At 55.4% G+C, this 56,359-nt stretch carries 58 protein-coding genes, 1 pseudogene and 1 riboswitch (2 of these 60 only partly in view); of the genes and pseudogenes, 44 read left to right on the top strand and 15 right to left on the bottom strand.

Annotation, left to right across the window (positions count from 1 at the left end):
• Positions 1-419 carry the 5' portion of a hypothetical protein gene (locus PSTEL_RS25300; protein WP_038699663.1) on the bottom strand. The gene continues 208 nt to the left of window position 1, outside the view, so 419 of the gene's 627 nt are visible here — the first part of the coding sequence; it begins with the start codon at positions 417-419; the stop codon falls past the left edge of the window.
• Positions 420-534: 115 nt separating this feature from the next.
• Between PSTEL_RS25300 and PSTEL_RS25295 the strand changes: the two genes are divergently transcribed.
• Positions 535-1,713, top strand: coding sequence for an outer membrane protein assembly factor BamB family protein (locus PSTEL_RS25295; RefSeq protein WP_038699661.1), 1,179 nt, complete (start codon positions 535-537; stop codon positions 1,711-1,713).
• 106 nt (positions 1,714-1,819) lie between these two features.
• On the opposite strand, the gene PSTEL_RS25290 is transcribed toward PSTEL_RS25295, so the two are convergent.
• Entirely contained in the window at positions 1,820-3,082 is a 1,263-nt protein-coding gene (locus PSTEL_RS25290) for a GGDEF domain-containing protein (RefSeq protein ID WP_245625028.1), read from the bottom strand.
• A 271-nt stretch (positions 3,083-3,353) separates the two neighbouring features.
• Here PSTEL_RS25290 and PSTEL_RS25285 point away from each other — a divergent pair, with 271 nt between their 5' ends.
• The 8 genes from PSTEL_RS25285 to PSTEL_RS28780 all read left to right on the top strand — a co-directional run bounded on the left by PSTEL_RS25285 (position 3,354) and on the right by PSTEL_RS28780 (position 11,482).
• Positions 3,354-4,415 carry an LLM class flavin-dependent oxidoreductase gene (locus PSTEL_RS25285; protein WP_038699659.1) on the top strand — a complete coding sequence of 354 codons (1,062 nt, stop codon included), beginning with the start codon at positions 3,354-3,356 and terminating at the stop codon, positions 4,413-4,415.
• Positions 4,416-4,542: 127 nt separating this feature from the next.
• Positions 4,543-5,349 (top strand): glycosyltransferase family 8 protein, encoded by an 807-nt coding sequence (locus PSTEL_RS25280; RefSeq protein WP_038699657.1) that lies wholly within the window; start codon positions 4,543-4,545, stop codon positions 5,347-5,349.
• Positions 5,350-5,432: 83 nt separating this feature from the next.
• Positions 5,433-5,945, top strand: coding sequence for an SRPBCC domain-containing protein (locus PSTEL_RS25275; RefSeq protein WP_038699655.1), 513 nt, complete (start codon positions 5,433-5,435; stop codon positions 5,943-5,945).
• A gap of 329 nt (positions 5,946-6,274) precedes the next feature.
• Positions 6,275-7,249: an AAA family ATPase gene (locus tag PSTEL_RS25265; RefSeq protein WP_038701691.1), complete on the top strand. Its 975-nt coding sequence runs from the start codon at positions 6,275-6,277 to the stop codon at positions 7,247-7,249.
• A gap of 7 nt (positions 7,250-7,256) precedes the next feature.
• Positions 7,257-8,357: a DUF58 domain-containing protein gene (locus tag PSTEL_RS25260; RefSeq protein WP_052099035.1), complete on the top strand. Its 1,101-nt coding sequence runs from the start codon at positions 7,257-7,259 to the stop codon at positions 8,355-8,357.
• Positions 8,354-9,640, top strand: a complete 1,287-nt coding sequence (locus PSTEL_RS25255) for a hypothetical protein (RefSeq protein ID WP_038699651.1) — start codon at positions 8,354-8,356, stop codon at positions 9,638-9,640. The genes PSTEL_RS25260 and PSTEL_RS25255 overlap by 4 nt, the downstream gene beginning before the upstream one ends.
• Before the next feature lie 136 nt (positions 9,641-9,776).
• Positions 9,777-10,586: a methyl-accepting chemotaxis protein gene (locus PSTEL_RS25250; RefSeq protein WP_038699649.1), complete on the top strand. Its 810-nt coding sequence runs from the start codon at positions 9,777-9,779 to the stop codon at positions 10,584-10,586.
• A gap of 74 nt (positions 10,587-10,660) precedes the next feature.
• Positions 10,661-11,482 (top strand): methyl-accepting chemotaxis protein, encoded by an 822-nt coding sequence (locus PSTEL_RS28780; protein ID WP_038699647.1) that lies wholly within the window; start codon positions 10,661-10,663, stop codon positions 11,480-11,482.
• A gap of 167 nt (positions 11,483-11,649) precedes the next feature.
• Here the strand turns inward: PSTEL_RS28780 and PSTEL_RS25240 are convergent, their stop codons facing one another.
• Positions 11,650-12,297, bottom strand: coding sequence for a cupin domain-containing protein (locus tag PSTEL_RS25240; protein ID WP_084065333.1), 648 nt, complete (start codon positions 12,295-12,297; stop codon positions 11,650-11,652).
• 66 nt (positions 12,298-12,363) lie between these two features.
• Positions 12,364-13,212 (bottom strand): NAD(+) diphosphatase, encoded by an 849-nt coding sequence (nudC, locus tag PSTEL_RS25235; RefSeq protein WP_038701684.1) that lies wholly within the window; start codon positions 13,210-13,212, stop codon positions 12,364-12,366.
• Positions 13,213-13,404: 192 nt separating this feature from the next.
• Here nudC and PSTEL_RS25230 point away from each other — a divergent pair, with 192 nt between their 5' ends.
• Complete coding sequence (locus PSTEL_RS25230) at positions 13,405-14,472, top strand: FIST signal transduction protein (protein WP_038699645.1); 1,068 nt, start codon at positions 13,405-13,407, stop codon at positions 14,470-14,472.
• Positions 14,453-15,520, top strand: a complete 1,068-nt coding sequence (locus tag PSTEL_RS25225; RefSeq protein WP_052099032.1) for a methyl-accepting chemotaxis protein — start codon at positions 14,453-14,455, stop codon at positions 15,518-15,520. Before PSTEL_RS25230 ends, PSTEL_RS25225 begins: the two co-directional genes overlap by 20 nt.
• 111 nt (positions 15,521-15,631) lie before the next feature.
• Here PSTEL_RS25225 and PSTEL_RS25220 read toward each other — a convergent pair whose 3' ends face one another.
• On the bottom strand, positions 15,632-16,102 hold the full coding sequence (locus PSTEL_RS25220) for a MarR family winged helix-turn-helix transcriptional regulator (RefSeq protein WP_052099031.1): 471 nt from the start codon (positions 16,100-16,102) through the stop codon (positions 15,632-15,634).
• 271 nt (positions 16,103-16,373) lie between these two features.
• On the opposite strand from PSTEL_RS25220, the gene PSTEL_RS25215 reads away from it, so the two are divergent.
• The 11 genes from PSTEL_RS25215 to PSTEL_RS25165 all read left to right on the top strand — a co-directional run bounded on the left by PSTEL_RS25215 (position 16,374) and on the right by PSTEL_RS25165 (position 25,190).
• A complete protein-coding gene (locus PSTEL_RS25215) occupies positions 16,374-16,958 on the top strand; it encodes an NAD(P)H-dependent oxidoreductase (protein ID WP_038699643.1) in 585 nt (194 codons plus the stop codon).
• 112 nt (positions 16,959-17,070) lie between these two features.
• Positions 17,071-17,925 (top strand): SDR family oxidoreductase, encoded by an 855-nt coding sequence (locus tag PSTEL_RS25210; protein WP_038699641.1) that lies wholly within the window; start codon positions 17,071-17,073, stop codon positions 17,923-17,925.
• A 280-nt stretch (positions 17,926-18,205) separates the two neighbouring features.
• The gene (locus tag PSTEL_RS25205) at positions 18,206-18,649 is read left to right on the top strand and encodes a winged helix-turn-helix transcriptional regulator (protein WP_052099026.1); all 444 of its coding nucleotides are present in this window, start codon (positions 18,206-18,208) and stop codon (positions 18,647-18,649) included.
• Positions 18,650-18,782: 133 nt separating this feature from the next.
• On the top strand, positions 18,783-19,316 hold the full coding sequence (locus PSTEL_RS25200) for a DJ-1/PfpI family protein (RefSeq protein ID WP_038699639.1): 534 nt from the start codon (positions 18,783-18,785) through the stop codon (positions 19,314-19,316).
• Between the two features lie 175 nt (positions 19,317-19,491).
• On the top strand, positions 19,492-19,761 hold the full coding sequence (locus PSTEL_RS25195) for a hypothetical protein (protein ID WP_038699637.1): 270 nt from the start codon (positions 19,492-19,494) through the stop codon (positions 19,759-19,761).
• Between the two features lie 305 nt (positions 19,762-20,066).
• Entirely contained in the window at positions 20,067-20,918 is an 852-nt protein-coding gene (locus PSTEL_RS25190; RefSeq protein ID WP_038699635.1) for an EcsC family protein, read from the top strand.
• A gap of 284 nt (positions 20,919-21,202) precedes the next feature.
• Positions 21,203-22,621 carry a hypothetical protein gene (locus PSTEL_RS25185; protein WP_038699633.1) on the top strand — a complete coding sequence of 473 codons (1,419 nt, stop codon included), beginning with the start codon at positions 21,203-21,205 and terminating at the stop codon, positions 22,619-22,621.
• Between the two features lie 224 nt (positions 22,622-22,845).
• Complete coding sequence (locus PSTEL_RS25180) at positions 22,846-23,136, top strand: DUF6509 family protein (protein WP_038699631.1); 291 nt, start codon at positions 22,846-22,848, stop codon at positions 23,134-23,136.
• A gap of 263 nt (positions 23,137-23,399) precedes the next feature.
• Complete coding sequence (locus tag PSTEL_RS25175; protein WP_038701677.1) at positions 23,400-24,326, top strand: AEC family transporter; 927 nt, start codon at positions 23,400-23,402, stop codon at positions 24,324-24,326.
• Positions 24,327-24,433: 107 nt separating this feature from the next.
• On the top strand, positions 24,434-24,868 hold the full coding sequence (locus PSTEL_RS25170; RefSeq protein ID WP_038699629.1) for an SRPBCC family protein: 435 nt from the start codon (positions 24,434-24,436) through the stop codon (positions 24,866-24,868).
• A gap of 1 nt (position 24,869) precedes the next feature.
• Positions 24,870-25,190: an ArsR/SmtB family transcription factor gene (locus PSTEL_RS25165; RefSeq protein WP_038699627.1), complete on the top strand. Its 321-nt coding sequence runs from the start codon at positions 24,870-24,872 to the stop codon at positions 25,188-25,190.
• A gap of 73 nt (positions 25,191-25,263) precedes the next feature.
• Here PSTEL_RS25165 and PSTEL_RS28640 read toward each other — a convergent pair.
• Positions 25,264-25,474, bottom strand: a pseudogene (locus PSTEL_RS28640) (transposase); the annotation flags it as partial.
• Positions 25,475-26,548: 1,074 nt separating this feature from the next.
• Here PSTEL_RS28640 and PSTEL_RS27285 point away from each other — a divergent pair.
• Entirely contained in the window at positions 26,549-27,115 is a 567-nt protein-coding gene (locus tag PSTEL_RS27285) for a zinc metalloprotease (protein ID WP_084065327.1), read from the top strand.
• Between the two features lie 31 nt (positions 27,116-27,146).
• Positions 27,147-27,785 (top strand): hypothetical protein, encoded by a 639-nt coding sequence (locus PSTEL_RS25160; protein WP_052099023.1) that lies wholly within the window; start codon positions 27,147-27,149, stop codon positions 27,783-27,785.
• Between the two features lie 554 nt (positions 27,786-28,339).
• Here PSTEL_RS25160 and PSTEL_RS25155 read toward each other — a convergent pair.
• Entirely contained in the window at positions 28,340-29,305 is a 966-nt protein-coding gene (locus PSTEL_RS25155) for a Gfo/Idh/MocA family protein (RefSeq protein ID WP_038699625.1), read from the bottom strand.
• Positions 29,302-30,003: a ribose 5-phosphate isomerase A gene (gene rpiA, locus PSTEL_RS25150; protein ID WP_038699623.1), complete on the bottom strand. Its 702-nt coding sequence runs from the start codon at positions 30,001-30,003 to the stop codon at positions 29,302-29,304. The genes PSTEL_RS25155 and rpiA overlap by 4 nt, the downstream gene beginning before the upstream one ends.
• 146 nt (positions 30,004-30,149) lie before the next feature.
• On the opposite strand from rpiA, the gene PSTEL_RS25145 reads away from it, so the two are divergent.
• On the top strand, positions 30,150-31,109 hold the full coding sequence (locus tag PSTEL_RS25145; RefSeq protein WP_038699621.1) for a sugar-binding transcriptional regulator: 960 nt from the start codon (positions 30,150-30,152) through the stop codon (positions 31,107-31,109).
• A gap of 3 nt (positions 31,110-31,112) precedes the next feature.
• On the opposite strand, the gene PSTEL_RS25140 is transcribed toward PSTEL_RS25145, so the two are convergent.
• A complete protein-coding gene (locus PSTEL_RS25140) occupies positions 31,113-31,472 on the bottom strand; it encodes an MmcQ/YjbR family DNA-binding protein (protein ID WP_038699619.1) in 360 nt (119 codons plus the stop codon).
• Between the two features lie 129 nt (positions 31,473-31,601).
• A riboswitch (purine riboswitch) is annotated at positions 31,602-31,705 on the top strand.
• A gap of 151 nt (positions 31,706-31,856) precedes the next feature.
• Between PSTEL_RS25140 and PSTEL_RS25135 the strand changes: the two genes are divergently transcribed.
• From PSTEL_RS25135 to PSTEL_RS25095, 9 genes are all read left to right on the top strand, one after another.
• Entirely contained in the window at positions 31,857-32,447 is a 591-nt protein-coding gene (locus PSTEL_RS25135) for a xanthine phosphoribosyltransferase (RefSeq protein ID WP_038699617.1), read from the top strand.
• 338 nt (positions 32,448-32,785) lie between these two features.
• On the top strand, positions 32,786-33,910 hold the full coding sequence (locus tag PSTEL_RS25130) for a copper amine oxidase N-terminal domain-containing protein (protein ID WP_038699615.1): 1,125 nt from the start codon (positions 32,786-32,788) through the stop codon (positions 33,908-33,910).
• A 236-nt stretch (positions 33,911-34,146) separates the two neighbouring features.
• Positions 34,147-34,362, top strand: a complete 216-nt coding sequence (locus PSTEL_RS25125; RefSeq protein WP_156995962.1) for a hypothetical protein — start codon at positions 34,147-34,149, stop codon at positions 34,360-34,362.
• Between the two features lie 70 nt (positions 34,363-34,432).
• Positions 34,433-35,149 carry a hypothetical protein gene (locus PSTEL_RS25120; RefSeq protein ID WP_038699613.1) on the top strand — a complete coding sequence of 239 codons (717 nt, stop codon included), beginning with the start codon at positions 34,433-34,435 and terminating at the stop codon, positions 35,147-35,149.
• The gene (locus PSTEL_RS25115) at positions 35,146-36,360 is read left to right on the top strand and encodes a glutathionylspermidine synthase family protein (protein WP_038699611.1); all 1,215 of its coding nucleotides are present in this window, start codon (positions 35,146-35,148) and stop codon (positions 36,358-36,360) included. The genes PSTEL_RS25120 and PSTEL_RS25115 overlap by 4 nt, the downstream gene beginning before the upstream one ends.
• Complete coding sequence (locus PSTEL_RS25110; protein WP_038699609.1) at positions 36,344-37,006, top strand: hypothetical protein; 663 nt, start codon at positions 36,344-36,346, stop codon at positions 37,004-37,006. The genes PSTEL_RS25115 and PSTEL_RS25110 overlap by 17 nt, the downstream gene beginning before the upstream one ends.
• Entirely contained in the window at positions 37,003-37,395 is a 393-nt protein-coding gene (locus PSTEL_RS25105; RefSeq protein ID WP_038699607.1) for a DUF350 domain-containing protein, read from the top strand. Before PSTEL_RS25110 ends, PSTEL_RS25105 begins: the two co-directional genes overlap by 4 nt.
• A gap of 58 nt (positions 37,396-37,453) precedes the next feature.
• Complete coding sequence (locus PSTEL_RS25100) at positions 37,454-38,446, top strand: potassium channel family protein (protein ID WP_052099374.1); 993 nt, start codon at positions 37,454-37,456, stop codon at positions 38,444-38,446.
• 199 nt (positions 38,447-38,645) lie between these two features.
• Positions 38,646-38,897 carry a type B 50S ribosomal protein L31 gene (locus PSTEL_RS25095; RefSeq protein ID WP_038699603.1) on the top strand — a complete coding sequence of 84 codons (252 nt, stop codon included), beginning with the start codon at positions 38,646-38,648 and terminating at the stop codon, positions 38,895-38,897.
• Between the two features lie 150 nt (positions 38,898-39,047).
• On the opposite strand, the gene PSTEL_RS25090 is transcribed toward PSTEL_RS25095, so the two are convergent.
• Together PSTEL_RS25090 and PSTEL_RS25085 are read right to left on the bottom strand one after the other, a co-directional pair.
• A complete protein-coding gene (locus tag PSTEL_RS25090; protein ID WP_052099021.1) occupies positions 39,048-39,932 on the bottom strand; it encodes a tetratricopeptide repeat protein in 885 nt (294 codons plus the stop codon).
• Positions 39,933-39,948: 16 nt separating this feature from the next.
• A complete protein-coding gene (locus PSTEL_RS25085) occupies positions 39,949-40,218 on the bottom strand; it encodes a hypothetical protein (RefSeq protein WP_281176795.1) in 270 nt (89 codons plus the stop codon).
• 259 nt (positions 40,219-40,477) lie between these two features.
• Here PSTEL_RS25085 and PSTEL_RS26570 point away from each other — a divergent pair, with 259 nt between their 5' ends.
• The 6 genes from PSTEL_RS26570 (at position 40,478) to PSTEL_RS25055 (ending at position 45,597) form a co-directional block, all read left to right on the top strand.
• Positions 40,478-42,037 carry a sensor domain-containing diguanylate cyclase gene (locus tag PSTEL_RS26570; protein WP_052099011.1) on the top strand — a complete coding sequence of 520 codons (1,560 nt, stop codon included), beginning with the start codon at positions 40,478-40,480 and terminating at the stop codon, positions 42,035-42,037.
• Between the two features lie 88 nt (positions 42,038-42,125).
• On the top strand, positions 42,126-42,404 hold the full coding sequence (locus PSTEL_RS25075) for a hypothetical protein (RefSeq protein WP_038699601.1): 279 nt from the start codon (positions 42,126-42,128) through the stop codon (positions 42,402-42,404).
• A gap of 298 nt (positions 42,405-42,702) precedes the next feature.
• Positions 42,703-43,335 carry a 3-hexulose-6-phosphate synthase gene (hxlA, locus tag PSTEL_RS25070; RefSeq protein WP_038699599.1) on the top strand — a complete coding sequence of 211 codons (633 nt, stop codon included), beginning with the start codon at positions 42,703-42,705 and terminating at the stop codon, positions 43,333-43,335.
• Positions 43,336-43,341: 6 nt separating this feature from the next.
• Positions 43,342-43,899 carry a 6-phospho-3-hexuloisomerase gene (hxlB, locus tag PSTEL_RS25065; protein ID WP_038699597.1) on the top strand — a complete coding sequence of 186 codons (558 nt, stop codon included), beginning with the start codon at positions 43,342-43,344 and terminating at the stop codon, positions 43,897-43,899.
• Between the two features lie 140 nt (positions 43,900-44,039).
• The gene (locus PSTEL_RS25060; RefSeq protein ID WP_038699595.1) at positions 44,040-44,429 is read left to right on the top strand and encodes a winged helix-turn-helix transcriptional regulator; all 390 of its coding nucleotides are present in this window, start codon (positions 44,040-44,042) and stop codon (positions 44,427-44,429) included.
• A 28-nt stretch (positions 44,430-44,457) separates the two neighbouring features.
• Positions 44,458-45,597, top strand: a complete 1,140-nt coding sequence (locus PSTEL_RS25055) for an NADH-dependent flavin oxidoreductase (RefSeq protein WP_038699593.1) — start codon at positions 44,458-44,460, stop codon at positions 45,595-45,597.
• Between the two features lie 164 nt (positions 45,598-45,761).
• On the opposite strand, the gene pepT is transcribed toward PSTEL_RS25055, so the two are convergent.
• The 3 genes from pepT to PSTEL_RS25035 all read right to left on the bottom strand — a co-directional run bounded on the left by pepT (position 45,762) and on the right by PSTEL_RS25035 (position 49,916).
• Positions 45,762-46,994, bottom strand: coding sequence for a peptidase T (gene pepT / locus PSTEL_RS25050; protein WP_038699591.1), 1,233 nt, complete (start codon positions 46,992-46,994; stop codon positions 45,762-45,764).
• A gap of 638 nt (positions 46,995-47,632) precedes the next feature.
• Positions 47,633-48,643 carry an LLM class flavin-dependent oxidoreductase gene (locus tag PSTEL_RS25040; protein WP_038699587.1) on the bottom strand — a complete coding sequence of 337 codons (1,011 nt, stop codon included), beginning with the start codon at positions 48,641-48,643 and terminating at the stop codon, positions 47,633-47,635.
• 295 nt (positions 48,644-48,938) lie between these two features.
• Positions 48,939-49,916 carry a LacI family DNA-binding transcriptional regulator gene (locus tag PSTEL_RS25035; RefSeq protein ID WP_038699585.1) on the bottom strand — a complete coding sequence of 326 codons (978 nt, stop codon included), beginning with the start codon at positions 49,914-49,916 and terminating at the stop codon, positions 48,939-48,941.
• Between the two features lie 445 nt (positions 49,917-50,361).
• Between PSTEL_RS25035 and PSTEL_RS26565 the strand changes: the two genes are divergently transcribed.
• The 3 genes from PSTEL_RS26565 to PSTEL_RS25015 all read left to right on the top strand — a co-directional run bounded on the left by PSTEL_RS26565 (position 50,362) and on the right by PSTEL_RS25015 (position 55,045).
• Positions 50,362-53,280, top strand: a complete 2,919-nt coding sequence (locus PSTEL_RS26565) for an ABC transporter substrate binding protein (RefSeq protein WP_052099010.1) — start codon at positions 50,362-50,364, stop codon at positions 53,278-53,280.
• A 121-nt stretch (positions 53,281-53,401) separates the two neighbouring features.
• Positions 53,402-54,109, top strand: a complete 708-nt coding sequence (locus PSTEL_RS25020; protein WP_038699583.1) for a hypothetical protein — start codon at positions 53,402-53,404, stop codon at positions 54,107-54,109.
• Positions 54,110-54,124: 15 nt separating this feature from the next.
• A complete protein-coding gene (locus PSTEL_RS25015; RefSeq protein ID WP_038699581.1) occupies positions 54,125-55,045 on the top strand; it encodes an HD-GYP domain-containing protein in 921 nt (306 codons plus the stop codon).
• Between the two features lie 63 nt (positions 55,046-55,108).
• Here the strand turns inward: PSTEL_RS25015 and PSTEL_RS25010 are convergent, their stop codons facing one another.
• Positions 55,109-55,795 (bottom strand): Crp/Fnr family transcriptional regulator, encoded by a 687-nt coding sequence (locus tag PSTEL_RS25010; RefSeq protein ID WP_038699579.1) that lies wholly within the window; start codon positions 55,793-55,795, stop codon positions 55,109-55,111.
• A 178-nt stretch (positions 55,796-55,973) separates the two neighbouring features.
• Here PSTEL_RS25010 and hcp point away from each other — a divergent pair, with 178 nt between their 5' ends.
• On the top strand, positions 55,974-56,359 hold the start of the coding sequence (gene hcp / locus PSTEL_RS25005) for a hydroxylamine reductase (RefSeq protein ID WP_038699577.1). The gene runs 1,270 nt beyond the window's last position; 386 of the gene's 1,656 nt are visible here — the first part of the coding sequence; its start codon is at positions 55,974-55,976; its stop codon lies beyond the right edge, outside the window.

Raw genomic sequence — 56,359 nt, 5'->3', positions numbered from 1 at the left:
ACAAGGAACGCCGCAAGCCCGGTATAGACATTGTGGTCGCCGAACTTGGTAATAAGATAATAGCCGCCGTGAACGGCGATCAGCGCCAGAGCGGTCCAGCCGGTGAACTTGTGCACCTTATAGAGCAGCTTGCCCAACTGCTTGACCGGCAAGGAAGGCGACTTCAGCTTCTTCTTGAATCGGAGCCAGGCGAAGCTGGCTGCTCCGCAGATCACCGCCAGCGTTCCCGCCAGCTTAAAGGGCTCCCACCCCTCTTCACGTTCTCCGCGGGGCGGCAGACCCGCTGCTGCTGCGGGAGGACGCGGATGGTCTCCGCCGGCTCCAATATAGAAGGAATAGGCGATTAGCAGAAGGCTGACGACGGCGATGAAGGCTGCGGGAATCCAGACGGTCTTGCCTGCGGGCTTGTTCTTGTGCATGGTTGATTAATCCCCTTTCACGGAATTTTTTCATAGCTTATCACGAGTTGTTTAAGTTTTAATTAAAGCGGAATGTTTACATAAGTCAGAAGAAGAGAGAACGAGGGGAAATATCATGAGAAGAAGATTCATAACGGCGATACTATTTACTTCGCTGCTTGCTGCGGCGGTGCCGGGCTACGCTTCGGCCGGCAAGACCGTCACCACGCTGCCAAGCCCGACTTGGACCGTATCGGCCACCGGCGAGCTTGGCAGCGTGGAAGGGAAGCCTGTGGAGGCCGCCAAGCTGGGCTTGGTCTATCTCCATACGAAGGAAGAGCATGCGACGCAGACCAAGGTATGGCTGGTAGAGACGCTGAAGGCTTTTGACGCCGCTACCGGCAAGCTGAAATGGTCGGCCAATTTCGCCGATCCAGGCACATTTATGGAACGGGAAGCCCGCCCCTATCTGGTGTCGCCGGATGGGACCGTCTACGTGACTTTCACCGATGATGTGCTTGGGGGAGGCACCCAGATTTATGCGGTCGGTCCCGACGGCAAGCGGAAATGGAAGCTGACTCTGTCTGCCGCCAGCGGCAGCCTGTACCGTTTGTCGAACGGCAATCTCGTATTCGCCTCCGAGGGCAAGCTGGACGATAACGGCAATTACACCGGCGCTTCGCTTACCCTGATTCATAAGGATGGCTACAAGCTGCGGAACGTATCGTATAAGGGGACTGCGATGGCCCAAGGTCCGCGCGTGCTCATCCAGACGAACTACGGCGGAGGCAAGGGTTCGCACATAGAAGCGCTGGATACGTCGCTGAAGCGGGTATTTGTCTACCAGCTTCCTGCCGGTTCTTATGCGGAAGTCGGTTATGACGCCGTGCTGTCGGACGGCACGGCCCTGATCCGCACCAACCTGCCAAAGACCGGCAACCGCCTGCTTGGCTTCAGCCCCGGCGGCAAGCTGCTCTGGGGACGGGATATCGCGGGCAACGCAACCGTATCATCCCTCGGAGATGTCTACGGCGTCTTCGGAAACGGCAAGCTGGCGGTCTATAACACCAAAGGTCTTGTGAAGTCGGCCGCCTTCCAGGACAAGTCGGAGTTCTTCATCTCGCTGTCTCTGCTGCAGGATGACCGGATCGGGCTCAGCTTTGATGGCGCCGCCTTCCATGCGCTGGACGCGAAGACGCTCACGCCGGAGTATACGGTCAGACTCGGTGAAGACGACCAGTTCGATTTCACCTACACCGGCAGCGGCACCGGGTATGTGACGAAAGATGGCAAGCTGTCCAGAATCGACCTCTAAGATGCGGCCGCCTATAGATTAGAATTCGGTTGCATAACGAATACAAAGGCCCCGGCCCGCCAGCTCCGTATCGAGAGCTGCGGGCCGGGGTTTTCTGTGCGGCCGGTCAGGAGGGCTCTTCGATGAACGCATTCTGCGAGGATACCCGGTTGCGGCCGAGCCGTTTGGATTTCAGCAGGAGATGGTCGGCTTGAACATACCCTTTTTCCATCAGATCCGGCTTTCCGACAGGGAAGTAATACAGCCCCGCCGATGCCGTATATCCGACCCGGATGCTCCGATCTCCGTATTCCACATCGACCAGCGTATTCTCCAGGCTGCCCAGCGTAATTTCAGCCCAGTCCATGCATTGGCCGTAGGTGCGGTTCCGCAGAATGACGGTGAACTCCTCGCCGCCGCTGCGGAAGAGGAAATCCTGCGGGCCGAGGCGGGAGAAGAGGGTATTCGCGAAATGCCGGATGATCCCGTCGCCGACTGTATGGTTGTAGCTGTCGTTGATTTTTTTGAAATTGTCGATGTCCATCACCACAAGCCCGATAATTTCGTCCGAGCGGTCGAGCTCATCCATCTTCTGGTCCATGAAGGCCCGGTTATATGCGCCGGTGAGAAAGTCGCGGTAAGCCATCTGCTCGAACTTATCCCGCTCATGCTTGTCCTGAATGCTCTGCGATTTGGAGTAAAAGGACAGACTGACGACATAATTGAGCAGGAACAGGGAGAGCAGCATGCCCCACTGTCTCTCCATCAGGCAGAATAACAGCATCGTGTTGGTGATCGCGACCTTTCCGATATCGAGCAGATTGCCGTATTTCAGCATGTTCTTGGCATTGCGGATCATATCTTCTTCGCCCGAAAGCGAAAAGGTGATGATGAGATTGATATTGGCCAGGAGGGTCGCCAGCACGGTCAGCAACGGCATGAGCAGCCAATAGCCGAAGGCATAGGGCTCGAGAAACGGGTACAGCCAGTGGAACAGGAAATAACAGATGGAGCCGTTCAGGGCGTAGGAGCCGATGTTGTAGAGCATGTCGAGCCCTTCGTGGGGATCTGCTTTTTTGGTTCTTTTTTTATACAGATATATAGTTAAAGCGTACAGGAATTCGAAAATAAACACGCCCAGCGGACCGGTAAACACACCGAAGGACCAGGTGTAGCTGATTCCGTATTCGATGGCTGTCGTGCCGCTCCGGGTAATGATCTTGAACCGGTAGTAGACGGTCGAGAACAGCCAGAACATCAGCAAGGCAATGAGATAAGAAGAGACTGGCACAGTCAAGGGAGCGGAATAGATGGCGATGAACAGACTGGAGAAAAACAGAAAAAAGTCAAAAAACCTTGCTTTCAGCTTCACGTTCGTTATTCCTTTCAAAGGAGAGCCTTCAAACGTTAAGAATCGAATGATGCAAAATGCCGGGAAAAGCGCCCTATCATTCTGTGAATCATTCTGTGAATTATATCATACACCGCTTTATCATGACAGAGAAGGAAAGGGGCTTCCGACCACGGGAAAGAAAAATCTGCGTCTGCAAGGGGTTCCTTGATAAATGTCTCGCGAAAGCACAAAATAAGGATATTACAATTTTACGCATTTATCGGCAGTGACTCACGCAGCCAATGAATGGCGCAAGGGGGACGAGCAGGTGGAGATTGGCCTGAGCACGTTTGTAGAGACTACGCCCGATGTGGTGACCGGCGAGACGGTCAGCCATGCACAGCGGATCAGGGAGGTGGTGGAGGAGATTGTTCTGGCCGACCAAGTAGGCCTGGACGTATTTGGGGTCGGCGAGCATCATCGCCGGGATTATGCAGCATCTTCTCCTGCGGTGGTGCTCGCTGCGGCGGCTTCTCAGACGAAGCACATCCGGCTGACGAGCGCTGTAACGGTGCTGTCGTCGGCTGATCCGGTACGCGTCTTCCAGGATTTCGCGACACTGGACGCCATTTCAGAGGGCCGGGCAGAGATTATGGCTGGCCGGGGCTCCTTCATCGAATCGTTCCCGCTGTTCGGTTATGATCTGGAAGATTACGACGAGCTGTTCGACGAGAAGCTTGAGCTTCTGCTAAAAATCCGGGAATCGGAGAAGGTGACCTGGAAGGGCGGACACCGGTCGGCGATTCAGAACCTCGGCGTCTATCCCCGTCCGGTACAGAACCCGCTGCCGGTGTGGATCGGCAGCGGAGGCAATGCCGAGTCGGCGGTCCGCTCCGGACTGCTGGGCCTGCCGCTTGTGCTGGCGATTATCGGCGGCCGTCCCGAGCAGTTCGCGCCGATCGTGCAGCTCTACCGAAGAGCGGCGGCGCAGGCCGGCCATGACGTGTCCAAGCTATTCGTCGGCTCCCACTCGCACGGCTTCATTGCCCGCACCGACGAGGAGGCGGCGGAGAAGTTCTTCCCGTCTACCCAGGCGGCGATGAACGTACTGGGGCGGGAGCGGGGCTGGAGCCATTACGACCGTTCCAGCTTCGACGCCGCCCGCAGCTTCGAGGGCGCGCTGTATGTAGGCGACCCGGAGACGGTCGCGAAGAAGATCGTCCATCTGCGCAAGAAGGTCGGCGTCACGCGCTTCATGCTGCATGTGCCGGTCGGCTCGATGCCGCATGACGAAGTGCTGGGCGCCATCGAGCTGCTGGGGCGGGAGGTCGCGCCCCGTGTGCGGGAAGAGGTCGCCCGCTGGGAGGACTCGGGATCGCCGGGAGCCTGATGTCCTGTCCGGCGGTGTCGGTTCCCCGAACGAGGTGTTCCCTCTGCTGCCCGGCCCTTGCCTTGCCGCAGGCTTCTTACTATTATAGGAGGTAAGAAGGAAGACGCTTACAGAATCGGGGAGCGCTATGAATGTTCTGGTTACCTTGAACTCGAACTACATCAAGCCGCTGAAGGTTATGCTGAAGTCGCTGTTTCTTACCCATCCGGGGGAGCATTTTACCGTGTACGTCATGCACTCCGGCCTGACGGCGGCGGAGCTGGATGATTTGAAGAGGTACACGGAGCTGGACGGACAGGACCTTGCCGTTATCACGGTGCGAGAGGATATGTTCGGCGACGCGCCTGTCGTGAAGCATTACTCGAAGGAAATGTATTACCGCATTCTCGCTTATCAATTCCTGCCGGCTGATATGGACCGGATTCTGTATCTCGATCCCGATTTGATCGTCATTAACGATCTGCGGGAGATGTATGATCTGGACATCTCGGACCGGCTGTACGCAGCGGCTTACCACGACCGGCTCTCGGTCAAGGAAATCAACAAGCTGCGCCTGAAAGCCTACGATCTGGAGGCGTATTACAACTCCGGGGTTCTGCTGATGAACCTTGACCTCCAGCGCAGAAAGATCAGGGAACAGGAGATCTTCTCGTTCGTGGAGGAGAACCGGAAGCGCCTCATTTTGCCTGACCAGGATATTCTGAACGCGCTGTACTCCAAGTCAATCCGGCCGCTGGATGAAATCCGCTACAACTACGACGCCAGGTATTATTTGTACTACAAGCTGGTCAGCAACGGAGCAGTGGACATGGATTATGTCATCCGCCACACGTCGATCATTCATTTTTGCGGCAAAAGAAAGCCGTGGACCAAGGGATATTCCGGCCCTTTCCACTCCTTGTACAAACATTACGAGGTGATCGCGCTGCCCTAAGCGGAGACGGCCGCTCCGCATGACTCGGCAGGATTTAAGGCAGTCGCAAGGCAGTCGCAAGGAAGAATAGACTCCGGGGAGGAATAACAATGAACGAGATGACGGTTAGAGTGAACGGCGCGGAGCTGATTCTGGAGCGCGTCTTCGATGCCAAGAGGGAACTGGTGTTCAAGGCGTTCACTGAAGCGGAGCATTTGAAGCATTGGTGGGGACCGAGAGGCTGGGAGCTGCCGGTCTGCAAGGTCGACTTCCGCCCGGGAGGGACCTGGCATTACTGCATGAAGTGCGTCGATGAGAAGCAGGGCGATTTCTTCGGCATGGAATCCTGGGGCAAGGCGGTCTACGGCGATATTCAGGAACCCGAGCGCTTTATCTATACGGATTATTTCTCCGATGCCGAGGGAGGCATACAGGAGGGGCTGCCGCCTTCGGAGATTGAAATCCTCTTCGAGGAGCAGGGCGGCCTGACCAAGGTGATCAGCCGGTCGCGGTTCGGCTCGGAGGAGGAGCTCCGGACCGTCATGGAGATGGGGATGGAGCAGGGCATCCGGGAGACCTGGGACCGGCTTGCGGAGCATCTGGCGGCTATCTCATAAGCAGGCAGGCAGGAGCCTGCAACCGGACCGCAGGCGGACAAGCCCGGCGGATAACAGGAAGGCGGGCGCTCAATGTGGGCGGCCGCCTTCCTGCGTTCATACGCGCGGTATTGGAGCATTCAAATGCCCGCATTCCGTCCGCCGCTTCTGGTCCGCCTATTCCGGTCCGCCTATTTCCCGGCCGGATATCGGCGGCAGGAAGGAAATGGGACCATGCAGGGGGAATTAATATCTATAACTTGGTGCTCAGCGGGTCTTCCCGTAACATGGAATAACGCTGAAATGATAGCGCTTTAGAGCCGCATGAAATGAACGTGACAGTAAAACTCATGGGATGGAGGCATGGAATTGTGGAACAGGTTCGCGCGCTTGCGCAGTCGTTAAGGGACAATATTGGGCGGGTCATTGTTGGCAAAGGAGAGGAGGTAGATCTGCTGCTCACGGCGCTCCTCGCCGGGGGGCATGTGCTGCTGGAGGATGTGCCGGGAACAGGAAAGACGCTGCTGGCCAAGAGCCTCGCCGCTTCCCTCGACCTCAGCTTTCAGCGGATTCAGTTCACGCCGGATTTGCTTCCATCGGATTTGACCGGCATTCACTTCTATAATCAGAAGGATGGGGAGTTTCACTTTCGCCCCGGTCCCCTGTTCGCTCAGGTTATTCTCGCGGACGAAATCAACCGGGCGACGCCGCGTACCCAGGCGAGCCTGCTGGAGTGCATGGAGGAGCGCCAGATCAGCGTGGATGGGAAGACGCTTAAGCTGGAGCGGCCTTTCATGGTGATGGCGACCCAGAATCCGGTCGATAATCAGGGCACTTTCCCGCTTCCCGACGCGCAAATGGACCGATTCATGATCCGGATGAAGCTGGGGTATCCTTCCAGCCGGGAAGGGGTGGAGATTTTGAAGCGCACGGCCGGAACCGGCGGAGCGACGGATATCGGCCGCACTGCGGGCGCGGCGGATGTGCTGGCGGCGCAGCGGCTGTGTGAGGATGTCGCGATCGGGGACGATCTGCTGGCCTATATCGTCTCGCTGGCGGAGGCGACCCGCAATCATCCCGAGGTGCTGCTCGGTGTCAGTCCGCGCGGCACGCAGGTGCTGCTGCGCGCCTGCCGGGCTTACGCGGCTCTGCAGGGCAGAAGCTATGTGCTGCCTGATGACATCAAGACGCTGCTGCTTCCCGTCTGCGCTCACCGGCTGGTTACCCGCAAGCGGTACAGCGCGGACGACACCGCAGGGCGGATTCTCCAGGAGCTGCTGGAGCAGATTTCCGTTCCGAGCGAAGAGGGACTGGAAGGAGCGTGACCTGAGAGTGGGACTGATCTGGCTGCTGATCTCCTGCGCTGCCGTCACGTGGCTTCAGGGCGTGCTGCTGGGCAGACGGGCGCTCGCCAACCTTACATACAGCCGGCAGCTCAGCGCCGGGACCTGCCATGCGGGCGACCGCATTGAAATGGTGGAGACGATTGCCAACCGCAAGAGGGTGCCCGTACCCTGGCTCCGGCTAGAAGCCATGCTGCCTTCCTCCCTGATGTTCACCCGCAGCAAGGAAACGTCCATCAGCAGAGGGAGCATTTATCAGAATCATACCAGCCTGTTCACGCTGCCGCCAAGAACCCGCATCACCCGCACCTACCAGGTGGGCTGTAGCGGACGGGGCGTCTTCTCCATGGAGTCGGTTACGATGACGGGAAGCGATCTGTTCGGGATCTATATGCCCAGCCGGACGATTACACTCGGCGAACGACTGGTGGTTTACCCGCAGCTGCTGCAAGAAAGCGAGCTTCCGGCCTCATGGAGAACGTGGCAGGGCGAACTCGCGGTCCAAAGATGGGTCGTGGACGACCCGTTCCTCCTTACCGGCGTCCGGGAATATGCACCGGGTGATCCGATGAACCGGATTCACTGGAAGGCAAGCGCCCGCACCGGGAAGCTCCAGGTGCACCGTACCGGATACTCCGCCGATCCGAGGGCGATGATCTGCCTCAACATTGAGGAGTCGGAATCGATGTGGAGCGTGGTCACAGAGCCGGACCGGATCGAAGCGGCTCTCTCCTGCGCGGCGACCGCCGCCGCTTCGCTCATCCGGCAGGGAATGGCTGCGGGCTTCGGCCATAATGCCTACAGCGTGGCTGCCGGCGAGGAGGACAGCCGCGTGGAACCCGCATACGGCATGCAGCATTTGGCAGCTCTGCTCGAGAACATGGCGGCTGTCGAGCTGAAGGCCCGCATGCCGTTTCACGAGTTTCTGGCGCTGGAAGCAGAGCGGGAGACGAATGAGTCCTGGGACTATCTGCTGGTCACGGCTCATATCTCGGACCGGATCGCGGAGGCGATCGTCCGGCTGGAAGCGATAGGCCACCGTGTGACGGTCGACCGGGAAGTTTTACGGAAGGAGGGTCCGCGTTCATGAACCGCTTCATGCAAGCTCTGGGGTTATCCGGAAACTCCGGCCGAGGCAAGGCGGAGCTGGGGCGGATGGCAGGAGCATCGCTGCAGGAGACGGCGGCGCTCTATCCGTTCGCGCTGCTTGCGGCCGTGTATGTGCTGGGCACATCGCCGCTTGGCCTGCTGCTCCTTGCCGGCGGCTTCCACTATGCCGGCACGCTTGCCGGAGACAGGCAGTCGCGGGCGGGCGGCTCCCGGCTGCTTCTGCCGGCATTAACGGCCGCCGCAATGGCCGCCGGCATTCTGGCTTTCGGCCTGCGCCCTGCCGGAGCGGCCGGTGCAGCCGCGCTGCTGGCCGCCGCAGTGCGGGGGCTGATCACCGGACGAAAGCGGCTGTGGACAGGTGTGCAGATACCGCTGCCGCTGTGGGGCATCGCCCTCTCCGTGATCTTGTACGTCTATATTGCAGGCTCGAATCCGCCTGCGCTGACTCCGCACCGTACCGAGTTGTACGTGCTGTGCATGACGAACCTGTTCGTGCTGCTGCTGCGCTGGAATACCGACCAGGTAAGGTCTGCTTCGCCGTCGTACGAAGTCGACGGGCAGACCGCTTCCCGCATTGCGGCCGTCAACCGCCGCCTGACCTGGCTTACGCTCATCCCGATCGTCCTGATCGGCGCTTGGCAGGGCTTCGGCCCGCTGCTCCTCCGGCTGGCCCGCTGGCTGATTTCGCTGCTGCAATCCAGCAGCATTCCGGCGGAGCCTCCGAAGCAGGAGGAGTCTCTGGCCGCCGCCGAGCTCAGGCATATGGCCAAGGAGGAGATCGGAGGGACTCCGCTGTGGCTGACCATCCTCGGTTATACGCTGCTGGCGCTGCTGAGTGCAGTGATCGCTGCAGGAGTAGCCGTACTGCTCTACAAACTTCTGTCCAAATGGCTGCCGGAGCGCTTGCGTCTGTGGGTCCGGGGTCTGCTTCAGCGGTTTCGCAGACTCCGGGCGATCCGTCGTGCTCCGGGTGAGCAGGCCGAGTATTTGGACGAAGTCGAGCGGATCGAGGGCGTCCCGCCCAAGCGGTGGCGGCGGCGGCGCCCGGACGGCAAACGCCAGTACGCGGGAGACGATCCCCGTCAAGCTTATCGGCAGCTGATCGCCCGGGCGATGAAGCGCGGGTTCGTCTTCCGCACAAGCCGGACACCATCCGAGAATGGGACCGAACTGGAGACGGGAGGCCGTTATACCGATTATTCGCCGGAGGAGGTGCGGCAGCTGATCGCCCGCTATAATGAGGATCGCTACGGCCGGCGATAGTGCAGCATGCTTGGTTTTGCGAATTTTCGCATAAATTTACGATTAACTGGATACGACTCGCCCCGGTAGATTTATAATGATCCTTAAGCATCATTGTGAGGACCATTATTCTACGGACAGGGCAGGTTGATTTCAGATGAATAAGATAGAACAGCTGCGGGGTTTGATTGACATTATTCAAAGCACACATGCCGAGGATGCGGCCGTAGTCCTGGCGGATACGGAGAGAGTGGTGGCTTATTTGCCAGGCAAAACCATCGATCTGAAGGTGCCGATCGGGGCGGGGATCGAGAACTTTAAGGGAACGGTATCCTACGCCGCGCTGGAGACGGAGCAGGTGCAGCGCGAAGAGCGCGGTCCCGAAGCCTTCGGCGTGCCCTACATTTCTTCGGCAGTGCCTGTTATAGAGGATGGCCGGGTTACCGGGGTAATCGCCTCGATGGTTTCCAACCGCCGGAACATCCGGCTTCAGGAGGGGGCGCAGGAGCTGTCCTCGCTGGTGCAGGAAATGACCGCGACCACGGAGGAGGTAACCCGGTCCGGACATGGAGCGGCGGCAAGGCTGGACGAACTGGCTGAGCAGTCGAAATCCATGCTGCAGCAGATTGAGAACAGCTTTCAGATTCTGACCTCGGTCAAACGGATTGCCGATCAGTCCCATCTGCTGGGCCTCAATGCCGCTATCGAATCGGCGAGAGCCGGAGAGTATGGCCGGGGATTTGAAGTGGTGGCGAAGGAGATCCGCAAGCTGGGAGCAAACAGTGTAGATCTGGTTGAGCATATTCAGGAGCAGTTGGAAGACATGAAGCAGTCGATCGTCCAGATGAACGATTCCGTTCAGGAAGTTCGCGAGTATGCGCGGTACCAGGCGCAATCCATGGAGGAGCTTGGCCGGGCCTACGGACATATTGCGGGTACGGCGCAGGAGCTGTCTGAACTTTCCTAAATATCTTCTATTCAGTATTCTCTTTAAAATGTCGATAATGACTACAATCAGACAATCATTTTAAGGAGATGCATATGGATACCCTCACTGCTTTGATTCTGGCAGCACCCTATTTCAAGCAAATTCATGCACAGGATATTATGGTTGGGATTACGGACAAGGATATTTTTCATTACTACGCCCCCAGCGAGAAGTTGAACTTCGGCCTTGTTAAAGGCAGCCCGGTACCGAAGGAGGACCCTACGCTGATGAGTGCGCTGGCCGGACAAGTGACAGTCAACCGCCTGCCCAAGGATATTTACGGCAGTGTAGTCATTTCAACGGCAGTGCCCATTTACGGGGGAGATCAGGACATTATCGGCGCGTTCGCGATAGCCTATACACTGGATAATGAAGAGAAGATGGAGAATCTGACCACCCAGATCAGCGGAATCAGCGGCCAACTGGTCGACATGGTACAGACCGTAGCGGCGCAGGCGGAGGAACTGTCGGCTACCACCTCGCAAATTCTGGACAACTCCCGCCAAGCGGTAGCGGAATCGCAGCAGGTCAACAAGGTCGCCGGCATGATCCGGGAAATTTCCGAGCAGACCAATCTCCTCGGCCTGAACGCGGCGATTGAGGCCGCGCGCGTCGGAGAGCTCGGCGCGGGCTTCGGCGTTGTGGCGTCGGAAGTGCGGAAGCTGTCTGTTCATACGAAGGATGCGACGCGGGAAATTGAGCAGGCGCTCGGCAGCGTGCGCAGTTCCATCAAGCAGATGGAGATGGAGATCGAATCAATCGCCGCTTCCTCCACGGCTCAGGCCGAGCTGGTTACCCAGTTCAGCGAAGTGATCGAACAGTTAAACCACACAAGCAAGGAAATGGCGGATTTTATTCAGACGGTGGCGGGTTAATCCGTCAGGAATCTTGTTGATGATCTGTGAGAGAAGGCCGTGCCTTATGGGGGCAGGCCTTTTTCTGTTTGATCAGTTGCTGAAGGGACGTTCTTGGACGATCAAAATCAAAGGGAAAGGCAGCCTGCTGTGCAGGGCCTTTCCCTTTTTGCGCCTGGGAGATTAGATTAGGAGGGGAATGGGCAGGCATGCAAGTGCATGATGTTCTGGGGCGAGCCGGAGGCGGCCCCCTTTTTTCCGCTGCCCGGCTGCTTCAACTGTGCCGCTCCGCCGCCTCCTTGTGTACCCGTGACGAGACGGCCGGAGGGCGGCCCCAGAATTTCCGATTCCCGGATCGGAGCTACAGCCTGGGTATAGAGTCCGGGGTCGACGCCGTAAGCCTGGCTCATAACCTTGGGCGGGATGGCTTTCAGGAAATCCGAGCCATAGACGATATCGGGAGTGGGAACATCGAACACGGTGAGAAAATGCGCCTCCTCGGATAAGGCGACGATCCAGTGGAACCACCCTCTGGGGAACAGGCACACCTGGCCCGGGCACAGTCTGTAGGCAAGCAGCCGCTGGGCGAAAGGATCGAATACCGAAGTCATCAGCTCGCCGCCGATGACAAAGACCATCTCCGAGGCATTGGGATGCCAGTGCGGCTGAACCGTCATTCCTCTGGACATGTGGACATTGAAAAAGCCTGTCCGGATGCCCGGGAGCTGGGCCCCGAACAGTTGGGTCAAGTAATTCCGGTCGTCGCGTTTGTACTGGATATACGTATTGGAGTCACCCGCCAGCGCGGCCGCAGGCGGAGCGGGCATTACGTTCATTATTCTCTTCCCCCATCCATAGGCGTGTGTCTAGTTCAGCCTATGCTCCGGCCGAGGAAGAGGTTCTTAGCATCTTGTATACTGCCCGATATACCAATCAATGATTTTTCGGGCAATGCTGACCTTGGCCGGAATAACCGGCAGGCTGTCCGGGCGGAACCAGTCGGCATGGACGATCTCCTCGCCGTCCACCGCGATTTCGCCGCTCTCGTAGTCCGCCAGAAATCCGACCATCAGGGAGTGCGGAAAGGGCCACTGCTGGCTGCCGAAGTAGCGGATATTCGTAACCTTCAGTCCGACCTCCTCCATGATCTCCCGCTGGACGCAGTCTTCCAGCGTCTCGCCGGGCTCGACGAAGCCAGCGATCAATCCGTACATATTATTCTGGAAGTGTCCGGCGTGGGCGAGCAGAATCTCATCGCCCTTCAGCACGGCGGTTATAACGGCCGGTGCGATACGAGGATAGCTGACGAGCCCGCATTCCGGGCATTTCCGTGACCACTCGGCCTCCGACGGCACTGTCTGGGTACCGCAGCGTCCGCAGAACAGATGGGTTTCATCCCAAGCGAGCAGCTGAACCGCCTTGCCCGCCAGGTGGAACAAGTCCTCATCCATCGCTTCGTACAGTGAGCGCAGGGGACGGAAGAGAAGTCCTGGCGGTTCGGTTGCTTCCGGGGAGGCTTCAGCGGCGAAGCAGGGAATACTTCCGAACGTTCCGAGATAAAGAGTGCGGATAGAAGCGACCGTCAGCTCTTCCGGCGACAGCGCCAGGGGAACGGCAGCCGCGCCAGAGTCTTCGGCGACAAGCAGTTGGCCTGCGCGGAAGATGAACCAGTAGGCGGGACCCTCGAAGCCGGTCTCCTGCACAACGGCCGGCACATAACGGTTATAAATGCTCAGTCTGGGTTTGGACATGGGATCATGGACCTTTCCTGGGCCGGGATACCGCGGCGTCAGCGGTGCCGGCGGCATCCCGGCCATCCTGAATTTTCCTCTAAGGATAGCAAAAAAGGGGAGAGCTGACAAACTGTCTACCGTAAGAAATGCCGCAGACACCGGGGAAAGGCCATGTTAAACTTGGAAAAATGTGTTAAAGGGGGTTCGAGGATGAGAGCGGTGCGTTTTATCAACTGCGCTGAAGCGCAGACTTATTTGGACCGTAACGCGGACAGTGGCAAGATCTGCGTCCTGTTTGCGCCGGTTCCCCATGTGCTGGAATTATCCGCCACAGCGCCGCCAGGAATCATCCTGTGTTCGACCGCCGGCGAGTATTCGTCCGAAGGCTACGAGGACGGCGTCATTACCGGCTTTGAATGTGCGGCCGCAGAAGCGGAGGTCGTGGAAATCGGCGATCCGCCTATTCTGAGCCTGGACAGGCTTGAGGAAGCGTATGGCAGGGCGGCGGATAATCCCGAGGCCTTCATGCTTCTGTTATGCGACGGCCTGAACGGAGGAGAGGAGCTTCTGCTGAGCACCTTCTTTTCGCTTCGTCCCGATTTCAAGATTATCGGCGGCAGCGCAGGCGACGGGCTTCAGTTCAAGGAGACGTATATTTTTGCGGATGGACGCCGGATGTCGAACGTCGCACTGCTGATCTCCCCGAAAGGCCGGACTTCGCTGATTAAGGAAAATATTTATTCAAGAACCGGCACCACGATGCTGGTGACGAAAGCCGATGTGCTGAACCGGACCGTGTACACGTTCAACAACCGTCCCGCCAGCGAAGTGTATGCGCGGCTGCTCGGGGTGCGCGAAGAGGAGCTTGCGGAGCACTTTATCAACCACCCGCTCGGCAAAGAATATGAAAGCGATATTTTTATCGCTTCGCCAATGAAGGTCAATAGCGACCGGTCCATCACCTTTTACTGTGAACTGATGGCGAATACGTTCGTGCATCTGCTGAAGCCGGAAGACCCGCTAGAGGTGGTGCAGCGGACGCTCAGGGAAGCGCCCCGCAGCCCTTCTTTTGTCTTCGCCGTCCACTGCATTCTGCGATCGTTGAAGTTCAAGCAGGAAGAGCTGTGGGACCGGTATGACCGGGAGATCATTGACTACTGCCGGAATACGGCGGGCTTTGTGAGCTATGGAGAGCAGTACTACCGTCACCATTCGAACCAGACAATGGTGATGCTTGTGGTAGAGGAGGATGAAGATCATGCTCAGCATATTGTTTAAATCGGGGAGGCGCAAAGCTTCAAGAACCGAAGCCCTCGATGGGCGGAAAGAGGCCCCCATTCCAGCGACGGCGGAGATAGGAGGCACCGGGGAGAACCGGCAAGAGGGTGTCCGATCTCCCGGAGAGAAGGCGGACGCCATGAAGTTCATCTTCGTGCTGGCAAGGCAGCTGCAACGGGAGACCGACAGCCTCCTGGATGAGGAAGGCGTCATGACGGGACGCTTCAGCGAGCTGCTGGAGGGTACGGGCTACACCGCTGGACAAATCGGGGAGGTACGGCGGCATCTGGAGAGCCTGTCCGGGAGCAGCGAGCAGACGACCGAACGGATCGACCGGGCGTTTGATAGTTTCGATGCCTCGACCCGCAAGGTGGATCAGGCCAAGCGGGAGAACGGAATCATCGCGGAGCAGTTCGGCCACGTATCCGGTATGTTCCTTGAATTTACGGAATTGTTCGACGGGCTGGCGGTCCAATACCGGCAGATTGAAGGCTTCGCTTCGGTGATTGCCGAAATCGCTTCCCAGACCAATCTTCTGTCGCTCAACGCTTCTATTGAGGCGGCCCGTGCGGGTGAACATGGGAGGGGCTTTGCGGTAGTGGCCGATGAAATCAAGAAGCTGTCTGACAGCACCGAGCAGAACGCGAAGGACATTATTGGCTCGCTTGGGGCTATGACGGACGCGATAGCAAGGCTCCAGCGGAAATCGTCGGACGGTATGGAGATGATGAAAGGAACTAACGCACTGGTCGGCAGTTCCGCGGTCTGGATGGATGAGATCGCCTTTGCCCAGCAGGAAGTGAAGCAGGTGCTGGACAGCGTGAAGGAATCCCAGGACCGCAACCTTGACGAGATTGCCGGCATCCATGACAAAATGCGGGAGCTGGCCGAGAAGTCGACGCAGGACAACGGCCAGTTCGAGGCGCTGATGCTGAGCGTCCAGAGAAAAGCGGACGGGTACCTGAAGATTCTGCATCATCTCAGGCAGATACGCAGCCTTCAGGAGAAAAGGGAATCCGGGAACCCAGGGGAGGAGAACCGGGGATAACGGGAACGAACGGGATTAATCGGCGATGCGTCGCCTTACATTCACCTGACCTTATCTCCTCAAGCTGCGTCCTGAATCTCCTCAAGCTGCGTCCTGATAAGAGCCTCATTCTTAACCGTTATGGCTGGCTTGGCCGGGGGGTTCTCCATCGTTCAACTTCAACAGCTTGTCCGACAGCAGCTCCAGCGCTGCCGTCACCTGCCCGGTTTCGTCCGGCGACAAACCCGCGTATCTGTCTGCGACCAGCTGCTCAAGCCGCGAATCAGACAGCGCCATCAGCTCTTGTCCCTCCGGGGTCAACTCCACGTAATACACTCTTTTATCCTCAAGGGCGGCTCGTTTGGCCACCAGCGATTTCTCCACCAGCTTCCTGACCTCGCGGCTTGTATTCGGCAGCGACATGCCGGTACAAGCTGCGATCTGTCCCAGAGTCACGCTTCTCTCACTGTACAGGAAATGCAGAATTTCGAACTGAAGCAGTGTAATCGCCTCAGGCTTGATCGCAATCAGCAGCTGACTCGTCAGCTTGCTGAACCCAATGCCGAATACTTGCAGCTTACGGGCTAACTGTACCATCGACATATCCATCACCTCTTCGTCATACCGACATTTTGCATAACACGAATAATAACGCATAAAGGTCCAATATATAGACAGATCCATTCATTCTGATCTATCTATGTGTTGATTGAACCCGCCTTATGGATTTATACAAAACGCTCATGTGAAATCATTATGACAAAGATTATTTTATACCGCAATCTTCTATATATCATTTGACAACTAGTTAACAAAGACCTAATATACTTGTAAAATGAAAATTATCATTTGATAAGTAAATGGAGGGGTCGAAGTGAATACGCTGATTGTCTATGCTCATCCCAGCCGCGAGAGCCTGAACGGTGCTTTCCTGGAAGCCGTCCTGCAGGGCATCCGGCAGAGCGGGGGGAACGGTGAGACCGAGGTGCTCGATCTGTATGCGGAAGAATTCAATCCTGTGCTGGTGTACGGCAAGGAGCGGAGACGAAGAGATATGCATCTTGACCCCGAGCTTGAAGAATACAGAGAGCAGATTACACGCGCGGACCGGATTGTATTCATTTACCCTATTTTCTGGGGGCGCCCGCCGGCCATGCTGCTGGGATATATCGACCGGATGTTCGCTTCGAATTTCGCCTTCCGGAATCGTCCGAACCGCGTGTATCCCGAGGGGCTGCTGAAGGGGAAAAGCGCAATTTGCATCTCCACCATGAAAGGTCCCGCCCATTATCCGCTGCTGCTGCTGAACAATGCCCATAAAGTGCTGATGAAGCGCGGACTGTTTCATTACGTTGGCATCCGCAAGGTGAAATTTTTCGAGTTCGGCTCCATGGAAGGGGCAAAGGGCAGTCAGGCGAAAAAGCTGGCTACGGTAGAGCGGTATTTTGCAAAAAGTTAAACCGAATAGGGCAACCTTCTTCAAAAGGGGTTTGACAATCATATCGTTTGTAACTACAATGGTTACAGATTGGATGACATATTAACCTTGAATTTGAATGGAGGAGAACATGATGAAAATCGGATTAACGGGAGCAACCGGCCATTTGGGCCGGTTTGTGGTGGAGGCTTTGCTGAAGACGGTTCCGGCGGGGCAAATTGTCGTCAGTGTACGCCAGCCGGAGAAAGCGGCAGACCTTAAAGAACGCGGGGTCGAAGTGCGCCACGGGGACTTCGACAGCCCTGAGACGCTGCCGCAGGCATTCGCCGGCCTTGACCGGCTGCTGATCGTATCTGCAGACGGCGACACCGAAACCCGCATCCGCCAGCACAAGGCAGCCGTCGACGCAGCGAAGGCGGCGGGCGTGGGCTTCATCGCCTACACGAGCGCGCCGAAGGCGGATACAAGCAGCCTGTTCCTGGCCGAGGTGCACCGCTTCACGGAAGGAGTCATTCGCGAGAGCGGCATTCCTTACTCGTTCCTGCGGAACAACTGGTATCTGGAGAATGAGGCCGGCTCCATTCAGGCAGCCAAGGCCGGAGCGCCTTGGGTGACCTCAGCCGGCACCGGCCGCGTAGGCTGGGCACTTCGCCGCGATTACGCCGAAGCTGCCGCCGCCGTTCTGGCCGGTGAAGGCCATGAGAATACCGTCTACGAGCTCGGCGGCAAGCTGCTGACCCAGGAGGAGCTGGCTGGCATCGTTGCCGGCGTGCTGGGCAAGGAAATCCCGGTTCAGCAGGTCGATGACAGCACCTATGCCGAGATCATGAAAGGGGTCGGCGTTCCGGAACCGGCGCTCCCCATTGTGGTTGGCATTCAGCAGGGCATCCGGGAAGGCACGCTTGAGGTCGCGAGCGGCGATCTGGAGAAGCTGCTGGGCCGTCCGGCCACTCCGCTGGAAGAAGGAATCCGCGCGCTGCTCGGCTAAGGCATAGCTGCGCAGACGAAGGAAACAGACAGAAGCTGTCTGTATAGGAACGTGAATAGGCTGCCGCCGGGTGATCCGGCGGCAGCTTTTTCATGCGGGAAGGCATGAGCTAATTTAGTTACTGACTCAGCAGAAGAACAGGCGCGATGGGATATGCTAACAACGTTCAACGTTCCGTCTGCTTATCCCCGTTCGTTCGCTCTTTCATAAGGGACAGCCGGGATTATGGTATAGTGGAACCAAGACCCGGGCGGTTTGGCGCCGGATAGGAGCGGAAGATATGTCCGACCAATTAAGAGAGGAAATTCGAAACAAGATTGTGAACGGCGACTATCACTGTGAGAAAGAGCTTACTCTTTCGGTGATTAGCGGCAAGTGGAAAGTGGTTATTTTATGGCATTTAGGCGTGGAAGGGCCGCATCGCTTCAGCGATTTGCAGCGGCTTTTTCCTAAAATTTCACATAAAATTCTGACCCAGCAGCTTCGCGAGCTTATGGAGGACGGCATTGTTCACCGGGAAGTCTATCCCGATATTCCGCCAAAAGTGGAGTATTCCATGACGGAGCTCGGAATGACGCTGCTGCCGATCGTCGAAATGATGTACGAATGGGGCAAAATGCGGATCGGAATGATCCGAAGCGAGCTGAATCTTGAGTCATCACCGGAGGAAGAGGAGAAGGACTGCTGTGATCGGGTGAAATGCGGCAGCCAGGCACAGGGATAGGGGATTTTATCCGAAAAGAGAGCCGGGGCGGTAACCTTTTGGTAACCTCTGCACGAAAAAGTGCATTCTTCCCGCTTCAAGAGAACGGCGTTAGAATGGGTCCATACACGAAAATAGTGGAGGAGAGATACCCATGACTAAACAAGCGCTGCTTATTATTCCGCCGGACCGGTTCAATGAAGACGAGCTGTTTCTTCCGAAGGCCGAACTGGAGCAGGCGGGAATCGTCGTTACGGTGGCAAGCACCAAGACCGGAGAAATTACCGGAGACAACCAGGGAAAGGCGGTAGCCGAAGCCGTATTCTCCGATCTGCCCACCGGGGACTACGACGTCGTGGCGGTCATCGGCGGGTCGGGAACGATTGATTATTTGTGGGGCGATGACAAGCTTCAACAGTATGTAAAAGAGGCTTACGACCGGAACATTCTCGTTGCCGGCATTTGCGCAGGCTCCGTAGCTGTGGTGAAGACGGGGCTGCTCAAGGGCCGTCAGGCCACCTGCTACCCGGTCGATGTCATGATCGATCAGCTGAAGGCGAACGATGTGGACTACGTGGTTGAGCATGTCGTCGCGCATGACGATATCATCACAAGCGACGGCCCGGAAGGCGCCCGCGCGTTCGGTCAAGCACTGGTGGAAGCGCTCAGTACCAAGGCGAATGCCTGATTATCGGAATGGACAGCAGTTTGGAAAAGGCGGCCCGAGGGCCGTCTTTTTTCGCGCGCGGTCTGCTCGTGAAGGAACCTTTACCGGGCTCGCGCATGCATAATCGGGTTTCATTTTAGGCCATCCTACACAGGAGAAACCAGCATAAGCAAATACGAAGGAGAGGTCCTAATTTATGAGACATTACGAATCGAGCATGCGCACGAACAGCACCGTCGATCAGGCCGAGGATGCGGTGGTCAAGCTGCATAACGCCGTTACCCAGGCTATGAGCCATCCAACCGAGCAAACGACGCAGCAGGCCGAGAACAGTCTGGCCCATGCGGAAGAAGCGGTCAAGCATGCGCCGGAGGGCTCGGTCCAGGGACATGGAGTGGAATTTGCGGAAGAGATGCTGGCGGATGAGAAAAAGCGTCTGTCGCTGGTGGACAAGAAGCTGCGCTGATCGCGGGCTGTGGTGTGCCGTGCGGCCGGGTGTTCCGGCCGAGGAGCGGGGAAACCCGGAAACCCGGAAACCCGGAAACCCGGAAACCCGGAAACCCGGAAACCCGGAAACCCGGAAACCCGGAAACCCGGAAACCCGGAAACCCGGAAACCCGGAAACCCGGTACCCTTTAAACCGGCGTCCTGGCGGGCCAAAGGAACGCATGGCTTGTCCAGCGCTGCGGCTTCCACGCTCTTTATGCCGTGAGGACTTTCTTCTCCCTCTTTTTTAGGGTATATAGAGAATAAAAAGGAGGGGCTAACGACATGGAGGAAATAAATACCCGCGGTGCAAGGCTGGAGACGCCGGAAGAGCTCCGCGAGGCGCTGAATGAGATTAGTCAGTGGGAGAAGGATCAGAAGCATCTGATGATTTGGGAAAGGTTCACCCGGCTGCCTTTCAAAATTCTCGACAAGCTCACGCCCCGGGTCGTTCATGAAGCACTGGGGAAGCTGCTGGACGAGATAGGCGGCTTCATCCAGAACGGCGGCAATTATCTGGTCGCTGGCCGCAAGGTGGGCGAAATGATCGAAGAGGCCAGCCGCGAAGCCGGAGGAACGGGAGCGGGGCCGTACCCTCTGGCCGTTATGGATGAAGCGGCGCTGCGGCTGTCCAAGAGCCGGAGCAATTATGCCATGGCGCAGGGAGCCACGACGGGCATCGGCGGCATGTTCACGCTGGCGGCCGACATCCCAGCCGTGCTCGGCCTCTCGCTGAAGGCCATACAGGAAATCGGACTCTGCTACGGATATAACCCGCTGGACAAAGAGGAACGCATCTTTGCCGTCAAGGTGATGCAGGTCGCCTCCGCCGAAACAGCCTCCAGGCAGGCGATTTTGGAGGAGCTGGACGCGGAGATGGGCATAGGCGGGGAATTGGGCGGCGGCGAAGGAGCCGCTGTATCGAAAATCCAGGGATGGCGTGAGGTCATCGCTTCCTACCGGGACAGCTGGAGCTCGAAGAAGCTGCTTCAAGTCATTCCCGTCGCCGGCATGTTCTTCGGCGCCTACACGAACCGTGAAATGCTGAAAAGCGTGACGGAGACGGCCATGATGCTCTACCGCAAGCGGAGAATTCTTGCCAGACTGGCGAAAGAAGAACCTTCGCCTAAAGGCTGACCGCGCGAGTGAATGTTGTACTTAAGGTGAGATCAGCCCGTTGAGCCAAGTGCATTGGACAAAGTGCATTGGACCAAGTGCATTGGACCGAGCGCTTTGGATGAGGTACCCGGAGAATGCCACAAACGTATGAATGCCGTATAAGAAAGCCCGGATCGCGCTATGGACAAGCGCTCCGGGCTTTTTGCATATAATGGATGGTTAAGCGGGCCGCCTAAGAACCGCCAACTGGGCTCATGCATAGTGTATAGCAGCAGTTGGGCATTTGAAGGGGGCTTAGCGGTATGGACATCACGTTATCGGCGATCCATTACGTATATTTGGCGTTTATTGTCTTTATTATGGCGCTGCTGATCCGGCGGCGCGATACTACCATGATCTGTGTGGCGGGGATCTTCTCCCTCGGCCTGATCGCGACGGAGACGCTCGGCGGCTCGGTATCCGGGATCTTCAATTCCTTCGTCTATGCGACCAAGGAGTTGATGGGTACGATCATGATTATCTCCATCATCGTGGCGATGAGCCGGGTGCTGGGCGTCACCGGCATTAATGAGACGATGGTATCCCCGCTGACCCGGTTTCTTCGCACACCGGCTATGGCGTATTGGGGCATCGGGATCATTATGCTGATCTCCTCCCTCTTTTTCTGGCCTTCGCCGGCGGTTGCCCTGATCGGCGCCGTCCTGCTGCCCGCGGCCCTCCGGGTCGGTCTGCCGGCTCTTGGCGCAGCCATGGCCATGAATCTGTTCGGCCACGGCATCGCCCTCTCCGGCGACTACATTATCCAGGGCGCGCCGAAGCTGACGGCCGACGCAGCCGGGCTTCCGGTCGGCAGCGTCATGGAAGCGAGCGTGCCGCTCGTCATCGTCATGGGCGCGGTGACCACGATCACCGCCTTCTGGATGATGTGGCGGGATCTCAAGAACGGAACCTTCCGGGACGGATTGGTTCCGGCGGCGCGGACGGGCGACCTGCTCGGATCATCTCCCGAAGCCGCCTCCGGGCAGGCCGTCCTCGGTCCACGGACCCGGAGAACGCTCGCGGCCGTGATCCCCTCCCTCTTTTTGGCTGATGTCATCGCCATGGTTGTGCTGAATCTCCAGGGCGGTGATGCCACCGCTCTAATCGGCGGAACGGCGGTGCTCATCCTGATCTTCGTCACTCTGCTTGCGCATCGCAATCAGGGACTGGAGCAGGTCACATCCTATCTCATCGACGGCTTCGGGTTCGGCTTCAAGGTCTTCGGTCCTGTCATCCCGATCGCCGCCTTCTTCTATCTTGGCGATTCCGCCCTCACCGAGCTGTTCGGCAAGCAGGTGCTTCCCGCCGCTTCGCACGGCATCGTCAACGATCTGGGCGTTGCCCTCGCGAATGCCGTGCCGCTGAACGGCAGCGTTGGCGCCGTTACCCTCGCGGTCGTCGGCGCCATTACCGGCCTCGACGGCTCGGGCTTCTCCGGCATTTCACTCGCCGGCTCCATCGCCCATCTCTTCGCTACCGCCATCGGCTCCGGCGCAGCGACGCTCACCGCACTCGGCCAGGTTGCTGCCATCTGGGTCGGCGGCGGCACGCTCATTCCGTGGGCGCTCATTCCTGCGGCCGCTATTTGCGGCGTCAGCCCTTTCGAACTGGCCCGCCGCAATCTCAAGCCCGTTCTTATCGGTCTTGCCGTCACGACCGTCTTCGCCATGTTCCTCATTTAGCGCCGTTTCCGTCTCCTTGAATCGGCGGCGTTCTTTGAGAAGCGACGTTTTCCGACAACCTTCGGCACATATTAGTTCTTTTTAGTACTACTAATTTCGTCATCATTTTTAAGGCTTCCTCTGCGTTGCGGGGCGGCCTTTTTGTATATAATAGAGAAGATGCAATACTTACAGCGGCCTCAAGCGGTCGCGCCATTATTTCATACAGAAGAGGCGGATGTCAGATGCTGACGATTTCAGAGTACAGTGTGGAGAAGATCCGGGACCCTTTCGGCATTATTTCCGGGAACCGTTATGAATTTATGGTCAAGCTGGATGTTCCAGAGGACGATGAGCTCTATTCGGAGAACGGCGTCAGCGTGCGGGCCGTTGTGAAGGAAGAGGACGGAGCGGTCAGCGTCGTGACTTACGATGTGATGGAGACGACGACCCAGAAGCTGCTGGATTTTGATCTGGAGGATGACGAAGAGGAAGAGCTTGCGGTATTCTGCCGGGAGCATCTGCCGGAAGAGTGAGCCTGGACCAGGCCCGAACCTGAAATGATAATTGAACGCCAAGCAATACCCCGAGGCTTCTGCATTCTGCCCCGGGGTATTTGGCATATATGGGGGAGCGGCAATCTGCCAAGGGCGTACGTTCACAGATCATTTTGCCGAGAAACTTATAAATATGTCATGTGTAATAGGTATAGGCTATAAAGCTATTCGTTACAAGTCTTGGACGGATAAATGGTCAGGGGGTATAGTGGGGAAATTCGAAGATGATCGGGGTGTCCTGCTTGATTCAGACTGTTCTGTCCACGTTATACGAAGTCATTGTGCCGCTGTCGATTCCCGTCCTCGCCGGGGCGCTGCTCTACCGCTACCAGAAACTCGACACGAAGCCGCTGCTGACGCTGTATCTGTACTTTCTGAGTCCTGCAATTATTCTGGATACGCTCGCGCATGCCGAGATATCATATGATGACATCTATTTGACGCTGGCGTTCGCGCTGCTCAACCTGCTCGTCCTCTGGGTGGTGGCTTCCGGGTTAGGAAGACTGCTGAAGTCATCGGCAGCCGACCGGGCGGGGCTGACCCTGATTTCCGCGCTGACCAACAGCGTCAATTACGGTCTGCCGCTCGTGCTGCTCGCATTTGGTCAGGCGGGTCTGGACAAAGCCTCCGTATACGTAATCTCGCAGATGATCATCGCCAATACGGTCGGGGTGTATTTCGCGGCCCGGTCTTCTTTTTCCGTAAGGAGCGCCGTGAAGTCGGTCTTCTCGCTTCCCGCCATTTACGCCGCCATTCTGGCGCTAATCCTGCGGAGCTTCCATCTTCATCTGCCAGCGGAAGTGGAGAGAGGGGTCACGATGGCCGCAGGCGCGTACTCTCCTGTCGTCCTCGCCATACTGGGCGCCCAAATGATGAAGGTCGGGACGATGCCCGCCGTCAAGGAAGGGCAATCGGTGTTCTGGACGGGCCTCGTTATGCGGCTGGTGGGCGGTCCGCTGCTCGCGCTGGCTGTTCTTACGCTGCTCGGGGTTACAGGCACGCTCCGTTCGGTGCTGTTTATTCTCGCCTCCATGCCGGTGGCGGTGAATGCCGTTGTGCTGGCTGAGCGCTTTGACGCTTCGCCTTCGCTCGTGTCGAGGTGCATCATGTGGACGACCCTCGCTTCTTTTGCTGCCCTGCCGGTTCTGATCTCGGCGATAAGCGGATGAGGAGCGGGTGAGGTGCGGAATTTGACATGAAACCATATGGTTATATATAATGCTAAAATGTACAACTAAAAGGTGTCATAAAAAGCTGTAAAAGGAGATCAAAATCCATGGATTTGAATAACGAGCAGAATCTGCCTGACGTCGTGCAGACGGTAACGATTGAAGCACCGATTGAGAAGGTGTGGAGTAAGGTTTCAACCGCCGAGGGGATTGCCCAGTGGTTTATGCCGAATGATTTCAAGGCAGAGGTCGGACATGAATTTCATATTCAATCGCCGTTCGGGGCTTCGCCCTGCAAAGTAACGGAGGTGAATCCGCCTTACGGGCTGTCCTTTGACTGGGATACGGAAGGGTGGACGGTTACATTCAAGCTCAAGGATCTGGGAGACCGGACGGAGTTCACGCTGATTCACGGCGGCTGGAAGCGGCCGGATGAGCTGGTCGGCAAGGCGAAAGAGAAGGCTTCCGTTATCCGCGACCGGATGGCCGGCGGCTGGGTTGCCATCGTGCAGGAACGCTTGAAGAAAGCGATCGAAGCCTAAGATGGAGGCGGCGGAGAAGCATGATGTGTTCCAGGCGATTGCCGATCCGACCCGCAGACAGGTGCTGATGCTCCTTGCCGAGAAAGAACGGCCGATTTCCGACATCGCGGCTCATTTTCCCGTCAGCCGGACTGCCATTGTGAAGCATCTGCATGTGCTAGCCGAGGCGGAGCTGGTCAGCGGCCGCAAAGTCGGCCGGGAGAAGCTGTATCGTCTTCAGCCCGGTCCGCTGGAAGAGATCAGGGATTGGCTCGCCTACTATGAGCGCTTCTGGAGCAATAAATTGTCCATTTTGAAGCATATCACCGAGAACGAGCTGTAACAGAAAGCCGGCTGCCGCACGCAGGAAGCGTGACGGTGCCGGCTTTTTGCTCGACGGATTGTCAAGCTAAGTGCTACACTTCATCCCAGAAGGCTTCTTGAGCGGACATCCACCTGAGACATTCACGAGGATGGTAGTTTATCAAACGAATCTTCCTCCGGGAGTTGTTCGTCGGTGACAGAAGCTAAATCGGGGCTCTTCGGAAAGAACTCTCGAAGCAACCCGTTAGTGTTTTCGTTTGACCCCCGCTACCAGAAGAACGGGTCTGGGAAATAAACCTGCACGTAGGGTACAGTTCCCCCTACCCATAAGAGTGAGTTCCGTTACTTCCATGTATTTTTTTGAAAAATCAATCCAACAGAGTGACACGGATCGTGATTCGCTGCTGCACAAGAGCCAATACTCTGGCCGGATGCCCTGCTTCTACACATAAGGCGTAGAAGTCTTCTCCGCTAGAGCCTTTTTCTGAAAAGAGTATGCTTAACGGATTGACTTTAAGCAGAGCAAGCGCCTCTTCCACAAATGGTAACGCATTTATGGAAGAGTGGGTGTTCCCGACACGCAGGACGGCACTCAGGTAGAAACAGGATGGCCCTTCGAAGGTCAGGAGCGGGTGGTATCTTTTGCGACCAGGCTTGTGCGAGTTTGTCCCTTATCAGTATTCGCCTGATCACCTTACACGGTTCCTACTGTAGAGTCCAAATCCTGGATGAGAGAGCTTGATGGACCGAAGCTTCATGGATCGTCGGGTTTTCTTTGTCCAAGCGGATGAGCTCCTTGTTCAGTACAGAATGGTGAGAGCATCGTCCTACGAGAAACGACACAACAGGGAGTCGTTCTGCAATTGACGGAAATTGAACAGTCGCTCGCAATTGAGTGTCCAGTCGATGAGTAGATAAAGGAAGGTGCAATGAAGTGGAAACAACCGCTTTATCGCCTTCTTCAGAAGATGAGTTTTAGGGTACCCGCCAGCTTGTTTTTTCCATGTATTCCAGATAGACATTGCTTACTCCGAATCTCGTCGATTCGTTCAGTGATAATTCGGTCTTAATTTGCTTGCGGGTAAGGTAGACTTCAACATACAGGTGCTCCTCTCTTTGGTTGAGGTTGTTCTCGCCAACACCATTCTGCCAAAGATTCGGAGGCCTTTTTCGTTTTTTAGCGATAATTACTTGTGTATTTCAGGTTAGATATTATTAACTGAAAAATATATGTATAACTTATGAAAATATTCAATATATTTACATCTGATGCATTCTACTTTATTACTTATCGGATTTAGTAAAGGGGAAAGGAGGCATGCTAAAAATAAGTAATATGATATAAACTAATTTCAAATCTAATAGGTGGTGCTCAAAGTGAAACAATTCTTAGCGTTTAGAAAAATTATTGTAATTACTTGTTCGCTCTTTTTACTATTTCTAATCTTCGACCAAACTTCTTCGGCACTTTGGTATTCAGGAGGAAGAAGTTCTGCATTTTTTAATGCCTATTATGATTCTTCAGTTTCATCTTATGGTTACACCTCGGCTTTTGATACCGCTAGAACCCGCTGGAACGAAGTTTCTTCATCGGTTGAAGTTGGAAAAACGACATCCTCAAGTGGTCTACCAGACAAATATTTTGTTGGCGTCACAAGTAACCCGGCGGTAATAGGTACGCATGTCCCATACAACGCATATGGGCAAGTGGTAGATAATAACTCTCTTTGGGCATTCAGCACCGTGGCTATATATGATAATACGATGAAACTTAATCAGATGACTTCAACTCAAATTTCTTCAAATGCAACTCATGAAGTTGGACACTCGCTATCTCAGGACCATACTACCACCTCTGCGTCGTCCGTTATGAAACAAGGTATTCAAAGTGTCGGTGTTACTACGTACGATGCTATGTCATTAATCTCTAAGTGGGGAGACTGAAATATTATTTTGAAGAAAGAGGTAAAATTAGATGAAGAGAACTGTGTTTAGTATAGTTACATTGGTGGCAGTAATTATTACTTCTGTTTATTTTTATTCAATAAATAATCCATCCTCATCAAAGCTTGATTCGGTAAAGCCTCAAAGATCTTTGGCATCAACAAGTATACCGACAATATCCATAAGTGCATCATATATTAAACAAGAAACGGTTAGTGAACTAGATAAGGCGTCTGAGTTAATTATTGTAGGGACAGCAACACAGAGTTTCGATGATCGAGAACATATTGTTACAACTTTTTATGACGGATCTGTTCAGGATTTTTATACAATAACTGATGTTTTAGTTGACCACGTCATTAAGGCCCCAAAGGATTCAGTAATTCTTAAAGGTGATGTGTTAAGTATTATTGAACCAATATCTTATTTAGTAAGTGGCAGTGATAAGAAAAAGATAACTTTTGAGGATTACACAGAATTAAATCAAGGTGATAAAAGTATTATTTTTCTTAAGAAGAATACACAGGGACAATACGGCGTAATTAATATGAACCTTGGAAAATTTAGTCTCAATTCTTCTGATAAGCTGAAGAAGGATACAACGGAAGAACAACAGAGTGGGGAAAACTTTAAAGAACAGGTATTAGAAAAATATCAGAATCAGCTTTAAGATATAGTTCGTAAAAAATCATGCGGGACTGGTCCCCGTTTGCGAGACAGGGATCAAAACCACCTTGCAAGTCTAAATAGCCAGTCGTCGGAAATCCATCGGCGACTGGTTATTTAGTTCGAATTGAGTTATAGGAGTCTACTACAACCTCTGGTTCCGCCTCCTTTCCAACTCTTTCTACCTTTTTAGCAGGTCCAACTGGTTTTCCGTCTGTGATTTTTCTGCTCCGATGAGTGTTCTGGACTCTTTACGTAGCTATAATGCTTACCTACAGGCTGTTCCGACGATGCACTTTGCCTTTTTGATACCATCTCATCCATGTTTTTTGCTGTGTCTTATTCCGTATTCCCAGTTGCTCCATGACCTCTTTACCGGAAATCCTTCCACTACATTTATATAACCTTCCTCTTTATTTCTACGGGCTGCTCAGTCTTGTTGCTAACGCAACCACCTCCAAGGTTATCTCCCCTATCTTTCGACAAGGTTTCATTCTCTTGAAGGTGTTTGATATGTCTCACGTTACGGGGTCAGTCCAAAAGGATCAAGTTCGATTCTTATTCAAAAGGATAGGAGAGCCCCCACTGTTCTCTGACCCTGCTCATAATCTCCATCACGTCAAGCGACAGCCCGAGCGTGTCCGTTCTCCCCGTGCGGATGGCTTCCTCCATATCCCGGATCTCATACTGCAGCGCCAGAGCGGTATCTCCGGCCAGAATCATGTCCTGGGTTCCGTCCGGATACTGAACAACCGCTTGGGAAGCGCGGGGGAAATTATCAACGGTAATGAAGCCGTTCTCTCCGGCAACGATGCCCCGCTTGGGCATCTTGGCCCGCATGGTCAGGGATATGACGGCCAATTCATCCGCCGAATTCTTGAGCAGAATGCCGGATTGTTCGTCGACACCGGTTTCGAATGGCTTGTAGGTGGTAAGCACTTCATTAGGCTGACGCGACAAGAAGAATCTTGCGAACGACAGTGCATAGGTGCCGATGTCGAGCAGCGCCCCGCCGGCAAGCTCTTTACTGAAGAAACGGTTGTTCACGTCATATTCTTTATGGCTGCCGAAGGATACCTGGATCATCTTCAGCGGTCCGATTTCGCCCTCTTCGACGATCTGCCGCAGTTTCGCATACAGGGGCATGTGGTAAATCGTCATCGCTTCAGCCACGACCAGACCGTTCGCCTTGGCGAGCGAGGCGATTTCCCGGAGCTGGCCGATATTGACGGTTATCGCTTTTTCTGCAAGCACATGCTTGCCCTGCCGCAAGCTCTCTATAATATATTCGTAGTGGTTGCTGTGCGGAGTGGAGATATAGACAGCGTCGATTTCGGAATCGCGCAGCATTTTGCGGTAATCTCCATAAGCTCCTGCGGCGCCGTATTGCTCGGCGAAGCTCTTTGCTTTCTCCAGGGAACGCGAGCTCACTGCATTCAGCGTCCCGCCGGTCTCCTTCATGGCCTGGGCGAACTCCTGCGCAATGGCGCCCGGGCCGATAAGGCCCCATTTGATGCCGCTCATTGTAACTCCCCCTCCGTGATCGGATATTTCGACAGCCAGGAGATCCCATCTTCGGCTGCGATCAGCACATCAGTTACTTCTTCGGTGAACAGCGATGTCTCCACAACGCCGGGAATGGATTTAAGCTGCAGCTGCAGCTCGCTGATATTGTCTACATGGCTGAAAAAAATATCCAGCAGCGGGTTGCCGTCCTCGGTGGCTGTGTACCCGTCCTTGGCTTCGCTGCGGCGAAGAACCGCTCTGCCGCCGAGTCTGACGGCTTCGGCTTCCGTATAGGCGAGCGCGTCCTCCAGCACCTCCAGCACAACCGGCTTCTGGAAGGTTAGATGGTTAACGACTTTGCCGGCGTCGGCCAGCAGAATGTAGCGGTCCGCCATCCGCGCAACAAGCTTCTCCCTCGTATGAATGCCTCCGCCGCTCTTCAGCGCATTGAAATCCTCGTCGACTTCATCGCATCCGTCAAAAGCAACAGCGAGCTTGCTGACAGAGCCTGTATGCAGCACGTTCAGGCCGCTCTTCAGGCACAGCATCCGGGTCTTGAAGGATGGGGTGACCACCTTGACGTTAATGCCGCTCTCCTTAATATAGCCGATCAGATAAGAAACGGTGCTTCCGCCCCCAAGCCCGATTACGGTTCCGTCTTCGATAAAAGTAAGCGCCGCTTTGGCGCATGCTTGCTTCAGTTCGTCGTCTTTCATCCGTTCCGCTCCTTCCGCATTGTTCGTTAGCACAAATGTGCATTATAATAATTAATGTGCTAAATCGGCGCCTAAAGCATATAACTGTGAGGTCCGCCTGTCAAATGCAGTCTGCCCTGAAGACGGATCGCGAAGGAGAGCTTGGTATGGATGCAAAGCCTGATCGAAAGCTGCTGGTTACCATCGCGCAGATGTATTATGAAGACAATATGACACAGAGCGAAATCGCCCAGAGGCTGGGCATCTACCGCACAACCATCAGCCGTCTGCTGAAGAGAGTCCGCGAGGAGGGAATCGTCAAGATTACCATTAATTACGAAGCTGGCGGAACTTCCGGACTGGAGCGGCGTTTGGTGGAACAGTTCGGCCTCAAGGAAGCCGTAGTGGTGCCGGCGCCCAGCAGCGATACCGGTGCAAGATTACGGGCGCTGGGGGAAGCGTGCGGGCAATGGGTAGCGCGGCTCGCGCGCAAAGACGAAGTAATCGGTTTCTCCTGGGGAAGCGCCATGTCAATGGTAGCCGGCAGCTTGCCTTATGCGGGCAGGCCGTTTGTTACCTTCGTGCCGATGGTTGGAGGACCTGCGGGTACGCTGGACAGCGAATACCATGTCAATACCATCTGCTATCAGGCTGCTGCGAGATGGGGAGCAAGGTCGAGAATGATTGATCTTCCAGCTGTTTCGGAGCGGGGTGAAATGCGGAAGCTTTGGGCGGAGTCCAGGCATTACAGGGAAATATCAGGGCTGTGGGACCGTCTGGGTATAGCTGTATTTGGGATCGGAGCCCTGCGGCAGCGGGGCAGAAAAGAGTGGCAGGCGTTCTACGGCGAGGAAGCGATCCGGGAGCTTGTGGATGGCCGGGCGGCAGGCGACATCTGTTCCCGCTTTTTCGATCAGGAAGGCAATCGGGTGCGTACGGTTCTGGACGACAGACTGCTGACAATTATGCCGGAGCAGCTGAGCAGAGCCAGATACACAATAGGTGTCGCCGAATCGCCCGAGAAGGCGGAAGGAATCCTCGGGGCTCTGCGCAGCGGGTGGATGAATATGCTCGTAACGACGGAGGAGACGGCCCAGATGATTTTGGATATGGAAATAGTTGATTAGCAATTAAAATTGCGGCGGGTTTGCCTTTCCCTTTTTCACTTTGGGTCTCGTAAGCTGAAAGCTATGCTGCACCATTTCAAAAATATCATCATCCTGCATGCTGCCATCCAAAATAACGGTGTTCCAGTGCGTTTTGTTCATATGGTAACCTGGTTTTACATCTTCAAAAATGCTGCGGAGGATATCGGCTCTGGCAGGCTCACACTTGAGGTTCATGCACAGATGCCCGTTATAGTTGTAGATCATTGCGAAAATTTTGTTGTTGCCCTTGTGGCGAATTGCCGTCCAATTCTCGTCAAAAGGATAGTCTTCATATGCAGCTGGACAAGTCAGACAATAATCTATTATTTTCTCTTTATCCATTGGCCCTCCCACAATACTTGTTCAAATCTTCTGCTTGTATAGTTTACCATTAAATGAAACCAATTTGCCGCAGACTGAAAGCAACCGAAAATTTCCTTGTACGGATAAGGGCGGGCGTGTAATATAAAGGGCGTGCCCAAACAAGCAACTCATATAATAATGGGGATAAGGCCCATAAGTATCTACCGGACGACCATTGCAATTGTCCGACTATGAGTGAATAGCGCAGCCGGTGCCTTTTGCGAGGGCGATATCCGGATGCGGACACGCCTGCCGTGTTTGACCATAAGGGAACTACACCCCAAAGGACAAATTCACTTGAGAGACTCAGGGAATCTGTCCTTTTTTGCGTTGCGTCATGAACGAAGGAGCGAGAAGAATACGATGAAGGTATTGGAAGAGCGCATTAGACAGGACGGCCGGATTTTGTCGAATACGGTGCTTAAGGTGGATTCATTCCTCAATCATCAGGTGGACACCACGCTGGTGCTGGAGATTGGCCGGGAGTTCGCAAGGATTTTCGGCGGCAGGCCGATTACGAAGGTGTTGACGATCGAAGCGAGCGGCATCCAGTTCGCGATGGCGGCTTCGATAGCGCTGGGTGTTCCGTTTGTCTATGCGAAGAAAAAGAAAGCCGTCACCCAGGAAGGCGAAGTCTATTCGGCTCCGGTGCATTCGTTCACCCGTGGAGAGTCGTACCTGGTGAGCATTTCGCGGCAGTATCTCGGTCCGGACGACAAGGTGCTGATCGTCGACGATTTCCTCGCCACGGGAGCGGCGCTGGTCTGCCTGGCCGATATTGTACAAGAATCGGGCGCCGAGCTGCTGGGCGTTGGTTGCGTCATCGAGAAGAGCTTCCAGGAAGGACGCGGACTGCTCGAGGAGAGAGGCATCGAGGTACATGCGCTGGCGCGGATCGCCTCCATGGCTCCGGGCGAGATTGTTTTTATCGGGAATGAAGCGGTTATCGGGTAAGACGCCTGGTTCGTAAGAGCGGATCTGCCGATGGCCTCTATTGAATAAGCCGACCCAAAGAGTGAAGAATCTGCCAGGAAATTCTAGGGGAGAAACTCACGATAGGCCGGCTTATTTGGCGTGTGCTTGCGGAGTTCAACAGGTGATCAATCGAAGCATTTCCGGACAAGTGATTCTAGCTTTTGAAGGCTGAAGGATTTTTGACATACCACTCCGTTAGGCCGCAGGTTGAACAGACATGGGGTAACAGCTCGCTTTTCTGGGTTGCCCCGAAACTTTTTCCTGAAATTTCCGTCTATGCTGATGATAGAGTTGCAGGCAAAGGAGATGGCAGGTTGATGAAAGCAAGAAGACTAACGGCCGCCTTGCTGGCCGCGGCACTTGCGCTTGGGGCAGGAGAGGCTTACGCGGCGGGATCGGCGCCGATTTTGCTGAATTATAAAAATTTGGGTTTGTCAGAGAAAGCGAAGGTATCTGCGGGAGTTACCTGGGTTCCGTTAAAGGCTCTTGCCGCGGATATGGGATATTCGGTGGTCTGGAATCCATCTGCGAAAATGGTGGTGCTGACTCGTCCGGACCGTCAGATCACATTGATGGCAGGGTCCCAAGAGGCCAAGGTGAATGGAGCGGCGGTGAAGCTGGCGCAGCCATTCCGCAATGATGCGGGAGTTCTGAGCGTGCCTCTTGTCGGCGGCGCGGTTCTCCTGGGCGGCAAGGTGTGGCGCGATCCGGCAAGCGGAAATTTGAACATTCTCGATGCACCCCGTTATGTGACAGCGGCGGCATCCGGAACGGTCTACTGGGTGTCCCAGCAGTCGGGCGAGGTGTATGTATCGAGTGGCGGGGAGCCCAAGCTGGCCGGCAAGCTTCCGGTCAAGGCTTCTTCGTACTTGCATGGACTGGAAATCCGAAGACTGTCTGGGACGGTTAATCTGCTGACGCTCAGCGACAATCATTACGCCATGTTCACGAATTTCAGCAATGTGTATCAGGCGGTCATTCAGGGCGGGGTCATCACGCTGCAAAAAGACTACCATCTCTCCATGTCGGCTTACGACTTGAAGCTGGCCGTTCCTTCAACGCAAACATTCCTCCGGGATGGGGAAAGCGTGCAATATCTGGGTAAAGACGGCGCTCCGGGCAAAGCCTACGATATACTTGGTCTTACGGGCAGCACCGGCCAGTTCACTGTTGAATACGCCGCTCCCGACGCGCTGGTGGTTCGCCTCGTCGATAACGCGCATCTGTATGTGATCGATCCGTCAACGGATAAGGCCGTCAATTTGACCAAGGAGCTGACGGAGCCGGAAGATTGGAGAGATTGGGAGCATTCCGACGGGTGGGATGTGTATGTGCTGCAGCGCATGCTGACATTGAAGAAGCGGGAAGGGGATGTGCTGACCTTTACCTACGGATCTTTCACCAACGATACGGTGTGGAAAGTCACCTATAAGTTGAAATAAGCTGAAGCCATAAGGGCTTTGACGGAACCGCGGGCTTGCGGCTGGCTCGCGGTTTTGTCATGTAATAAAAGGATAGAAGCATAACTATGAAAATCATTGCTTCCAGGCAGGGGAACCATTATTCTGTTATGGGAAGCTTTTACAATGACAGAAGCGTCATTCTGAAACATCGAATGCTCTCCATCCGTATGAACACGAAGAATGCACCGATTACAATGAAAAGGCGGGGAAAGACTTTGGATAACGGAATGAGCGTCATTTTATATGAGAAGATGCAGGACGGCGAGCTGAACCGGATTGAGGAACGCCCCTGGAGCGCAGCGATGATCGCCGCTTTGGAGCATGTGAACTATCTGGTTGTAGCTGGCCGCGAATTCGAGACTGTTGAGGGACGCCTCAATCTGGACGAAGGCAAGCTTGAGCTTCTGCTAGTTCCGATGCGGACGGAATAATCCGTTCGAGCTGTGAACGTAACGTATTCGGTCAATTAATGAAAGATCCGATTTAAAGGAGGCGCCCGTTTTGGGTAGAGAACAGCAACCTGAGAATGAGAAGAAAGAGAGCAGGGGCTTCGATCCTGCCAGCAAGCCGGTTAAGGCGCTGTCGACATCGCTCGGCGTCGCATTGTTGGCGAACGCGCTGTTTGTTCCGGCGCCGCCAGCCAATGCGAGCAGCGGATCAGCGGATGAGCCGAAGCTGGTATCCTGGTCCACGGAGGAAGTCAAAGCGTATTTTGACCAATACGTGGATTGGAACATCCCGTATCCGGAGGATACGGGGGGAGAGACGGCCCAGCCTACGGCGTCGCCGGGCGTAAGCACGTCGGGCGGCACGACCGTCATCAACAATTACGGCGGCTACAACTCCGGCTTCGGCTGGGACGATCTGCTGCTGTATCATTTTCTGTTCAACAGCGGCTCAAGCTATTCGCCAAGCCGGTGGTATGACGGACGTCCGACGTATTACGGCGGAACCCGCACCGTCTACAAGCCGCGTACTTATGACAGCACCAAATTCCAGAACAAGCCGGTAACGGGGTCTGTAGTGAAGCCCAAGACGTCAACCTCCACGACCGGCACCATTACGAGACGGAAGACTTCCTCGTCGTCGGGCGGGGTTGGCGGAACGTCCAGCGGCCTCGGCTCCAGCTCATCGAGCTCCAAGTCATCGAAATCCTCCAAGTCGAGCTCAAGATCAAGCTCCCGTTCGAGCTCCAAGAGCAGCGGTTTCGGCGGATGACAAGGCCTGTATTTGAATGGATCGGCCATCAGGGAGGCGGCCGCGAGGAAGCGGTGGAGAAGCTCGGGGAGATGGGCTTCACCTGGGCCGATCTTGAAGACGAGGAATACTGGCTGGACGGCGTTGCGGTCATGCGCGGAGATGTCTATGAGGAGCTGTATCGGGCCTCCGGGCGTTTGTGGAACGTGCTCGACAAGGCCGCCCGCTATGTGCACGGACGCCATGATCTGTACAGTCTGATTGGCATTCCGGAGGTGCTGTGGGAGATGCTTGATCTGATCCCGATTCCGTCCGAGGGACTGATCAGCCGGTATGCCCGGTTTGATTTTGCCGTGTCGGATGAAGGCGTAATCAAGCTGCTGGAGCTGAACGCGGACACACCGACAGGTTACGTGGAAGCGTCGATCGCGACGCCCTGGGTGTGTCAGAGAGAAGGCGTGCCCACGGTTAACGGGGGAATGCCAGAGCAGGTTGCGGCCGCTTGGGGTGAAGAGTTGCCCGATACCGCGGCTTGCGTCGATTATGGCACTCATCTCGAGGATTCGGGCACGATTGAAGCACTGGTCCGCCACAGCGGTCTCGATATTGCCTGCGTGGACTGTCTGGAGCTGACCATTGACGATGGGGTCGTCAAGGACGGTCAGGGCCGCGTCATTGAGCGGATGTTCGCGCTGTATCCGAAGGAGTGGATGGCCGTCGATGAAGGCGGCGATGCGCTGGCTTATTCGGTTGAGACCGGCCAGCTGACGCTATTCAACAATCCCCATAGCATTCTGCTTCAGTCCAAGGGACTGATGGCCGCGGTATGGGGGCTGTATGAGCTCGGCCTGCTGTTCGACGCCGAAGACCGCGAAGCGATTGAGAACTACATGCTTCCGACTTATAACAAGCCGGTCTTCTCCGGGAACTTCGTCTCCAAGTCGATGTTCGGCCGCGAGGGCGGCTCCGTCCGGCTCTACGACCCTGCGGGAAGCCTGGAGCTGGAGGATGAAGACGGATTCGACAGCAGCGCGCTGTTTCCGTCCGTGTACCAGAAGCGGGCGGAGCTGGCGAGAATCGGGACGCCGGAAGGCGAGCTTCATCTGTTGACCGGCATGTTCGTGATCAACGGGAAGCCGTGCGGCCTGCTGGGCCGGGGCGGCGGACCCATTACCGGAAATACAAGCCACTTTATTGCCATGGGAGTGAGACCAATTGCGCAAGAACTCTAGCAAGACGGCTGCGCGGCGCGGCCGGAGCCTGCGTCTTGTCCTGCTGCCGCTGCTGATCGCAGCGGTGCTGGGCCTGACCGCCTGCTCCAATAATCCGGACAGCGTCTTCTCCACGAATCCGAATGCCGATACGACGAGTGATGTGGCGCGCGTTCCGTGGGATTACCGGGTCGTGGAAGGCACAGTCGGGGATCTGGTCGGCAGCGACATGACGATCCTGCCCGACAACGAGCTGCTGCCCAACGACAACAACTATGCCACGGGCGACAAGGTATGGACGCTTCAATATATGGATGCCGAAATGACGACGGACGCCGACCAGAAGAACACGGTTAAGCTGTCGGCCTGGTCCACGATCAAATCGTACAAGGATCTGCAGTCGGCTACAGACGATCTGAAGAACCTGAAAGTATCAGTCACGACAGACGTCGACCTTGTCGGCGTGTACAAGACGGAGTACAAGGGCAAGACCCGGAACTTCGCTGTGGTGGAGCTGCCGTCGGGCAACCGGATCAAGCAGCCGATCGACGCCAAACGCTATACCGACATGGAGAAGAAGAAAGTGGTCTCCGTCGTGCTGGAAGAAGTTCATGATTTTGCGGACTACGATTTGGCTTATGCAAAATTTCGGGGGTGGGCGAAATGACGGATGTGATTAATATTCTGGTAAGTGTGGCAGTAATCATCGTTCTCCAGCTGGTCGGGATGCTCATATTCAGCTGGATGACACCGTTTAAGGATCTGGAAGAGCTGAAAAAAGGCAATACGGCCGTCGGCCTGGCGCTGGGCGGGAAGTTTCTCGCAACCGCCATTATTCTCGGCGTGGCGGCCTATACCAATACATCGATCTGGTTCATGGCGTTGTGGTTCGCGGTCGGGTATGTGTGCCTGGTGGCGGCATACTGGATTTTTGAACTGGTGACGATCAATTTCCGGGTGTCGGAGCAGCTGAAAGAAGGCAATGTGGCGGTCGGAACGCTGCTGTGCATGGTGTTTATCGGTACGGCCTTTGCGATCAGCAGTCTGATTATTTAAGCGGGATTCCCGGCGGGAGGAGAGCACCATTCATTTTTTGCTCAAGCTGTCCACAATTATGACGAATATCCGGAAACGAACGATCGGGCTGATTATCCTCCTGTTCGTCCTGCTCAGCGCGACGGCGGCTTACCTGCTCGAACCGGGAACTTTCGGCAATTGGTTCAATGCGTTCTATTGGGTCATGACGACTATGGCCACGGTGGGCTACGGCGACTTTTTCGCCAAAACCCATGCCGGTCAAATCTTCTCGATCTTTCTGTATATTTTTGGCATCGGGCTGCTCAGCCTGGTCATTGGCAAGGTCATCGATTCCATCGCGGAGATCGGGAGACAGAGGAGGGCGGGCAAGCTGTCTTATGTAGGAAGAAGTCATGTTATTCTTATTAACTGGAGCAAAAAAGCGCAGTCGGCGGTGGAGGAAATTCTCAGCTATAACCCGGACTGCCATATTGTGATCATCGACGAATCGGGCCAGCATCCGCTGGAGCAGCTGCGCCAGGTTCATTTCATCAGCGGCGACCCGTCCTCTGACGAAATTCTGGATAAGGCGGGCATCGCCCGGGCGCGGGCCGCGATTATCTTCGGCGATACGCGAATTGATGAGGCTTCGCTTGTCGACGGCAAGACGCTGCTGATCGCTTCGAGTATCGAGCGGCTGGCTCCGGACGTGCATACGACGGTGGAAATTCAGCAAGAGAAGAACGTGCAGAACTTCCGGCATGTCCGGGTCAATGATTTCGTGCTCTCCCACGACGCGGTCTCCCGCCTTGCCGTGCGGGCCGCGCTGCAGGAGGGGAACCCTGAAGTCATTGCGCAGCTGATCAGCCGCGCCCACGGCGATGACATTTACGAGGTTCCGGTCGACCGGTCGTGGAAGACTTATGAGGATGCTTTTCAGGCGCTGCTGCGCCAGGGCGCGACGCTTATCGCCGACCGGAATGATCTCGGGATCAACCGGCGGCTGGGCGATCCGATCCCGGAGCAGGCCCGGCTGTATGTCGTCTCGGATGAGGCAACCTACCGGAAGATTGCGGGACGGACGGTGTAGGCGGCGGTATGTTTTGCCGGAAATCCGGCCACAATGTTGAGAGGTTTGTTCAAATATAAGACTTTATAAGCTGTTGCTTATAATAGGTCTTCTATTTCTCGGTTAACGCACGGCGTCTAAAGGACGCCGTCAGGCGTTTATCCTTGCGTTTCAGGGTATATGATACTTGAGCTTCAATTAACGGAAAAGAGGGATAACCATGAGAGAAGGTATTCATCCGAAGTACAACCAGGTCATTTTCTACGACGCCAGCGCAGACTACAAGTTCCTTAGCGCCTCCACGAAGTCTTCGAACGAGACGATGGAATGGGAGGACGGCAATTCCTATCCGGTCATCCGGGTGGATTCCAGTTCCGCTTCCCATCCGTTCTACACCGGCAGACAGAAGAACATCGACACCGGCGGCCGGATCGACCGTTTCAATCAGCGCCTGAATCAGAAGAAGCAATAAGAGGAATAACGAAGGGACCCTTGCGATGCGGCGGCCGGACGGCTGCTGTGGCGAGGGTCCCTTTTTTAACAAAAAAACAAGCTTCGCGATTGAAGTCCTTATGCTTGAATATTCTTATGTATGTACAAACCTATGCAGATAAGACCGGGCTTACGAGATTTTGCGAAACAGCGACCGCCAGCCGAACACCTGCACCCGAACCATAAGCCTGGAGGCCCAGTGAGCCAGGACGTAGAGCAGCAGAAACAGCACCACTAACGGACGAAAGACGAGCCAGAGCACGATCCAGATCAGCAGGAACTGCCACCTCGCGAGCCGCTTCTTCACGACGAACGGCATCAGCAGCACCCGGTAGAACCAATATTTCTTCTGCAGGCTGCTCAAATATTCGGCCCGGATCTGCTCGTCGGCAGGGTCGATGCGGACCGCGTTCTTCATGAATTCGAGTTCCTTGCCGTAATCCCCTCTGCGGTTCGCTGCCCAGGCAAGATGCAGAAAGGTCTGGTCATCCTCGGGGTCCTGGAAGAGCGCCATGCCCTCCGAGGCGAGCGAGCTTTCGAAATCCCGGGAGTTGGCCCGAAGATAGCTGTCGGCCGCAAGGTACAGGGCCCGGTCCGGATTCAGCCGGAGCGCCTGGTCCAGCTCCTCTCTCGCTTCCTTGAGACTGCCTTTCTTGTGATAAAGATTGAATTTAAGAAACGGATAATGGCTCTCCAGGGGATCGATCCGCTGCGCCTCGACCACCGCCTCCATGAACAGCTTCTCCTCGCCCTGCGAATAGAGCGTAATGGTTCGCACGAACCAGGCGATGGGATTCTCGGGATCGCAGCGCAGACTCTCGGACGACCAGTGCAGCGCTTGATCATAGCTGCCGGCCTTCAAGTGCACCTGGGCCAGCATCCCGTAGGCGTCGGAGTTCTCAGGGTCTTCCGCGATCCAATTCTCGGCTTCGCGGATCGCTTCCGGGAAGCGGCGCCAGTTCATCAGCTGGTAGACCCGCACACCATGCAGAGCACCCGATTCACTCGTATTCACGGACATCACCGCCTGTTCATTTGATTCGGTGGGTCTTCGCGTAGTCGAGCACCTGCTCGTAATCTTTGTTGATGTCGCTGAATGTTGCGTAATTCTTCGCCGTCGAGAACCAGTCCAGCGTTGTCGGCTTGCGTCCGGCGATGCTCGCCTTCATGTCGTTATCGGTAATCGGCTGGATGCTTCCCGATTCGAGAGAGCGCTCGATCGCCTTCTCCACCGCGTCCCTTACGATCTGCTCCAGATCGGCGCCGGAGAAATGCGTAGTCATATCGGACCACCGCTTCAGGCTCAGCTTCTCCTGCGGCTTGCCCGCCAGCTTGAGGCCGAGAATCAGCTCCCGCTCCGCCGCTTCTGGAGGCGGAACGAACAGAAGATGGTTGAACCGGCCCGGACGGCGCAGCGCGGAGTATCACGCCCTTTCTCTAGTTCTTCATCATTATAAGCAATCAAAAAAAGAGACGCAATTTAATGAAGGCCAAGTTCAATTGTTGGAAGTTATAGGATATAATGAGTCGAAGCCATATAAAAAAATAGGAGAAATGTCCATGCCGTGGATGAAAGGATATCCGTACTACTTGTTGCTGGTTGGAATTATCAGCCTGTATATGGGAATTATGTCCTACCGGTTCAGAAGGCTGCCGGGCAGGCGTTATCTGTGGATTCTGCTGCTGCTGATCGGCCTCGCTCTAACGGGTGCTGCCGCGGAAATCATGGCTCCGATGTTCAAGCTTAAGCTATGGCTCCGAAATATTCAGCAGATTCCTTTGTTCCTGATCGACTTGTTCGCTTACGCCGCGGTGAAGAATTACACAGCTCCCTCGCACAGCATTTCCCGCAAAAGGCTCGCTCTGCTCGCTTCTCCGATCTTTCTCTACTTCCTTCTGATCTTTACCGATTCCTATCATCATCTGATGCGCAGCGCAGTAGGCATGGAGACCGTCGCCGGCATCAGCGGCATTTATGTGAAGCCGACGCTGCTCAGTATGGGACTTATTGCGTATGACCAGCTATTCAGCATGTACGCTGCCGTTCTGCTTCTCATTTCGCTGCTCCGCCTTCCCCGGGAACGGAGGAAGCCTCATATACCTGTTCTTATCGGCATGCTGATTCCGGTTGCCTGCATTGTGGCGAATCCGGCGCTGCATATTACGCTGCCTGGCTTCACCGCGCTTGTTATGCTCCCGGCGGTGGTTGCGATTTATTTCACAGTGTACCGCCGCTCGGCACTTAATATGGGGCCGTCTGTGACTGATTACGGGGAGAATAGCGCCAGCCAGGGAGTGGCCGTGATTGGCCCGGACGGAGGTATTGTCAGCGTGAATGAAACGGGAGAGCGGCTGATGAGCCGGGTATTCGGACCCGTATCGGGAAGCTGGGCCGGGCGGTCCCTCATTCCATATTTGCAGGAGCATCCTTCCCTTTTGACGAGCTTTAATGAGCGAAGAGGCGGGGAAATCAAGCTCCATATGGGCGAGAACGAGGATATATGCTGGGGCGTATCGCTGATCCCGCTGGGCGGCGAAGGCTTCGGGCAGGCTTCCATGCTGCTCATGCTGAAGGATTATAGCGATGAGAAGCGCCATGAGCGGGAGCTGAAGTACCAGGCCTCCATGGATGACCTCACCGGGCTGAGCAACCGGCGGCATTTCCTGAAGACATTCAATGCCTGGAAGGGTCCGGACGGCGACGGGCTTGCGATGCTGCTGATGGATATTGACGATTTCAAATTGGTGAACGACACCTACGGTCATTTGGCCGGCGACCAGGCGCTTATTTCCTTTGCCCGGAAGCTTCGGCATTTGTGCCGGAACGGAGCGTTCGCCGGACGCCTCGGGGGAGAGGAGTTCGCACTCTGTCTGCCGGCTTCAGGCAGGGAAGAGGCTATGGAGTCGGCGGAAGCGATTCGGCATGCGCTCGTCCCCCATAATGTAATGCTGGACGGGGGAAGACTGATACAGCTGACGGTCAGCATCGGTGTCGTCTATGCCGAGGAGCCCGATGCGCCCTTTGAGGAGTTGTACCGTCAGGCGGATCAAGCTTTATACATATCAAAGACAAACGGCAAGAATATGGTTACGATGAGCGGAGAATTTACCGCCTCCTGATTCCGGCGGGCGATCCTTGCGGCATGAACGGAACCGGCGCGGATTGTGATACAATGGGGCTGAGCCCAACAGGAAAGGATGAACCCCATTGAAAGAGCGCGTCAACGAGCAGGAGCTGATCACCTATATTGTGAAGGAGACGAAGGCGGATCCCAAGGCGGTAGCTCTGGTGCTGAAGCATGCTCAGGTCTTTATAAACGGTGCGAAGGCGAACGCCAAGGGCGAGGTCGATATCGACAGTGACGATCTGGTCGATTATGTGCTGAGCCGCCGCGACGTCAAGCTGGACGAAATTACCGTGGAGGACATACTGGAAGCGGAAATGGATTACTTGATGGACAAGGGGCTGGCGGGCTACCTGGATTAGGGTGAGTATCCGGCAGAACCATATGAAGCGCGGGTGCGCCCCTGGACAGGGGCTGCATTTCGATGCGTTGATAAAGTCCGGTTCATAGAATGAGCCGGGAATGAACGAGCGCATTGCGCAGAAGAGCCTGTTCCCTGTTTGGGGAGCGGGCTCTTTCAGGTTCACTCCTAACGCCCAATAGTATCCCCAGGGTAACTACGCCACGGCAAAGTGCCTACTTCCGTACGGGAAGCTTAGGCTCTACAATAAACTCCAACACAGCATTCAACATGCGTAAACGTAAAGGAGATAACATACAATGAAACTTCAACTGGCGCTTGATCTTGTAGATATTCCCGGAGCTAAAGAGGTAGTGGCCGAAGTGGCCGACCATATCGATATCGTAGAGATCGGCACACCGATCGTTATCAACGAAGGGCTGCATGCCGTAAAGGCGATCAAAGACGCGTTCCCATCCCTGACCGTTTTGGCCGATCTGAAGGTGATGGATGCCGGCGGTTACGAGGTGATGAAGGCGGCCGAGGCGGGAGCGGACATTATAACGGTGCTTGGCGTATCCGACAATTCAACGATCAAGGGCGCGGTGGATGAAGCGAACAAGTGCGGCCGCGAGGTTCTGGTCGATCTGATCAACGTGAAGGATATCAAGGGGAGAGCGGCGGAGGTCGATGCGCTGGGAGCGCACTATATTTGCGTGCATTCCGGGTATGATCATCAGGCCGAAGGCAAGAACTCCTTCCAGGATCTTAAGGCGATCAAGAGTGTGGTCAAGCATGCCAAAACGGCTATAGCCGGCGGCATCAAGCTGGAGACGCTGCCTGAAGTGATCGCGGCGCAGCCGGACCTTGTTATCGTAGGCGGCGGTATTACAAGCCTGACGGACAAGAAAGCCGCTGCCGCCGAGATGAAGCGCCTCGTGAGCCAGACGTAAAGGACTATGGAGACGGTTCGGTACACGCAGGAAATCATGAACGAGCTGGGGCGCTCAACTCCGCTTCTGAATGCGAAGGAGGCGGAGGCGCTGGTCGCGCTGGTGCAAGAAGCGGACAAGGTCTTTGTAGCCGGGGCGGGCCGTTCCGGGCTGATGGGCCGCGCCTTCGCCATGCGGCTCATGCATGCCGGTAAGGAGGTCTATGTGGTCGGCGAGACGGTGACTCCCGGAATCGGCGAAGGCGATGTGCTGGTTCTGGGATCGGGCTCGGGCGAGACCCGCAGCCTGATCGCTGTGGCAGAGAAGGCGAAATCGGCAGGGGCGAAGATTGCCGCGGTAACGCTGGCACCGGAGTCCACGCTCGGAAGGCTGGCCGATCTGGCCGTGAAGCTGCCGGGCGCTCCGAAGAGCCGAAGCGATGAAGGAAGCCTCACGATTCAGCCGATGGCCTCCCTGTTCGAGCAGACGCTGCTTCTCTTCTATGACTCGGTCATTCTTCGCCTGATGGAGCTGACCGGACAGACTTCAAGCCGGATGTTCGGCAAGCATGCCAACCTGGAATAGCTATTTGTATGAAGTGAAGAGCGAAGGATTTCATTAAGGAACGGCCTTCTCCTATCGGAGGGGGCTGTTCTTTCGCATTTTGCTTTGGACTTCGGCGGAGGTGTATCATAAAGGATAGACGAAGGGAGGCCTGCCTAGCTTTGGCGACAGACATCAGAGACCGCATCAACCTTAGAGAGATTAACTGCGAGAAGGAGCTAACGCTTGCCGTCATCGGAGGCAAATGGAAGCTCATTATTTTGTGGCATCTTGGCCTTGAAGGCACGAAGCGGTTCAGCGAACTCAAGAAACTAATTCCCCATATTACCCAAAAAATGCTGACCAACCAGCTTCGGGAGCTGGAGGAAGACCAGCTGGTCCTTCGACAGGTGTATGCAGAAGTGCCGCCGAGAGTAGAATACTCATTGACGGAGTACGGGCAGAGCCTGCTCCCGGTGCTTCGCATGATGTATGACTGGGGTAAGAACTACGGGGAGAAGGTAATCTGGAAGACTGATGATACGTCGGTCCGGTGCCGACCATCCAACTGATAGATTTGCGAGGAGGCAGAATCCAAAGATGACGGAAAGAACATTCCAAGAGCTATTGGAGCCCTACGCTTTCGCCAATGGGGCGGCTTTGAAGAACCGGGTAGTAATGGCGCCCATGACCAATTTTGCTGCGAATCCCGACGGAACGGTATCGGATGAAGAGCTCGCTTATTACGAGCGCCGATCAGGAGGCGTAGGCATGGTAATTACAGCCTGCGTGTATGTGTCGGCGGGAGGCAAGGGCTTCCCAGGCGAGTTCGGAGCGGATAAGGATGAGCTGATTCCCAGCCTGAAGCGGCTGGCGGACACGATCAAGGGCCAGGGCGCGAAGGCCGTGCTGCAGATTTTCCACGGCGGCCGCCAATGTCCGCCGGATCTGCTGCCGGACGGCCAGACGGTCAGCGCTAGCGCCGTGCCGGCGGAACTGCCGGGCGGGGGACAGGGGCCCGTGCCGCGCGAGCTGACTGATGCCGAAATCGAGAGCATCATCGCGGCTTTCGGCGAAACGACGCGCCGGGCGATCGAAGCCGGTTTTGACGGAGTAGAGATCCACGGTGCGAACGGGTATCTCGTGCAGCAGTTCTTCTCCCCGCATTCCAACCGCCGCGAAGACCGCTGGGGCGGCAGCCTGGAGAAGCGCCTGACCTTCCCGCTCGCCGTGCTGCGCGAAGTGAAGAAAGCCGCGGCGAAGCATGCCGGTCCGGAGGCGTTCATCGTCGGCTACCGCTTCTCGCCCGAGGAGCCGGAGACGCCAGGCATTACGATGGCCGAAACCTTTGCCCTGGTCGATGCGCTGACCGCGGAAGGGCTGGACTATCTGCATGTCTCTCTACGGGAATTCTGGTCACTCCCGCACCGGGGGACCGAGGATAAGCGTTCGCGGATCGAGCAGATTGTCGACCGCGCGGGCGGCAAAGCGCCGGTCATCGGCGTCGGCTCACTGTACAAGGCAGAGGACGCCGCTCAAGCGCTGAACAGCGGCGTGGCTCTTGTCGCGCTGGGCCGTCCATTGCTGATTGATCCCGACTGGGTGGAGAAGGTGGAGGCAGACCGTGCCTTGGACATTGAGACGGAGCTTGATCCTTCTGCGCAGGAACGTCTGGTTATTCCGAATTATCTCTGGGGCGCGATTACGAATACACCGGGATGGATGCCGGTCAAGGGCTAGAATATAGGCTGTTCTGATATAAGCCGATGCTTCGTCCGTTGACCCCATTCGTTCCATCGCGAATAAACGGCAGAAGCCTCACTCTTCGATCTGCGAAGAAGGAGGCTTCTTTGAGTTGGCTGCCGCAAATGGAGCCAGTCTGTGCCCATTTGACGGTAGATATTCTAAGCCTGGGCCTCGAATAGCTGCACGATTTCGACAATGACCTCGGTCGCCTTAACCATGGTGTCGGCCGAGATGTACTCATATTTGCCGTGGAAGTTCTCGCCGCCGGCGAAGATATTCGGTGTCGGCAGTCCCATATAGGACAGCTGGGAGCCGTCGGTGCCGCCCCGGATCGCCTTGACCACCGGTTCGATGCCGAGATTGGTCATCGCCTTATGCGCAATGTCGACAATGTGGCGGACAGGCTCGATTTTTTCTCTCATATTGAAATACTGGTCCTGGATCTCCAGCTCGATGCTCTTCTCGCCATAGGTCTGTCTGAATTCCTCGGCCAGGGTGTGCAGGAACGTCTTGCGTGCTTCGAACGAGGCGCGGTCGAAATCGCGGATAATATACGATAGGGTGCTTAGCGTCACACCTCCCTGGAAGGAGGCCAGATGATAGAAGCCTTCCCGTCCTTCGGTGAATTCCGGTGCCTCTCCGGCCGGCATCCGGTCCACGAAGGCGATCGCGACCTTCGCTGAGTTGATCATCTTGCCCTTGGCTGTACCGGGGTGGACGCTGATTCCATGAAAAACAACCTTCGCAACGGCTGCGTTGAAGCTTTCGTATTCCAGCTCGCCGAGCGGACCGCCGTCCATCGTATAGGCATACTCGGCGCCGAAGGCTGCTACATCGAACCGGTGCGGTCCCCGTCCGATTTCTTCGTCGGGGGTGAAGCCTACCCGGATCTTGCCATGCTTGATCTCCGGATGCTGCTTCAGGTAATTCATAGCCGTCATGATTTCGGCGACTCCCGCCTTGTCATCCGCGCCGAGCAGCGTGGTGCCGTCGGTTGTAATCAGGGTCTGGCCGACGTATCCGGCAAGCTCCGGGAAGCTCTTCGGAGAGAGCACAACGTTCAGCTTCTCATTCAGCACGATATTCCCGCCGTCGTAAGCGTCGACTACAAGCGGATTCACGCCGGCTCCTGTAGTCTCGGGGGCGGTGTCCACATGAGCGAGGAAGCCGATGACGGGAACCTCCTTCTCGGTGTTGGATGGAAGTGTGGCGAACAGGTAGCCGTTGTCGTCGATCGAAATGTCTTCCAGGCCGATTTCCGCCAGCTCGTCCGCAAGCTTCCGTACCAGCTCCAGTTGGCCCGGAGTCGTAGGGCAGGTCTCGAAATTCTCGTTCGCCTGTGTATCGACCTTCGCGTATGAAATGAATCGCTCTATAACCTCTTGCTTCAAATTCTTCATCTCCTCTATGACTTCGTCAGCCCTTCTATTTTATCATGTTCAGGCCGGAAACCCTATTTGTGCAGGGTGGCGGAACAAGCAGGAGGGGCAGCGCCCGGAGACGGGACCATTAGGGATGAGGGCGGCAGATTCATCGCTTGACTTTAATCCTTTTGAAGATGATAAACAGGAGAATTACGGCTGCCAGTATGATCAGGACCCAGTTGTACCAGGCGCCCGCGACTTGCCGGAGAAAGATGTACGGTTGACCCGAGGCGGCGGACAGGGGAGTTTCAGAGGGGGCGGAAACGCTTGCGTTTCCTACAACGAACGACAGGGGTTTGACTGCGGCGGGCAAGCCGCTCGCCATGCAAGAGACCTCACAACCTAACATGAACTCGCTCAGCTTCCTTTCCCAAAGGAAATCTTCAAGGCTCCTTCCAAATGCGGACGCCCTTCCCAAAGCATCCTTCTGTTCTCTATTGCGAATTAATATAGTATAAAGTAAGGGAGCCGTACAATACTCCTTAGGGCCGGGCTATACGGGACAAAAGGGGGGGCAAGTGGTGTATATCGGTGTAACTCCATTAAAAAGTCCGGCTCCTGCGCAGGAGCCGGACTTGATCGGAATGAAACATACAAGGTTCGGGTCAGACAACCAGCACCTTGGATAAAATTTCATAGGAGCGGAGCCGTGCGTTATGATCGTAGATTTGCGAGGTCACGATCCACTCGTCCGCGTCCGTCTCCTCCAGCAACTGCTGCAGCCGATCCCGCACGGTATCCGGACTGCCGACGACAGCGTACTGCTGCCGGCCGAGGACGAGAGATTTCTCCATCGGATTCCAGAGCTCGTCCATGCTGTCTACCGGCGGCTTCAGCTTCCCCGGACGGCCGCGCACAAGACTAAGCGCCTGCTGCTGTCCGGAGGTAGCGAGCCGCTGTGCCTCCTCGTCGGTATCGGCGGCTACAACGTTCAGTCCGACCATGGCATACGGCTTCTCAAGCGTCTCCGACGACCGGAAGCCTGTGCGGTACAGGTGCAGGGCCGGAAGCAGATAATCCGGCGCGAAATGGCTGGCGAAGGCGAACGGCAGGCCGAGCCGGGCGGCAAGCTGGGCGCTGAAGCCGCTTGAGCCAAGCAGCCAGATGGGAATGTTCAGCCCTTCGCCCGGAACGGCCTGTACGCCCCGGGGACGACGGTCCGCTCCCTCGGGGTCGAAGTAAGCCCGAAGCTCCGCGAGCTGCTCGGGGAAGTCGCTGCCGTCGCTTCCGAAGCCCCGGCGGATTGCCCGCGAGGCGGGCTGGTCGGAGCCGGGCGCGCGGCCGAGGCCGAGATCGATCCGGCCGGGAAACAGCGACTCCAGCGTGCCGAACTGCTCCGCCACCATCAGCGGCGCATGGTTGGGCAGCATAATGCCGCCCGAGCCGACCCGGATGCGCTCCGTGCCTGCGGCCACATGGCCGATCACGACCGAGGTGGCCGAGCTTGCGATGCCGGGCATGTTGTGATGCTCGGCAAGCCAGAAGCGGTTATATCCCCAGCGCTCGGCATGCTGTGCGAGATCCAGCGTGTTCTTCAGCGAATCGGCAGCGGTGGCGCCTTCCACAATGGGAGCGAGGTCCAGCACGGAGACGGGTACATCATGAAGCTGTTTCATAGAAGACCTCCTGTATATCAGGTTTTATGGATTATTCAGCAGTATTCACGACTGCAACAAAACGCAGTACTGCGATTATATCATAACTTATCATCATTTACCTACTTTAAGTAAGAATAGGGAATCTCCCTGCCGGCACGCGAAAAAAGGACTGCGGCTTTCAGCCGTCAGTCCTTAATCGGGTCCGGATACTCTTTCCAGACGGTTCCATCCTTCAATCCCGCACACTTGCATTTCCACACGGACGCCTTCATGCCTTCATGTCTTCAGGGCTTGTGTGTCGAAGTCGCTGGCTTTACGCCGTGCCGCCTTCCACCAGCTCAACCGGAAACACATGCTCCATCTCCACCTGGCCGCCCTGCATTTGCCGGATGATGAGATCCACGGCGCGGCGTGCCATATCCGGAATCGGCTGCGCCACGGTTGTCAGGGAAGGCGAGAACAGATCCGTCAGCTTCACGCCGTCGTATCCGACAATTCTAATGTCGCCCGGAATTTTGCGTCCATGCTCCCGGCACACCTTGAGTGCATAGGCTGCGATCATGTCGCTGCTGGCAAAGATGCCGTCAATATCGGGATGCTCCTCCAGCAGGCGGGCGGTTAAGGGCCCATACTGCGGATAATGAAACACATCGACATCCGTATGGATTTCGATATGCGCAATTCCCCTCTTCATCGCAACCGCCTTGAAGGCGTCCAGGCGCTTTAGTGCCAGCAGATCGGGATGGGGGTGCCCGCCGATATGGGCGATTTTGCGGCATCCCTTGTCCGCGAGGAGCGTTGTCGCCAGCTCTCCGCCCCGGTAATTGTCGGAGCTGATATAAGGGATATCGTCCGATATCTGCCGGTCGAACGTTACGACAGGCAGGTGGATATGACGGTAATCCTCGACCTCCAGCGTATGGCTGCCCAGAATGATGCCGTCCACGCGACTGGAGCGGAGCATGTCGATGTATTCCGCTTCTTTCTTGCGGTCCAGAAGGGAGTTGCACAGCAGCAGCCGATAACCCTGGTTGTAGGCATACTCTTCAATATGGCTGATCAGTTCGCCGAAGAACGGGTTGGCCGCATTCGGAACGATCAGTCCAATGAGGTTCGATTTGGAGCGGCTGAGCGAACGGGCCAGCTCGTTGGGCCGGTAATGGAGCTCGTCCATGGCGTGGTAGACCTTCTTCTTGAGCTCCTCGCTTAAATAGCCGCGGTTGTTCAGCACGCGGGATACAGTAGTAACGGATACGCCGGCCCGTAAGGCGACGTCTTTGATCGTAGGCATCTCTAATCGCTCCTGTCACCGGGCTCTGTGCGCAGCGCCGCCCGGTCCTTGCCGTTATTCCAGTCCATTCTAACTTGGATGCTCTCCCTGTGTCCATAACCGCTAAGCTATCTTTCAAGTATGGGAAACGCCTGCGGACGGCGGCCAAGCGCAGACATTCGGCTGAGGCCTTCTTCAGGGCAATGGCCGGAATATACGCTTGACAGCAGGGATGGCTCGCTGTACACGCTGTATAAAAAGAAGAATTTGTCTATAAATTTTCAAGCTTTCTTCCGACAATAGAAGGAGGGGAAATAGCTGGAAGCGAATCTATAAATGTCGAAAATTCCCGGTTGTCCTCCAGACGGAGGAAGGGATCTAAATAAGTGGGGTGTGCGCGATGGGTCTTGGGTCTGATCGTACAAGCAGGCGGCGAAGAGGTGTCGGATTAGTACTCTTGCTCCTTATGTTGCTCTGCATTACACCGAATACCGCTGCTGCTTCCGATGCTCCTGCGCAGAATGTGCTGGTCCTTCACTCTTACCATAAAGGCTTTGAGTGGACGGACGATCAGAATGACGGACTGGTGGACCGGCTGGAACAGGCGAAGACGGTTCCCGTTATTTATATCGAGTATTTGGATTGGAAACGGTATCCGAGCAAGGAGAACCTGGAGCGCTTCTACGAATTGGTCAAGGGCAAATACGCGGATGTTCGTATCGATGTCATCGTGACAACGGACGATGCCGCTTTGGATTTTGCGCTTAAGTACCGGCATGAGCTGTTTAACGATGCGCCGATTATTTTCAGCGGTGTCAACGAGGTCAGCTATTCCAAGCTTCCGGCCCATAGTAATCTGACCGGCGTCATTGAGAATTTACCGACAGCCGAGACGGTTAAAATGGCGCTGTACATTAATCCTGCTATTCGAAACATTTATTTGATTTTTGATAATTCCGAGAGCGGTCTGTCAACAGGAGAAATGGTCGAAAGCCAGATCAAGGCGCTGAATCCCGATCTCCATATTTATCCGATGAACCGGTTGTCCGGCGAGGAGATGAAGAGAAGGGCGGCATCGCTCGGTTCGGACAGCATTCTGCTGATGACAACTTATTACAGTGACGCCACGGGACGAATTATCGAATTCGACCGGATGTCGAGCGAGCTTGCCGCAGCCAGCGCCGTTCCGGTCTATCATACTTATGATTTCGGTTTGAATCACGGAGCGTTCGGCGGAAGCCTCCTCAGCGGCAAGCTGCAAGGAGAGAAGTCCGGCAATCTCGCGCTGCGTGTGCTTGGGGGAGAGAACCCCGAGAGCATTCCAGTCTCCTACGCCGGGACAAGCCGCGACGTGTTCGATTATAACGAGCTGACGAAGTTTCACGTTTCGCTGAAGAGCCTCCCTCCGGGCAGCGAGGTGGTCAACCGGCCTTTCTCATTCTATGAGACCTATCGGACGCTTGTCCTGACTCTGATTGCGGTGTTCGCCGCGCTGCTCATCTTTATTCTGCTTCTGCTGATTCATGCCGGAATCATCCGCAGAATCCGCAAGCAGCTGACAGCCAGCAACGAGCGATTCAGCCTGGCGGCTTATGGAGCCGATTCGGTCATCTGGGATTTCGATATGACGACAATGACCTATTATTTCTCGGACCGGTGGTATGAACTGCTCGGCTACCAGCCAGGCGAACTTGAAGAAGCCCATAGAGGCTGGACGCCTATTCTTCACCCCGAAGACCTTGAGGAGGATGAGCAGCAGCGCAAGGACCATCTGGAAGGCAGAAGCGCTTACTACTATTGTGAATCCCGGTTTCGCTCCAAGTCCGGCATCTATTTGTGGTTTCAGACGAGGGGCAGGGTGCTGCGCAATGAGGCGGGTGATTTCATCCGGTTCGCCGGTTCCATGACCGACATCACGGACCGCAAGGGCTTTGAGAGCAAGCTGCAGGTCAGCTATCAGGAGCTGGAAATGACTTATGAGGAGCTGACCGCTCTGCAGCAGGAGCTGATGGAGCAGTATAACAAAGTGGTCGAGAACCAGGAACTGCTGCAGGCGAGCGAGGAGAAGTATCGGATTCTGGCCTACAACGACGAGCTTAGCGGGCTTCCGAACCGTCTGTCGCTGGCCGAGGAGCTGAAGGATTTTATCGACGAGTCTCCGGATGCCGGAGCGGCGCTGTTTTTTATGGACGTCGACAATTTTAAATATATCAACGACAGCATGGGGCATACGTTCGGCGACCGGCTGTTGATGCAGGCCGGAGAGCGGTTAAGGAAGCTGGATCTCGGAACGACGAGGCATTACCGGTTCGGCGGCGATGAATTTGTGATCTTCCTGAAGAATACGGCATCCCCGGAGCAGACGGTGTTCTATGCCGAAGCGCTGGTTCAGAGCTTCAAGGAGCCGTTCCAGCTCGGAGACAGCACCATTCATGTCTCGGTAAGCGTCGGAGTTGCCCAGTATCCGAAAGACGGCACAACCGCCGAAACACTGCTCAAGAATGCCGACATCGCCATGTATAAAGCGAAGCAGGCGGGCAAAGGCACCTATATTTTATACGGAAAAAGCATGCAGCAGCATTTCGACGAGCGGGTGGTGATCGAGAAGCATCTGAGACATGCGATCGACAATGGAGAAATGTCTCTGCATTACCAGCCGCAAGTGAACGGGCAGACCGGAGAGGTATGGGGATTCGAAGCGCTGATCCGCTGGAACAGCCCGCAGCTCGGCTTCGTGTCGCCGCTCTCTTTCATCCGGATAGCCGAGGACTGCCGCCTCATTGTGCCGATCGGAGAATGGGTGCTGCGAAGCGCCTGCTGTTTCATTGCTGAATTGAACCGGAAGGGCTTTGGCCCGTGCCACATCTCGATCAATATTTCTGTTATTCAACTGCTGACGGATGATTTCACTGATATGGTGCTGTCCGTTGTGAAAGAGACAGGTCTGAACCCGCATGATCTTGAACTCGAAATTACGGAATCCGTCGTGATGGAATCTTTCGAGGAGATCAGCACAAAGCTGGAATTCCTGAAAGGCAAGGGCATTGGAGTGGCGCTGGATGATTTCGGAACAGGCTACTCTTCGCTCAGCTACCTGAGCCAGCTGCCGATTACAACGCTAAAGATCGACAAATCCTTCATCGACGGTGTCCCCGGCAGCGGGGACAGCATGCCGCTGGCCGGCTCCATTGTCGCTATCGGACATGATATGGGGCTGAAAGTAACGGCAGAGGGTGTGGAGACTGCGGATCAGCTGGACTTTCTTGATGAGGTAGGCTGCGACAAAATTCAAGGCTACCTGATCAGCCGCCCGATTCCGCAAGAGGAGGTGGAGGATTGGATGCGGAGATATGAACCGTGGACCGCAGATATGAGAAAAGTGTAGAGAATTTTCTAATTCTTTTGTCGAATCGCCTGATTCTTCCACGAATACGCTAGTAAAACGGCAATCGCCAATACTATAATGGATAAGAAAAATAATCCAACCAAAGAAAGGGTAATGTGAAATGCTTAAGAAGCTACTGACAAGCACTGCGCCCCTCATGCTGGTGCTCTTCCTGATCAGCGGGTCCGTATTTGCTTCGCCGGTATCAAGCAGCACAACCGAAGATCAACAGAAGGCACTGCAAATTATTGAGCAGGCCAACACTCAAATTGAAACCAAGATTGAAAATGCGGTAGCAGCAGCCGATATATTACAACAGAACTATTTGCAAGATATTAAGGCTATTGAAGAAAGCCAGGCCGCCAATCAGCTGAACGATAAGCTGGATGATCTGAACGTGAAGCTCGACAAGGAAAAAAATGCTTCCCAAAAAGCTCAGATCGCTGCCGAAGCCGCCGAGGTTCAGAACAAGCTTGATCAAGAGAACGCCAGCATTGCTGCTGATATTAAGGAAATCAAGGCCGCATCGGATGAAGTGGTTGCCCAAATGTTCAATGCACAAGGCAGCGGCTCCTCGCAGGTTCAGGCCAGCGTGAATGAACTGAATCAGACCGCTTCCGCACTGGATTCTCTGATTGCCGCAAGAACGAAGCAGTACACGACCGAGCTGGACAAGCTCATCACCGACCTCTATAACGAAACCCTCCAGATTGCCGATGACGCGATCGCACAGGCCGCCGAGCTTGGAGTAATCGCTGACCATTTCTGGAAGCTTGTGAAAATCGCCGACCGGGAAGTGTGGATCGATCCAATAAATGTAGTTTGGTAGAAAGGAACAAAACTTATGGGCCTTTATCTTGGGAAAAATGGAGAGAGCATTGAAACAGCCAGATATGATTCTTCCGATTTGTCTCTATTGGCTAGAGGTGATGGCTCTGAGGTAATTCTTCAAACTATACGCAATAACAAAATGTTTTACGTATATCCAAGTGATGATACAGAAACTATGGAGTTCTTTTACATACTTGAGGGTGAGTGCATCTATAAGAGCAAAGAGAAAGAAGTCACTTTAAAGCAAAATGATTATTTCTATGTAAAGGATCTGCAAGAAGCGGTGTTTTTCACGCCTACAACCGATATGAAACTGCTATGGTACACGACCAAGCCTGCTTTTTATCTGGTTAGCAACAGAGTAGTAGCTTTGGCTGAGGTTGTTAAACAGGTTGAGGAAAAGGATAATTATACATTTCATCATAGCGTCAGAGTACAGGAGCATTCCCTGCGAATAGCAAGAATGATCGTGCTTACCAAAGAGCAGCTGGAGAACCTATATCTGGCTACCATCTTTCATGACGTCGGCAAAATTTATACGCCTGAGGAAATCCTGAATAAGGAAGGTCGTTTGACGCCCGAAGAGTTCGATATTGTCAAACGGCATTCCTATGACGGTTATATGATTGTTAAAGAACGTTACAGTCTGGAAGTCAGTTTAATCATTCTCCAGCATCACGAACGACTTGACGGCTCGGGATACCCTTACGGAATCAAGGAGGACGAGATCCTGCTGGAGGCCAAAATTATCGGAATCGCCGATACCTTCGACGCCATGACCTCCGACCGTCCGTACCGCAAGGGGCTTCCTGCCGAAGTCGCGATGGACGAGTTGAAGCGGCTATCAGGCATCCACTATGATGCCGAACTGGTTCGTCTGTTTGAAAAAGCATTGATCGCCGATGGCCTGCTCGAGGCCACGGAAGAAGAATGACCCCCCCGAGTCGGGCGGGTCATTTTTTATATGCAGGCCGCTCCGCACCGGTGCAGCACGCTCCTATCTGCCCGTGTCCAGCAGCTCCTTGAGCCGTTCCCGCTCCAGCAGCGTCACTGTGTTCCCTTTGAAGGCGATCCAGCCGTTGTCGCGCATGATGCCCATCTCCCGCGACAGGGAGGGCCGGGCCGCATTCAGATGCTCGGCCCACTGCTTGCGGCTGAACGGAAGGCGAACGCTGTCCGTTCCTTGCCGCTGAGCCAGCTGGAGCAGATGATGCGCGATCCGGCGGCGCAGCGGCCCCGCCGACAGCATCTCGATCTGCCGGTTCACCATGACAAGCCGCTCGGAGAGATTCTCCATGAACCGGGACATCATGTCAGTGTCCTCGGCGAACAGGCGCAGCAACTCCTGCTTGCCGATGAACATGACCGAACTGCGGCCTGATGACATGATGGTGGCGGGGTAGCGGTTATCTCTGCGGAACAGCACCGCCTCTCCGAACGTCTGCCCCTTGCCCAAGCGGGCAATCGTGATGCCCCCGCCTCCGGGCTGCAGCTTGTGGACTTCGACCTCTCCGGACAGGACGATGCCAAGCCGGTCTGCCGTCTCTCCCTCGCTTATGATCATTTCGCCCTTGCGGCAGCTGCGGACAGAGAACCGCATCGTATCCAGCAGTCCGTTAATCTCATCCGGCGTCTTACCGCGAAAAAGAAGAGAGGTCCTCAGCACCTCCGCCTCCAGCTTCATCTGCAGCCTCCAATCCAAAGGCCGGTATTGTAATTGACAGGTTATCCGACTCTCAATTTTTTAAATAAACGGTAACATGCGTTACCGAATGTTTGGGGCCAGTCTACTACAATCGGTACAACAAGTAAAGATGCCGACAGAAACGACTTACCGCCAAATCAAAAGGAGTGGATAAACCATGAGCAGCATGTTCTGCTTTCAATGCCAAGAAGCCGCGAAAGGTACGGGCTGCACCATACAGGGTGTATGCGGCAAGACCGACGACGTCGCCAATCTGCAGGATCTTCTGCTGTACACGCTGAAAGGCATTTCCGTGTATGCGGCGAAGGGCCGCGAGCTTGGGGTAATCGATTTCGCATCGGAGCAGTTCATCGTCAAAAGCCTGTTCGCGACCATCACCAACGCCAATTTTGACCGCGAAGGCTTTATCGCCCGGGTTAGAGAGGGCTTGGCGATTCGGGAGCAGTGGAAGAACAGACTGGCCGGTTCCCTGGCTGCTATTCCGCTTGGAAGCCATGACGCCGTTCAGTGGTCGCTGGCGACCGATGCCGAGCTTGAGGACAA

Origin of the sequence: Paenibacillus stellifer, from assembly GCF_000758685.1 — a bacterium.
Lineage (GTDB): Bacteria > Bacillota > Bacilli > Paenibacillales > Paenibacillaceae > Paenibacillus_AQ > Paenibacillus_AQ stellifer.
The sequence above is the reverse complement of the archived record's forward strand: the minus strand, read 5'-3'. Positions and strand labels throughout refer to the sequence as shown.

Excerpts from the sequence above, each read along its gene's own strand:
- PSTEL_RS25295 (WP_038699661.1), top strand. The coding sequence starts at position 535 with ATGAGAAGAAGATTCATAACGGCGATACTATTTACTTCGCTGCTTGCT.
- PSTEL_RS25280 (WP_038699657.1), top strand. The coding sequence starts at position 4,543 with ATGAATGTTCTGGTTACCTTGAACTCGAACTACATCAAGCCGCTGAAG.
- PSTEL_RS25265 (WP_038701691.1), top strand. The coding sequence starts at position 6,275 with ATGGGATGGAGGCATGGAATTGTGGAACAGGTTCGCGCGCTTGCGCAG.
- PSTEL_RS25255 (WP_038699651.1), top strand. The coding sequence starts at position 8,354 with ATGAACCGCTTCATGCAAGCTCTGGGGTTATCCGGAAACTCCGGCCGA.
- PSTEL_RS25250 (WP_038699649.1), top strand. The coding sequence starts at position 9,777 with ATGAATAAGATAGAACAGCTGCGGGGTTTGATTGACATTATTCAAAGC.
- PSTEL_RS28780 (WP_038699647.1), top strand. The coding sequence starts at position 10,661 with ATGGATACCCTCACTGCTTTGATTCTGGCAGCACCCTATTTCAAGCAA.
- PSTEL_RS25240 (WP_084065333.1), bottom strand. The coding sequence starts at position 12,297 with ATGAACGTAATGCCCGCTCCGCCTGCGGCCGCGCTGGCGGGTGACTCC.
- nudC (WP_038701684.1), bottom strand. The coding sequence starts at position 13,212 with ATGTCCAAACCCAGACTGAGCATTTATAACCGTTATGTGCCGGCCGTT.
- PSTEL_RS25230 (WP_038699645.1), top strand. The coding sequence starts at position 13,405 with ATGAGAGCGGTGCGTTTTATCAACTGCGCTGAAGCGCAGACTTATTTG.
- PSTEL_RS25225 (WP_052099032.1), top strand. The coding sequence starts at position 14,453 with ATGCTCAGCATATTGTTTAAATCGGGGAGGCGCAAAGCTTCAAGAACC.
- PSTEL_RS25220 (WP_052099031.1), bottom strand. The coding sequence starts at position 16,102 with ATGTCGATGGTACAGTTAGCCCGTAAGCTGCAAGTATTCGGCATTGGG.
- PSTEL_RS25210 (WP_038699641.1), top strand. The coding sequence starts at position 17,071 with ATGAAAATCGGATTAACGGGAGCAACCGGCCATTTGGGCCGGTTTGTG.
- PSTEL_RS25205 (WP_052099026.1), top strand. The coding sequence starts at position 18,206 with ATGTCCGACCAATTAAGAGAGGAAATTCGAAACAAGATTGTGAACGGC.
- PSTEL_RS25200 (WP_038699639.1), top strand. The coding sequence starts at position 18,783 with ATGACTAAACAAGCGCTGCTTATTATTCCGCCGGACCGGTTCAATGAA.
- PSTEL_RS25195 (WP_038699637.1), top strand. The coding sequence starts at position 19,492 with ATGAGACATTACGAATCGAGCATGCGCACGAACAGCACCGTCGATCAG.
- PSTEL_RS25190 (WP_038699635.1), top strand. The coding sequence starts at position 20,067 with ATGGAGGAAATAAATACCCGCGGTGCAAGGCTGGAGACGCCGGAAGAG.
- PSTEL_RS25185 (WP_038699633.1), top strand. The coding sequence starts at position 21,203 with ATGGACATCACGTTATCGGCGATCCATTACGTATATTTGGCGTTTATT.
- PSTEL_RS25180 (WP_038699631.1), top strand. The coding sequence starts at position 22,846 with ATGCTGACGATTTCAGAGTACAGTGTGGAGAAGATCCGGGACCCTTTC.
- PSTEL_RS25170 (WP_038699629.1), top strand. The coding sequence starts at position 24,434 with ATGGATTTGAATAACGAGCAGAATCTGCCTGACGTCGTGCAGACGGTA.
- PSTEL_RS25165 (WP_038699627.1), top strand. The coding sequence starts at position 24,870 with ATGGAGGCGGCGGAGAAGCATGATGTGTTCCAGGCGATTGCCGATCCG.
- PSTEL_RS25160 (WP_052099023.1), top strand. The coding sequence starts at position 27,147 with ATGAAGAGAACTGTGTTTAGTATAGTTACATTGGTGGCAGTAATTATT.
- PSTEL_RS25155 (WP_038699625.1), bottom strand. The coding sequence starts at position 29,305 with ATGAGCGGCATCAAATGGGGCCTTATCGGCCCGGGCGCCATTGCGCAG.
- rpiA (WP_038699623.1), bottom strand. The coding sequence starts at position 30,003 with ATGAAAGACGACGAACTGAAGCAAGCATGCGCCAAAGCGGCGCTTACT.
- PSTEL_RS25145 (WP_038699621.1), top strand. The coding sequence starts at position 30,150 with ATGGATGCAAAGCCTGATCGAAAGCTGCTGGTTACCATCGCGCAGATG.
- PSTEL_RS25140 (WP_038699619.1), bottom strand. The coding sequence starts at position 31,472 with ATGGATAAAGAGAAAATAATAGATTATTGTCTGACTTGTCCAGCTGCA.
- PSTEL_RS25135 (WP_038699617.1), top strand. The coding sequence starts at position 31,857 with ATGAAGGTATTGGAAGAGCGCATTAGACAGGACGGCCGGATTTTGTCG.
- PSTEL_RS25130 (WP_038699615.1), top strand. The coding sequence starts at position 32,786 with ATGAAAGCAAGAAGACTAACGGCCGCCTTGCTGGCCGCGGCACTTGCG.
- PSTEL_RS25115 (WP_038699611.1), top strand. The coding sequence starts at position 35,146 with ATGACAAGGCCTGTATTTGAATGGATCGGCCATCAGGGAGGCGGCCGC.
- PSTEL_RS25105 (WP_038699607.1), top strand. The coding sequence starts at position 37,003 with ATGACGGATGTGATTAATATTCTGGTAAGTGTGGCAGTAATCATCGTT.
- PSTEL_RS25100 (WP_052099374.1), top strand. The coding sequence starts at position 37,454 with ATGACGAATATCCGGAAACGAACGATCGGGCTGATTATCCTCCTGTTC.
- PSTEL_RS25095 (WP_038699603.1), top strand. The coding sequence starts at position 38,646 with ATGAGAGAAGGTATTCATCCGAAGTACAACCAGGTCATTTTCTACGAC.
- PSTEL_RS26570 (WP_052099011.1), top strand. The coding sequence starts at position 40,478 with ATGCCGTGGATGAAAGGATATCCGTACTACTTGTTGCTGGTTGGAATT.
- hxlA (WP_038699599.1), top strand. The coding sequence starts at position 42,703 with ATGAAACTTCAACTGGCGCTTGATCTTGTAGATATTCCCGGAGCTAAA.
- hxlB (WP_038699597.1), top strand. The coding sequence starts at position 43,342 with ATGGAGACGGTTCGGTACACGCAGGAAATCATGAACGAGCTGGGGCGC.
- PSTEL_RS25055 (WP_038699593.1), top strand. The coding sequence starts at position 44,458 with ATGACGGAAAGAACATTCCAAGAGCTATTGGAGCCCTACGCTTTCGCC.
- PSTEL_RS25040 (WP_038699587.1), bottom strand. The coding sequence starts at position 48,643 with ATGAAACAGCTTCATGATGTACCCGTCTCCGTGCTGGACCTCGCTCCC.
- PSTEL_RS25035 (WP_038699585.1), bottom strand. The coding sequence starts at position 49,916 with ATGCCTACGATCAAAGACGTCGCCTTACGGGCCGGCGTATCCGTTACT.
- PSTEL_RS26565 (WP_052099010.1), top strand. The coding sequence starts at position 50,362 with ATGTTGCTCTGCATTACACCGAATACCGCTGCTGCTTCCGATGCTCCT.
- PSTEL_RS25020 (WP_038699583.1), top strand. The coding sequence starts at position 53,402 with ATGCTTAAGAAGCTACTGACAAGCACTGCGCCCCTCATGCTGGTGCTC.
- PSTEL_RS25015 (WP_038699581.1), top strand. The coding sequence starts at position 54,125 with ATGGGCCTTTATCTTGGGAAAAATGGAGAGAGCATTGAAACAGCCAGA.
- PSTEL_RS25010 (WP_038699579.1), bottom strand. The coding sequence starts at position 55,795 with ATGAAGCTGGAGGCGGAGGTGCTGAGGACCTCTCTTCTTTTTCGCGGT.